This window comes from Microbacterium wangyouchuni, assembly GCF_054072595.1.
Genome location: NZ_JBSVRM010000003.1, coordinates 170,189 through 227,859, shown reverse-complemented (window position 1 = coordinate 227,859; position 57,671 = coordinate 170,189). Strand labels below are relative to the sequence as shown.

Sequence of the window (57,671 nt, the reverse complement as noted above, 5' to 3'; positions counted from 1 at the left end):
GGTCGCCGGGGTGCTCAGTGACCGCACCCACACGCGAATCGGTCGACGCCGGCCCTGGCTTATCGGCGGCATCATCGTGCTCGCGATCGGATCGACCATCGTCGCACTCTCAGACTCGGTACCCATGCTGATCCTGGGTTGGGTCGTGGTCTCGCTCGGCGGCGCTTGCAACGCCGCGGCAATTACGCCGCTCGTCGCGGAGCGTGTACCTGAGGCTCAGCGGGGAATCATGGGCGCGATCGTTGGCGTCGCCACTCAATTGGGCGGAGTGTTGGGTTACACGATCGGCGGACTCTTCACGACGAACCTGCTGCTGATGTTCCTCATCCCGGTCATCACGCTCGCCGTGGTCGGTGCGATCTTCATGATCTTCATCTCGGATCCGATCGTAACTCTTCCTCACACCTCGCTGGCCCAGACTTTCCGGCTGCTCGTCTTCAACCCGCGTAAGCACCGCGACTTTTCACTGGTGTGGCTCGGCAAGCTACTCATGCAGACCGCGCTGGCCTTTCTCACCACCTACCAGCTGTACTTTCTGCTTGATCGGATCGGATTCACCGCCGAGCAGGCCGGGGCGCAGCTCGCCGTGGTGGGTGGCCTCGGCATCCTCATCACCATGACGTTCGCCATCGTCTCCGGCACTCTCTCGGATCGGCTCAAGCGACGCAAGGCCTTCATCTATGGCGCGTCCGGCCTCACTGCTACGGGGCTGGCGCTCATGGCATTCGCGGATGGGTTTGGTCTATTTTTCGCCGCGGTACTGTGCATTCTCGGTGCTGCCGGCATGTTTGGTGCGGTCGACGTCGCGATGGCGAGCGATCTGATTCCCGATCGGGAACAAGCAGGGCGCTGGATGTCGATCTACAACCTTGCGGCGACCCTGTCGACGGCGATCGCTCCGGTTATTGGTGCAGCCCTGCTGCTGATTGGGCCCAGCGCTGGTGGGAACTACACGGCTTTGTTCCTGGTCGGAGCGCTGCTCGCCCTTGGCGTTGGCGTTACAACTAGCTTTGTGAAAGGTGTGCGTTGAGCATGACCTCGTCCACTACAAGTGCACTCTCCGTCGAAGAGACGCTCGCCGCAATGACTCTCCACGAGAAGGTCGGGATTCTCGAGGGTGTTGAATTTTGGAACACTGCCGCGATCGAGCGGCTCGGCGTCCCCGCGCTCTATCTGACCGATGGGCCGCATGGAGTACGAAAGGTGAGGGCTGCGGCAGGAGCGTTTGGTGTCGGTGACAACGAGCCATCGACTGCTTTTCCCACTTCCGCGACCGTCGCAAACTCGTGGAGTCCTGAGAACGCAAGACTGATCGGGGTCGCTATCGGTCGCGAATCGGCCGACAGCGGGGTGGATGTGCTGCTCGCCCCGGGCGTGAACATCAAACGCAATCCTTTGTGTGGCCGCAACTTCGAGTACTTCTCCGAGGACCCCCTCGTGTCTGGGATGCTCGGGGCGGCTTTCGTGCAGGGCATTCAGTCTGAAGGGATCGCCGCCTCTGTCAAGCATTTCGCGGCCAACTCGAACGAGAATTTCCGTTTCGTCGGCGATAGTCAGGTAGACGAGCGCGCTCTCCGCGAGATCTACCTGCGCCAGTTTGAACGCGTCGTCACACACGCTAAGCCACACACCGTGATGTGCGCGTACAACGCGATCGGAGGCGTCTTCAGCTCCGACAACCGCGATCTGCTCACCGGCATCCTTCGCGATGAGTGGGGGTTTGATGGCGTCGTGATGACGGACTGGGGAGCTACCCATGACCGTATCGAGAGCATACAAGCGGGCTGCGAGCTCGACATGCCAGGCGACACCGGACACAACGGAGAGCAACTCATCGCCGCGATCGGAGACGGACGCCTCGATCTGGCAGTGCTCGACGAAGCGGTGCGCCGCATGCTTACCCTCGTCGAGCGGACGACGATCACACCCCGGCGACTCGGTCATGACCCGGTGGAGCACCGCGAGCTCGCCCGGCAGGTCGCCACCGAGGGGGCGGTGCTTCTCGCCAACGACGGCATCTTGCCCCTCGACCAGCGCACCGACTCGCTGCTCATCGTCGGCGAAATGTTCAAGCAGATGCGTTTCCAGGGTGCCGGCTCGTCGCTCATCAACCCGACCGAGGTCGTGAGCCCCCAAAGCGCTTTCGACCACCGTGGCATTGACTACACCTACGCCACCGGATACCGCAGCATGTATCCCGAGCGCGATCCGGCGATGGAAAACGAAGCACTCGCGGCCGCGAAATCAGCCAGCACCGTGCTGTTCTTCGGAGGGCTCACTGACCTCGAAGAGAGCGAAGGATTCGACCGAGAGTCGATGGCTCTGGGAGAGAACCAAACCGCACTGCTGCGGCAGTTACTCGACTCCGGTGCTCGGATCGTGCTCGTGTTGTTCGCCGGCGCGCCCGTCGAGCTGCCGTTCGCCGACGAACTGGCGGCGGTACTCGATATGTACCTTCCGGGAATGGCCGGAGGAGAAGCCGCTGCTGCCCTCCTCTTCGGGGAAGCAAACCCCTCAGGCAAGCTCGCCGAAAGCTGGCCTCTTACCGCGGGTGATGCCAGCTCCGCGGCCGACTTCGACCACGGAACAGTAGCCCAGTACTACGAATCGATCTATGTGGGTTATCGCTTCTATGACAAAGCCAAGACCGTGCTTCGTTACCCCTTCGGGCACGGCCTGTCGTACACCCAGTTCGACTACGGCGACCTCGCGGTGAGCGTGCAGGACGGCCGCGTAGACGTCAGCGTCCATGTATCAAACACCGGGAGCCGCGATGGGGCAGAAGTCGTGCAGCTGTACGTCCGCAACAACGCGGGAGAGGTATTCAAGGCAGAGAAAGAGCTTCGCGCGTTCACGAGGGTCGAGGTTCCAGCAGGAGACACCGTGGAGGCTGCACTTTCGTTTGAGCTGTCTGATCTCGCCTACTGGGATGTACGCGACCGCGGGTGGATTCTCGAAAACGGCGACTACGAAATTCTTATAGCGGCGTCCTCCGACGACATTCGATCGACCGCGCCGCTGCGCATTACTTGGGGCCGCGACTCACGCTCTCCCTACCTCCCCGAGGTCGAGCGCGCGTATGCGAAGCCGCCGGCGCAGATTCCGGAGAGCTTCTCGCTGCTGTTGGGGCGAGACGTTCCGATTCCCTCTCGGTCCCGTCGCCTCACGATGGAGACCCGACTTACCGATGCGCGGCACTCCGTCATGGGCGCAATCATGTACGGGACTGTTGTGTCCCGAATGAAAAAGGACTACCGGGCGGCGCTCGCATTGCCCGACGGTCTCGAGCGTGACGCGCGCGTCAAGAACGCGCACTTCGTGTTGCGGATGATGCCGTTCAACTCGTTGAGAAGCATGGCCATGTCGGCATCCGGTCAGTTTCCCTTTCACCTCGCCCAAGGCATCGCAGATATTGCTGCGTTCCATCCCATCCGCGGCCTGCGCCGGATATTTGGCAAGAAAGCACGTTCATGAAGATCACGTCATTGACCATCGATGGGCTTGCCTCCGGTCTCGTCACGGATGAGACTCCTCGCATCTCGTTTGCGTTGGGGTCCGAGACTCCTGGAGAAAACCTGCAGTCAGCCGTCATCGCTGCCGACGGCTGGAGCGTAGAAACGCGCGAGCAGATCGGAACGGTGTATGCCGGACCGCTCAAACCTTTCACGGAGTACCTCGTACGTGTAACGGCCACAGGGTCGAGCGGAGACGTGGCGGAGGCTACAACGTCGTTCCGCGCCGGACGATTGGAAACACCCTGGTCGGGACAATGGATTACAGACCGTGCCTATGAGACACCCAAGAAGCAATCTCCGCTACCGATGTCGTTCCGCAAGACCTTCGTCGTCGGCGCCGGCTTGCGACGTGCCTGGCTTGAGGCCACCGCTCTGGGAGTGTATGAACTCGAGCTCAACGGCGCCAAAGTAGGGACAGACTATTTCGCCCCGGGGTTCACCTCCTACGAGAACCAGATCCAGTACCAAACCTACGATCTCGATGGGCTTGGTGATGGTGAAAACACCCTCACCGCGACTGTCGCCGGAGGCTGGGCTGTGGGCTCGTATACCCACAAGCGTAAGAACAAGATCTACGCAGACCGCCAGGCCTTTCTGTGCGAGCTTCACTTGGAGTATGCGGATGGGGCTGTCGAGGTGATCGCGACCGGTCCGGACTGGCAGGTCAGCACCGACGGGCCATTCAGGATGGCGGAGTGGTACGACGGCGAGACATACGACGCAACCGTCGGCCAGGAAAGCCAGAGTTGGAAGCAGGCAGACACCACCGCGCCGCGGGGGACTCCGCGGATTGTCGCCCAGTGCGGCCCGCCGGTTCGTGCGCAGCAGGTGATGCATCCCGTCTCCCACTCCGTGGCAGCTAGCGGGGAGCTGATCTTTGACTTCGGGCAGAACTTCGCGGGCGTCGTTAGCGCGATAGTCCGGGGAAAGCGCGGACAGACCGTGACCTTCCGGCACGCCGAGGTGCTCGTCGACGGCGAACTGTTCGTGAAGTCGTTGCGCACCGCGAAAGCCACTGCAACGTACACGTGTGTCGAGGGCGAACAGGCCTACTCGCCCCGCCTGACCTACATGGGATTTCGCTATGTTGGCGTGAGCGGAATCACTGCCGAGGACCTGGACCTCACGGCTCTCGTGGTGCACTCAGACCTGGCGGCGACGGGTTCCTTTACTTCGTCGGATCCCCTCATCAATGCGCTGCAGTCCGCGATCCAGTGGGGTGGCCGATCCAACTTCGTGGACATCCCGACGGACTGCCCGCAGCGGGACGAGCGCGAGGGCTGGACCGGGGACTACGCGGTCTTCGCGACCACGGCGTCTTACAACTTCGACATGAGCAGGTTCATGCGCAAGTGGCTGCGCGATCTGAAGTCCGAGCAGAGCCCCGGTGGTGGCATCCCTATGGTGGTGCCTCGCGCGGGTAATGGCTTCCCGGTGATGGCAACATCCTGCTGGGGTGATGTCTGTGTGCTTGCGCCGTGGGCCGAGTATCTCGCGCGCGGTGACCTCGACCTTCTGCGCGACCAGTATGAAACGATGACCAAGTTCCTCGGTGCCGCCTCCTGGTGGTCGGGCCTCTTCGCGGTCACCAAGAACGCGCGGCGCATCTGGCGCTTTCCCTTCCACTTTGGGGACTGGACGGCTCCAGACGGTGCGGTACGGGACTGGCTCGCCAAGGGCAAGTGGATCGGCACCGCATACTTTGCCAACTCCTGTGGAATCGTCGCCGATATCGCTGACCTGCTCGGTAATCCCGAGGACGCCGCGCGCTATCGGGCGCTCCGCGAGGAGATCATCGTTGCGTACCGCGCCAAATTCACTGACGGCAATGGCTTGCTCGCCAAGGAGTTCCAGACCGGTTACGTACTTCCCCTGCACTTCGGGATGACCAGCGGGGCCGAGACCGACCAGATGGCCGACAATCTTGTCCGACTCATCGACGACGCCGATGGTCACCTGGCAACGGGATTCCCCGGAACCCCGTACATCCTGTTCGCGCTGTCTGATAACGGACGAGTGGATGACGCGTTCCGTCTGCTGCAGCAGACATCGAGCCCGTCGTGGCTGTACATGGTCGAGTCCGGTGGCACCACCATCTGGGAGCGATGGGATGCGTTGCGGCCCGATGGCACCGTCAATACGTCGAGCCTCACCTCTAGCGGGGGAGACGACAGTTCCGACGGCGGGATGGTGTCCTTCAACCACTACGCCGCGGGTGCGGTGGGCGACTGGCTGTACCGTCGGGTGGCGGGCATCGAACCGGTCGAGGGCGGATACCGCAGCTTCCGAGTCGCCCCACTCATGGGTGGGGGGCTCACATCTGCGCGCGGAAGCGTGACAACTCCCTATGGGCAGGCGTCGTCGGACTGGAGCGTCGCCGACGGTGTTTTCACTCTCGCGGTGGAGGTGCCGGTCTCGACATCGTGCACCATCGTGTTGCCTGACGGCACTGAGCACGTGCGCACCAGTGGGCGCCACGAGTTCCAGTGCGAATTCGTCGCAGCGTAACTCGTCCATGCTGGCATACGGTCGGATGATCCAGTGGATGCCTTCATCATCCAGTGAACAGGGGAGCTAGTGACTCACGGGCAGAGATTTGATGTGCTGGCGGACGCCTCCCTCGGCACTGCGTCGGTCAGTCCCACCTTGTTCGGGCTCTTCTACGAAGACCTCAACCGGGCGTGCGACGGAGGCCTCAACGCGAACGTCATCGCCAACCACAGCTTCGACGGAACATACCTCGACCGACGGCTTCACAACGAACTCATCGCCATGACGACCAAACGTCGGGGACGGGTGGCACGAGATCCGGGGCGGCACTGGCAGGTTCTGAAGGGATCGCTTGAGGTGCTGGACGTCGGAGGGATCACACCCGAGGCCAGATTTGGGCGCCTGAGAATTGAGGACGGTAGAGCGGTCGTCCGTAACGGTGGGTATCAACCGACCGGTGAAAGAGGCCGCGCGGTCATTGCAGCAACCATCGGTGTCGACATGGTCTTGTCGGTGTGGCTACGCTCTCACCGCTTCTCGGGTCGCGTATCAGCGCGCCTGGTACAGCCCGACGGAACAATCGCGGGAGAAGTGCCCTTCACTCTCGCCGAGGATGCTCGTGATGGCGCTTGGCAGCAGGCATCCTTTCCAATCCCTGTCTCTCGCACGGGTCGTGTGCACTTCGAGATTGAACTGGAGGGTGAGGGGCATCTCGATATCGATGAGGTGTCGCTGGTACCTGCAGACCACTGGGGAGCCGGTGATCCTCGATGGTCGCAGGGAGTCTTCCGACGCGACCTCATCGAGACCCTCGCGGCGCTCAACCCGAAGTTCATGCGCTTCCCCGGCGGCTGCGTTGTGGAGGGAATGGGCGGCGACAACGCCTATGACTGGAAGCGCACTGTTGGTCCGCTTCACCAACGCCGAGCGGACTACAACCTTTGGGGCCTTCGAGTTGCCGACGGCGACTACAGTCAGTCCAACCAGATCGGCTACTACGAGTTCTTCCTGCTCTGCGAAGACCTCGGTATGGAGCCGATGCCGATCGTCCCCGCGGGAATCAGCTGCCAGTTCCGCAGCAGGGACTGCATCCGACACAACGACCCCGACTTTGACCATGTTCGCCAGGACGTGCTCGACCTCATCGACTGGGCGACAGGGGATCCTGCCGATAGCCCATGGGCCGCACTGCGGGCGGAGGCCGGACATCCGGAGCCGTTCCCTCTGAAGTACCTCGGGATAGGGAACGAGAATTACGGTACGCACTATTTCGAGAACTACGCGAAAATCAGGGAAGCAGTTCGCCGCCGCAATCCTGAGATCGTCCCGATCCTCAGCGCTGGACCCTTCGCGCAGGGGAAGGCGTTCGACGCCACCTGGGAGTTCGCGAGAGGGCAAGAGGGTCCTCTCATCGTGGATGAGCACTTCTACAAGTCGCCGGCCTGGTTTCTCTCTCATGCTGATCGCTACGACAAGATCGACCGAGAAGGCGCCCAGGTCTTTGTTGGCGAGTATGCCGCCAAGTCGGTCACCGCAAAAACTGAGCCAAACACTTTCGAGAGTGCGCTCGCCGAGGCGGCTTTTCTCACCGGAGTTGAGCGCAATTCCGATGTCATAGCGATGACCTCGTACGCACCCCTGCTCAACAATGTCGGTTCACGACTGTGGCCACATAACTTGATCGATTTCAACCCCGAGACCGTCATGCCGACAGTCAACTACGAGGTGCAGAGGCTATTCGGGAACACTATTGGAGAGACCGTTGTTCCCGTCGTGTCTGAACCGCCGCAGGGCGTTTTCGTCTCCAGCACCGCGACGTCTGACCGGCAGTACGTCAAGATCGTGAACACGACGAACTCGCCGGCCGTCGCTGATCTGGTACTTCCGGCCGTCTCAGATGGAGAGTATGTCGTCACCCGGCTTTCGGCTGAGCTCGGCGCAGCGAACTCTCTGACGTTTGAGGGAGCAGGCGAGTCAGCGCTGTCACCGTCGGATGCCTTGGTGCGTGTTCGCGACGGACGAGTTCGCATCGAGGTGGTGGCTCAATCCATAGCTTCACTGGTCGCAACCAGGGCTGCGCCGACCACCTGAGGACGTGACGATACGCGGTCGTCTCGCGGCAAGCATCCTCACTGCAGACTTGATTGAGGCACTGCAGGGTGAGGCGTTCGCGAGAGCCAGGATCCGTGCCCACAATTTGCGTCAAACTGAATAAGAACCAACCCCGCTGAGACGGGCTGAGCCCAGATCGTTCAAATCCTGAAACCGCGTAGATCCGGGGTTTCTGACTGAATCGGGTCGAAACCGGATTCAAAAGATGGGGTTCAAATCCCTCCGTCTCCGCCATAAAATCCCTGGTCAGAAGCTATTTTATAAACGCTCTGCACTCGGTTTGCGTCAAATTGCCCACGGGATTGTGGGCAAAAGGCCCCGGATTCGACTGGTCGCCGCGCATGAAAGCCCTGTTCACGTGCCTTTTCGCCCTAATAAGCCGTGAGGAGACGGAGGGGCTTCGTCCCTCCGTCTCCGCGTCCATCGGCGCGGGGCCCGACTAGCGGGCAACCCGCCTGATGAAACGGCAGAGCAACAGCTGGAATATCTTGTCGACGATGTCTTCATTCTCGATTGTGCGATCAAGCGAACGGGCGCTGGATCCTGCCTTGACTTCGATCTGTTGATTGAGGTGTAGCGAAACTTGGGGCGCGACCGTAGCACCGCTAGTTCGTCTGTCAGGCAGGATTCATCGCGTGCAGCGGCTGCATGCGTCAGGCTGGGCGGAATTACCCTGGATCAGAGCGAAGTGGGTCCGTGTTAGACATCTCCAGGTCCGCCCGATCGGAGCGCCGTTGCGTAAGCATCGATGATGATCGATGCGGCGACGCGGCGCGTCTGTTCAGCAAGGGGGAGCTCGCGGTCGAAGATCTCGTGGTGGGCGCGGACGGGATCCGTTCCGGGATCAGGGACCACCTCAGCGGTCCCAGTGAACCGTGACCGTCCGACTAAGCGGGGTTCCGCGGGCTCGTGTCACTGCATGTTCGACCCGTGTCGCGCACACCAAAGGTCGACCTGACAGTTCAGCGCGCCGTGCCTGTGCTACGTCGTCTCTGTGGCGTGATTAGGAAGACGGCCGTGCTTGCACGGGGATAGGCACGGTGGCGGCCTAGCTAGCCTGACCCTGAAGGGCTGCACAACGCGCAGGCGACACTGCCGGCCGGAACCGTGAGGAAATCCGAGGGCAGGTGGGTGTGCACCAGCGGCGCAAGGCTCGGCGCTGATTCCGCAACTACCGCACTGACGTGTTCAGTCGCTTTCTCGGCGGTTTCGACGTAGATCGAGTGAAAGATCTCTCTGGCGCGAACCCGTGACTTGCCCCATGCGTCCGAGAGCGTGACGTCCGGCAGATTGGGGTCGAGGCTGATCAATCGTCGGAACTCGTGTGTCATCGAAGTCCGGGCGATGAAGCTTTCGGAGGGAGAGAACTCGGCGGACCTCTCCTGCGAAGGGAGCCATCGTTCCGTGAAGCCCTCCAGCTGAACTCGAATGTCTTCCAAGCCCTGCCCGATCGAAAGCGGGGAGTGACCGTCCCGAGGGTTCTCGACCGCAGTGAAAACGGAGCCGCTCTCTACGTCGAGCTCATCGAGCAGAGCTCGTGCTGCATTCGTGCGCCGCAGCGGCGATGCCCAGAGCCCGTCGTATACGGGAGCAAACCCGAGCATGCGCAGACGTGACCGCAACTGACGCCGCGTTTCCTTGCGCGCATCAGGGAGGGAAAAGGCGCACAGCGTCCACTCCCCGGACCATTCGGAACTGGCGCCGTAGGAAGCGATGGCTCGGCCGACCATATATGCGCCGGGGATGATCGCGTCCGTGAACCGGTATGCGGTCCGCCGACCGGTCTTTTGTGTTTGCAGCACGTTGCGCCGCGCCAGACGTCCGAGTGACATGCGACCGCTGTCGGCCGATACGCCGAGGTCACCGACGAGACGTATCAGCGCGGCGGTCGGGAAATGCTCGCGTTGCCCGATCCAATAGTCGCCGAGGATCGTGACGAGTAGGTGCTGCGGGTTGTTGCCCGACTGCCACCGGGGGGCGCTCGCATCGCTGTCGGTGCCTTTTGGTGTCGCCGCCATCGGGTTCCTCGGTTGTCCTCGTTCGTGGGTCGTTTCTCTCCATTAGTAGCACGACCGCGTCTGCTCCTGGGCGACTCGAGGATTCTATTATGGAACAGTAATAACAACGTAAGGCATGAAAGCTGTTCTTAAACACAAAGAGGCGATGATTTGCTCGACAACCAAGAAGGCCATACTGTGGCCTTCGCCGGAATCCGTGTTCTGGGCTTCAGCGGGGTGGTGGCCGGACCCATGGCTACGGCTCTGCTCGCCGGCCTCGGGGCTGAGGTCATCCGCGTCGAGTGGCCGGAACGGGCGGATAATATGCGCCGTGCGCTGTTCGTCCCCGGTATTGAACCGACCCTGGATACGAGCTGCATCTTTGCGACGGTCAACGTCGGTAAGCGCGGGCTATCGATTATCGATCGATGCGCGTCATCCCGAGGGCCGCGCCACACTCGAGCGCCATATTTCTGAGGTCGATGTAGTCACCGAGTCCTTCTCAGCCGGAGTGCTGGCCGGATGGGGTTTCTCCTACGAGCGCATGCGTGAGCTGAACCCGCGTCATTTACGTGAGCCTGTCGGGCTTCGGGCATAGCGGACGCTACAAGGAATTCCTCTCGTACGGTCCGACGGCCCAGTGCTTCAATGGGATGACGCACATGTCCGGGCTTCCCGGTGAGCAACCGGCAGGGTGGGGATTCTCGGCGATGGACGTCGTCGCCGGGTGGCATGCTGCGATAGCGGTGAACGCCGCGCTGCTTGAACGAGCGCGCAGCGGTGAGGGACAGCACGTTGACATCGCGCAGGTGGAGACTGGCCTTGCGCTGCTCGGTGGGCCTTCCTGGACTCGGCGGTGAACGGTCGTCAAGACAACGGACGCGGGGTGCCCCCGGGGAACCGGAGCGAGTGGCCGGGCGAGGGCGAGGCCAGGGCGCTCCGAGGCGAGATCGGTGCGCCGTACAACTGCTACGCGACGCGCGGCGGCGGGCGCTTCGACTATTGCGCGATCACGGTGATGAGCGATGGCCAATGGCATGCGCTGGTAGGCGTCATGAGATCGCCGGAATGGGCAGCGGATTCGAAGTTCGGCGACGTCGTCGGCCGCCTCGAGGCTCAGGACGAACTGGATGCGCGGATCGGGGGGTGGGCCGCTGGTCTGGAGAAGTACGAACTCATGGATGCCCTGCAGAACGCGGGCGTGCCGGCGAGTGCGTTGCAGTCGCCGGAGGAGATCGCTGATCACGACCCGCAGCTCGCGCACCGCGCGTTGCACATTGATGCAACCCATCCGCTGCTCGGCAAGCGTCGCTGGGAGTCCTTCGCATTCTCCCTCTCCGACACGCCTCCGGCGTTCCGGGAGCAGTGGCCGCTTCTCGGCGGCGACAACGCCTACGTGCTCGGTGAGATCGCTGGGTTGTCTGCGGAGGAGATTGAACGGCTCGACCGCGAAAACGTCACTTGGCCGGCCGGGATGCCCCAATCGGTCGCCGTAGAGGGAGCGCTGTGGTGAACACCAAGAACATTCAGGACGAAGCGCCGACCAGCGGGGCGTTGGTTGGTCTGCGCGTGATCGAGCTAGATGGGACGCTCGCGCAGTACTGCGGCAAGCTTCTCGCGGATCTCGGCGCCGAAGTCATCCGAGTCGAGCCCCGTGGCGACTCCGCGGCGCGACTTGTGCCGCCGTTCGCCGCAGACAGCGCGGGCGCGGCGCACAGCCTGCACTTCTGGCACTACAACACGAACAAGCGCTCCGTGCCCCTCGACTTCGCTGATGCGACGGACCTCGAACGACTCGCCGTTTTGGTCGAGGGAGCGGACGTCGTCCTCGACGCCACCGATACAGGTTTGTTGCACGCGCTTGGCCTGACTGCGGAGGATCTCAGCGTCCGCGCACCGCAGCTGATTCATGCTCGGATCACCCCATTCGGTGAGACGGGTCCGTGGGCGAAACTTGCGAGCACCGACCTCGTGCAACTTGCGCTCGGCGGCACGATGGCGATGACCGGATACGACGACCTTCCCGGACATAAGACGTTCCCGATCGCACCTGCAGGTGGTCAGGCAGCGCACTTCACAGGGATGATGGCCACGATCGCGATCACGGGCGCCAACTCGAGGAGATGGGATTTTGCGGGCGCGGCGAATCCCCCGACTTCGTGCGCGAGATCGGCATCGGCCCCGGAGGCAGACTGCCCATTAACACCCACGGTGGTCTGCCGTCACAGGCACACATCGGCGGGATCAACCACATCGTCGAGGCAATCCGACAACTGCGCGGTGAAGCCGGCGCCGGCCAGGTGCCCGGCGCCGAGCGGGGACTCATTACCGGATTCGGGCAATTCGGCAAGGGGGCGCTCGCCGTCTTGCAAAGTTTACGAGCACATCATCGACGGGCCGGCCGCTGTCCTGGGATGATCAGCTGCCCAGGACAGCGGCCACCTGAGTGTCAGCGAGCGCAGAGCGCGCGATCGCCCACGGGCGGTCGAGAATGCACACCGACGTGTCGCCGACGCTGACCGTCGGGGCAGCGGCGTCTCCTCGCAGCCCCGCGCGGGAGAACAAGGCGATCGCCTGCTCCGGCGTCAGCGCTTCGTCCGCTCCGATCTCGCCGCCGCCGGGCGTGCGACGGTCGACGGCGGCCTGCATCGCTTTCCAGATCTGCGGCGTTCCGAAGGGGGCGTCTGTGCCGCCGAAGAGGGAGACACCCGCCCCGATGAGCGAGCGCAACGGCTGGTAGCTCCCGCGCTCTCGTTCGCTGAGAGCTCTGATGAGGCGATCGCCCTGCGTCACGAGAAAACCCGGGTGCGCGCCCACCGTTGCGCCCGACTTCGCGACTTCCGGTATGGCATCGGGAGGACAGATGAAGGCGTGTTCGAATCGGATGGACGCACCAGACGTATTGCTGGCACACGCTGCGAGACCGAGCGCGAGCGCGGCATCTGTGACTATGTGCAACGCGACCGGAGCCCCCGCCGCGAGCGCGATCGCATCGCCGATCTCGTCGGGTGTAATCCCCAGGTGATCATGAACGAGCAGCTTGACACCGTCGAGGGCCGCGTCAGGCATGCCGAACAGGTCGAGGCTGACCGCGCCAGCGGCGGCGGAGCTGAGCGCTGCGGCATCGTTGACGCCGTTTGTGGCGGTGAGATCGGCAGCATGGACGATCCCCTGGGCACGCATCTGTCGGAACTCGTCCCTGACATCGTCATCCGTGAGGATGGACGGCAACCCGGCGAGGGCGTCATCGTGGTCCCAGAGGATCCCGTCGAGTGGCACCGAGTACCCCAGACTGGCTAGCTGTGCACGCGCGGATGCGTTGAGTACCCAATGATGCCCGCTGCGGTGCTGGATCCGGCTCGGCGGAGCACCCGGCATACCGGATTCAAGATCATCGAGGGTGAGCTGTCCGATTCGATCGCTGTCGTATCCGACCAGGCGCAGTGACGTGCCCGCCCGCTGGTGGTGGTGCATCCTGGCGAAGAGCTCATCGCGGTCTCGAACGTCACCGACTTCGATCGATCTGCGTCGTGCGGCCGCGGAGCGAACGTGTGTGTGATGGTCCCACAGGCCGGGAATGAGTGCGCCCCCACGGGCATCAAAAACGGTCATGCCTCTGGGCGAGTGTGCGGCCGAGCTGATCTCTTCGATCACACCGTCGCGGAGGACCACACGCTGATCCGGGCTGCCATCGACTTCCGCGTGAATCACACAGCTGATCATCGCCCGCGCCCGTTCGCCGTCAGCCATCGGGCTGTGCCCCGGAGGTTCAGATCGACGGTTCCACTCATGCCTGCATGGAGAAGCCCCATCGCGGCGGTCGCGGCCAGCAGGCCGGTCGCGGGGTCGGCAAGGGCATCGGCAGCGAAGACTGGTCCGCCTTCGGCCCAGCCGACGGCGCCTGCCGCCGCGGCGCAGTCATCGCCGAACCCCACTCGGTCGGCATCAGTGCCCGTCACGCCGCGAGCGGTGATGCGGACGAACACCTGCCCCGGTGCGGGAATGAGACCGAGAGCCGAGAGGGCGCGCGGGCGCGCGGAGACGAGCACGACATCCGCTTCAGCAAGAGAGTCCCGGATCTGCGCGCGGTCGCGGCTGTCGAAGACCACTAGTTCCTTCTCGCCGTTGAGACGCCGCGCGAATGGTTCGTCGCCAGGGGCGGGGACCTCTCGCCGGTCGTGGGCTTCGTATCGCCGCACTTGAGCGCCGGCCTGTGCGAGGAGAGCGGCAGCGAGCGGTCCCGCCCAGAGGGAGGAGTAATCGGCGACGCGGATCTCGTGCAGCGCGCGACATGCGCGCGGTGCCAGATCGCTGAGGTGAAACGGCGGCTCCGTCCATGAATCGTTGTGGCCAGGAACCGCTGCGGACGGAATGTCGAGCAGTTCTGCGTCGCGGAGAGCGTCGCCCCGCGGCGTGTCTGAGGCCCAGCGTTCCAGCTCTGATCGTTCCGGGATGAGCACTCGGCCGCCGGTGAGCGCACCGAGAGCCTCCTCGTCGGCGGGGCGCGCGATGTTGTAGGCGGCCCAACCTTCGGGGTGGCGAAGAAGCAGTCCCGCGCCGCGCAGCGTCTCACCGGCGGGCGGTGGTGCGGACATACCTGTCAGCCGAGCGCGCTCGGACAACAGGGCGCCGCCGTTCACATCGACCTGTGCGCCGATCGCTCGAGAGGTCCGACGCAGCCGCTGGGCGACCGAGTCCATGCGGCCGATCACGTCGCCGTTCGGCACCGCACCGGTCGCGGTGATCTCTGCGGCGCCAGCGGCCCGCCACTTCTCGGCCGGCGACAGAGAGCTCTGTGGGGAATCGGCGCCGTGGCCGGTGAAGAACTCGGGCGACAACGTCGTGAGGGCGCTCATTCGCTACTGATCTCGTCCACGAGTCGCCAGCGCAACGCAGTCTGCGCGTCGAGCACCTGCCCGGTCAGGGTGAGAAGCAGCGTGCGCTGTCGACCGATACGGCGCGGAATGCTCACCGTGCCCCCGCATCCGGGAAGCAGACCCATCTTGACTTCGGGCAGCCGCCATCGGGTATCCGGCGAGGCGATCACGCGGTGCGCGAACGAGGACAGCTCCATCCCGGCGCCGATGACGGCTCCGTGCACCCGTGCTGTCAGTCTCGATCCGACCGCAGCGACGGCGGCGGGCAGATTTTGCTGCATGCGCATCAGGTGACTGCGGGTCGGCGAGTCCACGAGCCCGAACTCGGCGAGGTCCCCTCCGGTGCAGAAATGCCGACCTCTGGCGAGCCATTCGACCGGGGCATCATCGACCGCGCACGCGCGGAAGGCGGTGTGGAGTTCTGCCCTGGTGAACGCGTCGATCGCGTTCGCAGCCTGAGGGCGATCCAGGATTATCTGCCTGACGGAGTCGTTCTCGGTGACGTACACATGCGATTCTTCGCCTGTTGACGGAGCGGGCGTCCGGCGGGTGCTGAGCCACTCCGCGTACTCCGGACCTGCCTGGAGCGCGCTGTACGCGAGAGACTCCGCGGCAAGGGCGTCGACGATCGTGGAGTTCTCGGTCGTCCGCAGCAGCACCGCGAGGGTGATTGCTGCGAACGGTCGTTCTCGCAGCATTGTCAGCACCCGTGGCAGCTGCGTTGCGGTCAGGGAGAGATCGGCGTACGAATCCTCCTCGTCCACCGTGTAGGTGAGGATCGGAGCGGCGCGGAGGTCGGCGTAGGCGGCGAGATTCATCGAGGAACGACGTACGCGCACAGCCCACGGCAGACTTGTGGGGTCGCCGAGCATGAACTCTGTTGCGACGTCGCGCCACGATCGGGCGTGATCGACATCTTCAGGCAACGGCCGTGAGTACGCTCGAGACATCTTCATCCCTTCTTGATCCGAGATCAAGTGATGTGAATAGAGTAACTGATGACCACTCGATCGGGTAAATAAAGATGTTTTGATGAAGTGAGATGGAGAAAGTATGACGGATGGGCAAGGGGCAGGCGTGACTGCCGAGATCGAAGGCATCGCCAACTATGCGCGTCGGCTCGGCCGCCCTGCGCCGGTGGTCCGCCGGAGGCGCTTGGAGTCAAGCCTCGGCGTTCTGAGCGCGTTGCATTGGGGCGAAGCAGAGCCGCAGGTCGTCCTCCTGCATGGCGCTGGACTGCAGGCGCAGACCTGGAATCGCATGCTCCTGGACCTCGACGTTCCCGCGCTCGCCGTTGATCTTCCCGGCCACGGCGAGTCTCCTCGCAGGCCCGTCGAGGGGTACAGCATCGGCGCAATGGGTGACCTTCTCGCACAGGCGCTCACCGACGCCGGCATCGTCCCGACGTTGTTCGTTGGCCATTCCCTGGGCAGCTTCATCGCCGCCCGCGCAGCGCAAGCGATTCAAGGAGTGCAGACCCTCGTCGTTCTGGATGCGACGCCGCATCGACTGGGGACGAAGGACGCGACGAGGATGCACGCGGCGCCTCTTGACGTCCTGGTTGATGCGATGCATGCGCGCATGCCCCATCGAGATCGCGGTTCACTTGAACGAGCGGTGCTTCGGAGCACGAGAGATCGTGCCGATGGTCTGCGAGAGTGGATGTGGGATGAGGCTTTTGGTGATGCTGTCGCCCTCCGGGCGTCGGAGCGTGCGGCCACTTGGGAGTCCTTCAAGTCGGCCGCGGCCCGCACTGTCCTTGTTCGTGCCGGTCGAGGTGGAGTGCTGGATGAGGAAGCGGAGGAGTTCGCAGCGCGTGTGCCTCATTCGGCGATCATCGTCGCGGAGGATGCGGGCCATAACGTGCAGACCGACAAGCCGGAGTGGCTGGCGAGATGGCTTCGCGAGGAGATCGGCTCGCAGCGCGACGATCTTGCGCGTTGACTTGACCCGGAATATGTGTAACATCGAACAAGGCGACCGGAAGATTTGGAATTACATGTCCAACCGATTCCGCGCCTGGCCGAATCTCACATAGGAGTGAAATGAACACGACTCAACGACGTCGGCGTACGTCCTGGGCTGCGGCGCTGACTCTGTTCGCTGTCGTCCTGTCCGGATGTTCCGGTGCCGACGATGCCCCGAGCAAATCTGCCGAGACTGATCCCGATGCGACGATCTCGATCGGCGTCCGCTTCTTGCAGAACTCGTGGGATCCGTCAAAGATGCCAGGCGCGACCATCGTTCCCATCTATCAGCTGGTCTACGACAACCTGATTGGCCTTGATGCCGACCTGGATCTTGTCCCTGTTCTGGCCGAGGAGTGGGTCACCCCAGACGGCGGCACCACATGGGATCTCACCCTGCGCGACGACGCGACCTTCAGCGACGGCTCGAGCTTCGATGCTCCTGACGTGAAGGCCACTCTCGACTATTACGCGGGTGAAGGGTCCAACACAAAGGCTGATCTCGCGGAACTCAGCAGCGTGGAGGTCATCGACGACACGAACGTCCGCATCACCCTCACGAGTCCGAATGTGGGCCTGCCGAATGTGCTCGCCGGTCGCGCAGGCATCATCCTGAGCTCCGAGACCGTCGCCTCCGGTGACTTCAGTGCGCCGGTCGGCACGGGAAAGTTCCTCGTCGAGAAGGATGTCGAAGGTGTCGAGGTCGGCCTCGTGGCCAATCCCGACCATTGGAACCCCGATGCGGTCAAGGTTGCCGGCGTGACGCTGCGCTGGGTCGAGGATCCGGTCGCGATGGCGAATGCGATCCGCTCAGGCGACATCGATATGGCGGTCATCGAACCCGCGCAGGCCGACGCGGTGAAGTCCGCAGGCATTCCGATGTACGACGCTTTCGGAGCGCAGCTCGTCGCGATCAGCCTCAACCCCGACCTCGCCCCCGAACTCGCTGATCCTCGCGTCCGAGAGGCGCTGAGCATGGCGATCGACCGGGAGGGCATTGTGCAGGGGCTCAACTTCGGCAGGGCGACCGTCGCAGACCAGCTGGTGGCACCGGGGCGCTTCGGGTTCGATGAGAGTCTCGACGAGATCCCCTTCGATATCGACAGGGCGAAGAAGCTGCTCACCGAGGCCGGGTATCCAGACGGATTCACATATGAGATGGCTGCTCAGGCGAACAATAAGCAGCTGGCAGAGGCCGTTCAGGCTAGCTGGGCGGAGATCGGCGTCAAGGTCGAGCTGAGCTTCCCGGCCGGCAGCGGAGTGGCGGACGCAACTTGGGCCAAGCCGACGATCCCGATCGCCACACAGAATCTGGTTCCGGACGTCGATCCTGCGCCGTTCCTCTGGCGTCACATCAGCACGGACACCATCCGCAACCCTGGAAAGGTCGCCGTCCCCGGCGTGGAGGATCTAATCCGTGAGGCGCAGGTCACCGAAGATCAGGACGCCCGTGAGGACATCTTCCATGAAATCGCGCAGGCGACGCGCGAGACGACGTCCGCATACATCCCGGTCATGTGGCGCAACTACACAATTGCGTACAGCGACGATCTCGTCGGCATGCAGGAGTGGCAGGCAGGCTACCCGATCATCGACGGAGTCGGCGTCTCCAAGTAAATCTGAGAAATCGCCGGCGGGGAGCGCCATGTGCTCCTCGCCGGCACCCCGAGCGGGACCGAGAGCAGAGGAAATTGCTGATGGCGGCGACAACGGCAGAGGGTTCGCTGAGAGGGCGAACAAGCGGAAAAGCTGAGGGGAGCCCCAAGACCACCCTGGGTGCGCTTCGGTTCGTCGGGATGAGTTTCGGTCGAATGATTCTTGTCTTCGTGGCGACGACGCTGCTCGTTTTCAGCTTGACGTCTTTGGTCCCCGGAGATCCTGCGCTCACACTCGCGGGCGAGGATGCCGACCCCGCGACGGTGGACCTCATCCGGGAAGAACTCGGGCTCAACCGTCCGTGGCTTGTGCAGTATGCCACGTGGTTCGGCGGTCTTTTCGTCGGCGACCTCGGTACCTCATTCGTGCACCGAGTGCCCGTGAGTGGTCTGATCGTGGACAGATTCCCCGCCACTATGTCGATCGCACTGTCCGCGATTGCGATCGCGGTCATCGCAGGGGTTTTGGTCGGCATGTTGGCAGCGGCCTACCGCGGTCGCCTGGCAGACCGGATCACCACGGTTTTGTCCACGCTCGGGATCGTGACGCCGAACTTCTGGGTCGGCATGCTCTTGATCCTCGCCTTCTCGTTTGCGATTCCGATCTTCCCGGCGGTTGGCTACACGCCATTCGAAGATAATCCGGGCGATTGGCTCGCGCACATCACGCTTCCGGCGATAGCCCTGGCGCTGTCAGTGGGCGCCGAGTTGCAGAGACAGACCAGAAGCTCCGTCTCGGATATCCTCACGCAGGATTACATCCGCACGGCACGGTCGCAGGGGCTTTCCCGTTCACGGGTGCTGTGGACTCGTGCACTCAAGAATGGATCGCTCCCGGTGGTCACGGTCATCGGATACCAGATGGCAGGACTTCTGGGTGGCTCGGTGGTCGTGGAGAAGGTATTCAATATCCCCGGCCTGGGGACACTCGCGATCAACTCCGTCTTCGCCAAGGATCTTCCCGTGCTGCAGGGCATCGTGCTCGTGACGACCGTGATCGTGCTCATCGTAAATTTCCTTACGGACGTCCTCTACACGGTTCTCAACCCGAAGGTGCGGGTCTCATGACCTATACAATCCAGCTACCAGAAAGCCGCCCGCGGAGGGTTGGCTTCGCAGTGCGCTTCGCTAAGCAGAAGCTCGCGATTGCCGGACTCGTCACGCTGGCCATCGTCGTGATCGTCGCGGTGTTGGCCGACGTCCTCGCGCCGTACAACCCGGACGTGACAGAACTGAGGGCGGTGCTGCTGCCGCCGGGCAGCCCTGGGCACCTGCTCGGAACGGATGAACTCGGACGTGACCTCCTCAGCCGACTGATGTCGGGTGCGCAGGTGTCGCTCATCGCGGCGCTTCAGGGCACTGCCCTCACTGTGGCAATCGGAGTTGTCCTCGGCCTGGCAGCCGGGTTCTTCCGCGGATGGGTTGAACGCATCATCATGTTTGTCACCGACGTGCTGATGAGCTTTCCCGGCATCCTTTTGGCCATCGCGATCGCGGGCATCCTCGGACCCAGCCTCAATAACGCGATGGTCGCGCTGGGAATCGTGTTGGCGCCCGGGGCGATCCGACTCGTCCGCGGCTCGGTCCTCGCAGTGCGCGAGGAGACGTATGTTGAGGCGGCGCGGAGCATCGGCACGCCATCCGGACAGATCCTGGCGCGTCATATCCTCCCGAACGTGGTGCCTCCTCTGATCGTCTATATCGCTGTGCTTGCAGGTCACGTGATGCTCATCGAGGCGGGCCTCAGCTTCATCGGAGTTGGTGTGCAACCACCACAGGCGTCGTGGGGAGCCATGCTCTCCTCGGCCTTCGCATACATAGATCGCGCTCCATGGCTCGCGGTTTTCCCTGGTGTGATGATCGCGATCAGCGTGTTCGCGCTCAACCTACTCGGTGACGGAATCAGAGACTCGATCGGAAAGAAGGTGACTCGATGACTATCAGCACGCTGGATCCGATTCTGGACGTTTCTAACCTGCGCACGGAGATCGAAGTCGACGGACAATGGCTGCCCGTCGTGGACGGTGTGAGCTATTCCGTCCGGCCGGGGGAGACGCTCGGAATCGTCGGTGAGTCCGGATCAGGCAAGAGCGTGACGGCCATGACGCTGATGGGATTCGTGGGTCGCCGTCGTGGGCAGCGAGTCTCAGGGCAGGCCTCGTTTCGTGGACGCGACCTCATCACCACTCCGGAACGGGAACTGGCTCGCCTGCGCGGCAATGACATTGCCATGGTGTTCCAGGAACCGATGACGAGTCTGGATCCGTCCTTCAAAGTAGGCAATCAGATCGCAGAAGGAATCCGTCTGCATCAGGGAGTGTCGCGTGCCGATGCGAAACGGCTGGCGATCGAGGCGATGGACAAGGTCCGAATCCCGAACGCGAAAGTCCGCGCCGAGAGCTATCCGCATGAATTCTCCGGCGGCATGCGGCAACGAGTCCTGATCGCCATGGCGATCGCCAACAACCCTGCGCTGCTGATCGCGGACGAACCGACTACCGCTCTGGATGTGAGCGTTCAGGCGCAGATCCTGACCCTACTGGGCGAGATGCGCGACGAACTCGGTCTGGCGATGATTTTCATTACGCACAACATGGGCGTCGTCGCAGACATTTGTGATCGCGTCGCTGTCATGTATGCGGGGCAGATTGTGGAGACCGGCGATGTCGTCGACACGTTCGCTTCCCCTCAGCATCCGTACACGAGTCGCCTGCTCGCCTCGATGCCGCGGCTACGAGGCGAACGCAGTGCGCTCGAATGGATCCCGGGCTCGCCACCGCGACCGGCGGAGTTCGCCAGCGGATGTCGATTTGCGCCACGTTGTCTGCATGCGCGAGACGTCTGCCTTGCGCCGACGACTCTCGTGCAGCTCGGCGACGGGCGTGCGAATCGGTGCACCCGCGATGTCGAGTGGAAGGAAGACACCACATCATGAGTAAAGTCGCCAAGACAGAGGCCGTGTTGGAGGCCGAGAACCTCGTCGTATCCTTCCCCGTGGTTCGCGCCGGCCACCGCACCACGGTGCAGGCTGTTCGCGGGGTCGACATTTCACTCCGCTCTGGCGAGACGCTGGGCGTGGTCGGGGAGTCCGGCTCGGGCAAGTCGACGCTCGCGCGAGCTGTGATGCGGCTTATCAACTCCGAGGGTCGGATTGTGCTGCTTGGCACCGACGTTACTGATCTCAGTGAGCGGCAGTTCCGTTCGCACCGTCGAACGGTGCAGATGGTGTTCCAGGATCCTTACTCCTCTCTGAATCCTTCACTCACCGTCGGGCAGAGTATCGCGGAGCCGCTCAAGGTTCACGAGCGGATGTCGCGCACGGAGCGTCGTCGGCGCGTCGATGAGGTGCTGGATCTCGTCGGACTGCGCCCGGATTTCGCCGATCGTTATCCTGACGAGTTCTCCGGCGGGCAGCGACAGAGGATCGCGATCGCCCGGGCGATCGTGCTCGAGCCCGAGATATTGATCTGCGACGAGGCGGTCAGCGCGCTGGATGTTTCCACGCAGAACCAGGTACTGAGTCTTCTGGAGAGTCTGCGCGAACGGCTGGGGCTATCCTATCTCTTCATCTCACACGACCTCGCGGTGGTGCGTCATATCGCCGATCGTGTCGCAGTGATGTACCTCGGCGAGGTCATGGAGGAAGGGCCGGTTGATCGCCTCTTCGAGGCTCCGGCACACCCATATACTCAGGTGCTGCTTGAAGCGGTGCCGGAACCTGACCCCGAACTGCAGCGTTCCGCGACAAAGCGGGTGCTCGAGGGCGACATCCCTGACCCGACCGATCCTCCGCCTGGATGTTCCTTCAGCGGTCGGTGTCCGTATGCCATGCAGATCTGCGACACGCAGCCTCCCCCTGTGGTCGCAGTCATCGGCGGCGGAACCTCACGTTGCCATCTGCACACGAGCGGTCCGACACTCAACGGGGCGCCACTCACCGCTCTTCCGCTCGTCGTATCGACGACTCGGACGGATCGTGCGCCGCAATGACTCAGAAATGGCAAGGTGCACGAAGTGTGAAACGCCTGGAGTCTGTGCGTGAGGCGACCAGTCTGAACCGCGCCTACAACGAGCGGATGTGGGCGGATATCTCCGCCGGGCAGCAGTTCGTGTTCGGGTACGGCCCGATGGAGCTCTTCAACGCTATGGGGCTGTATCTCGTCCTGCCCGTGCAGTACGGCTCAGTGATGGCTGCGAAGCAGCTGTACGGGCACTATCAGGCGGCGATCGAGCGACGCGGCTTTTTTCCATCGCTGTCGAGTTACGAGAGTCTTCCGCTGGGCTATTGCTTCGAACCGGATGATCACGCGCCGTACGGCGGATTGCCCAAACCCGCCGCAATCTTCGGTGGGTACATGCAGGAACCGGGGATCTACGAGCTTTACGCGCGAGAATTCGGCGTGCCGGTGCTGCTCACCGACGATCCCTATCGTCAGCTGCAGATACCCGACGGATGGTGGGAGGGGCCCGAGTGGCGTGACCCTAGGATCGTCGATTTCTCGGTCTCCGAGCTGCGCAGTGCCATTCGGCTGCTGGAGCAGCTGACCGGAGTGCCTTACCGTGAGACCGACCTTCGCGAGCTCATGATGCGCGCCAACGAGATGTCGGAGTATTACGAGCGCATCGTACAGCTCGGCTGGGGCTCGGGCGGCCCGGCGCTATTCACTGCGACCGATGCCTATTCGGAGGTCGCGATCTTCGAGACGCACTTCGGTCATGAATGGGCACTCGACCACGTGAAGCGTGTGCATGACGAGGTGGTCCAGCGTGCTGCCGATGGGGCTTTCGCTGTCCCGCAGGAACGCACACGGCTGCTGTGGGCCGGCACGCCGATCTGGTTCAATCTCGGCTTCCTCAATGCATGGGAAGAGAGCCACAGCACGGTGTTCATCGAGACGATGTACCTGCCCCGTGCGAAGCGCCTCATTCAGGATCCTTCTGAGGATGCTTTGCGTGCGGCGTTCCTTCGGCGTCACATGAAATACACCGGAAGCAGCCCCAAGGCCGCGGCCGAACTTGTGATCGCACAGTGTCGCGAGTTCGGTGTCGACGGTGTCGTCCTGCCCGCGCGAGCCGCGACCCGCGACACCGTGGCATCGTCTCGCTATATGGCATTGGCACTCAAGAAGGCAGGCATCGACGTTCTTCTGCTGGACTATGCGCCGTTCGACAGCACAGCGTGGGATGAAGAATCGATGCGTGCGCAGGTGACGACCTTCATCGAAGGAATCCAAATCGCCACTGCGCAGACCTGACCGTCACCGCAAAGTCAATGATCGGGTCTACATCGCATGCATGTGGATACCTGACCTTCTGAAAACACTGAGATTCACGAGCACGGAACAGGCGAACTGGAATCACGACATATAACATTTTTCCTGCGAACGAATGCTAGGCTATTACTAATCTTGCTCTTTGGGGGTACACATGGACTGCGACGACGCGTTCACCGTCTTTCATCAGGTTGTGGCGAACCGGTGGAACCCGCGACGCATCAGCGAGCTCGCCGGTGTCACGGACGAGCCGATCGCCGGATTCCTGGACACCGGATTCCCGGAAGAGATCGCAATCGCCGCCGGCTACCGGACGATGCTGCTCACTGGAGATCTCGCCGTTGCCGCGGATCGGGTCAGCCCGGAGCTCGATGTCTCCGCCCCGGCGCGGATCCGACACCTATACGAGTCCTTGGTGACCGGACGTCACAACGAGTGTGAGGTGCTGTGCGTCACCGGTGGCGATCGCTGGATCGGCGAGACGGCGGGCTTCTTCGAGGTCTACCGTGAGGTGTTCGGCGCCCCCGACATCGCGCACACTCTGTACCTCGAGCGTGCGCGTGGGACATTCGCAGAGCACCGGGAGTACAACCGCGAAGGTATGCGCCGATTCGCTGCGGAGATCTCGGAGATCGCGCCGCGGCGCGTGACACCCGAGCATCTCTGGGAGGCGGTCCGGTTGGTCAACCGCACGCGTGCCCTTCTGCGAGAGGTTGAATCGCTGCGCAGCGGGGACGCGCCGCTCCTGACCGGTGTCGATGCCAACGCCATCACCCTTGCCGCGATGCTTATGCCGAAGAAAGCGTTCAACGCGGCTCTCGAAGCATCGCTGAACCGTCGGGATCGCTGGAGCGCGCCCCGTCGAGGGCCGCGCATATTTCTCACCGGAAGCGCCATAGATCATCTCGGATTCGTACGTCTGGTAGAAGATCAGGGAGCGGTCGTGGTCGGCGAAGACACTGAGTTCGGGATGCGGTACGCCCATACCCCCGTCGCCGAGAGCACGCCTGACCCGTTCGAGGCGCTCGCCGACCGCTGGACGTATAAGTTCCCGGAGAGCTGGGGTTTCGGGCGCGAGCGGCGGATCACCCAGCGAGTGCAGATGGCCGTCGAGGCCGAACCCGACGCGGTGGTCGCCGTGCACCTTCGCGGGGACACGGCGTACGGATGGGACTTTCCCGACCAGTCGGACGCTCTTGAAGCCCGCGGTGTCGCCACTCTGGCGTTGCCGGATTCCGATTACGCATTGTCTGATGCGCACCAGTTGCAAGAGAGCGTCGCGAGTTTTATCGGCGGACTGCGCGCCACTGGGCCGCGCGCCGCGAGCGAGAGAACAGAGGAGACGCAATGACTGCGATGCTCGAAGGGGTCCGTGTCCTGGACCTGAGCGATGAGATGGGCTTCGTCTGCGGCAAGATTCTTGCCGAGTTGGGTGCCGAGGTGATCAAGGTCGAGCGACCCGGCGGAGATCCGGCTCGGTTCCTCCCTCCCTTCCGCGGCGATGAGCCGGGAGTGGAGAACAGTCTGTACTGGCGTGCGTTCAACGCAGGCAAGCGCAGCATCGTGTTGGATCTCGATGACGAGAAGGATGCCGCGACATTCCGCACGATCGCTCGTACATCTGCGATCATCATCGAGGGGTCGGATCCGACGGCGCTGGCACGACGCGGGCTCGCTGTCGCCGACCTCCGAGCGGAGAACCCTGCGCTTATCGGAGCATCCGTCACTCCGTTCGGACGCACCGGGCCGTACTCCAGCCATATCGCATCGGAGTTGACCGCCGTCGCGATGAGCGGTGTGCTGAACAACACCGGCGATCCCGACCGTCCTCCCGTGAAGGAGTCGCTGGACTCCGGATACTTCCACGCCGGAGTCGCTGCTGCCCTGGGCATCATGCTGGCCTACTTCGATGCGGACGTCTCCGGGCAGGGACAGGATGTCGATGTCTCGGTGCAGGAAGTCGCCGCGAGTAGGATGACGTCAGCGATCGTCGCATGGAGCGAGCAGTTGGCACTGTCCCGCGAAGGGCACAAGTCTCAGCTCGGCCCGACGGCAACTGATTGGTTTTGGCCCTGCCAGGACGGTCATCTGTTCTGGCACATGCTGGGCGGCGCGTTCGGTGCGACGGCGAACAAGGCGCTGTCGGACTGGATCAGCGAGTACGTGCCGGTGCACCCGCTGCAGGAGATCGACGACTGGTTCGCGTTCGACAAGGCGGGCATCACCCAGGGGGAATGGGATCGTTTCGCCGCGGTGATCGGACCCTTCTTCGCTCAGTTCACGCGCGAAGAGATCAGTCGAGAATCGATTGCACGTGGAATCAACGCCGCCGTGGCAAACGAGCCCGGCGATATCCACGCCTGCGAGCATCTGCGTTCGCGGGACTACTGGGCCCGCGTGGAGGACCCCGCTCTCGGCGAGATCGACATCCCACGCTACTTTTTCAAAGCCAGCGTTTCGAGCACAGGCATCAGCACCCCGGCACCGTTGCTGGGTGCAGACACCGAAGCGGTGCTCGCGGAGCTTGCGACAGGATCTTCCACGACGAAGAGCGTAATCTCTGAGTCATCGTCGTCCCAACCGCCGTTAGCAGGGGTCCGCGTCCTCGACTTCGGCTGGGCCCTGGTCGGCTCGATCACTGGAAAAATGCTTGGGGACCACGGGGCAGAGGTCATCCGCGTCGAGTCTTCGAAACGTCCCGACATGACGAGGGTGGATCGGCGGTTCTCGAAGTCGACGAAGACGAGCTTCGACGACAAGCCCTGGTTCGCCCACTTCAACACTTCAAAGAAGAGCCTTGCGATCGACCTAAAGAACCCGGCCTCTCGTCGAGTCATCGAGGGGCTCATCCGCCAGGCTGATGTCATCAATGAGAATTTCACGCCCGGAACGATGGCCGCCCTCGGATACGGCTATGAGGACGTACGCAAGATCAACCCCAACGTGATCTACATCAGCGGCAGCATGTTCGGCCAAACCGGACCGCTCGCGAACGAGTGGGGGATCGACGGAACGGGGGCAGCGATCTCTGGGCGTCTTCATCTCACCGGATGGTCGGACCGCACGCCGATCACTCCGAGTGCCGGAATTTATGGCGATTACATCGTGCCGCTTGTCAATGCGATCGGTGTCGTCGGAGCGCTTCTTCACCGACGTAGTACCGGCGAGGGGCAATACCTCGAGGCCAGCATGTATGAGGTGACCGCCCAACAGATCCTGCCAGCCATCCTCGACTTCGAGGTGAACGGCCGTGAGCAGAATCGCACGGGCAACCGGGTGCCGAATGCGGCACCGCACGGTGTGTACCCGTGCGTCGGAGACGACCGCTGGTGCGCGATCGCCGTCTTTGGCGACGAGGAGTGGGAGCGTTTCGTGGCGGCGATCGGTGCACCGGCGTGGACCTCGAATCCCTCGTTCGAGACGCACGAAGGTCGTAAACGTGACGAGGATCGTCTCGATGAACTGGTCGCCGAGTGGACGAGCACGCAGGACCCGCATGACGTGATGCACACACTGCAGGCAGCGGGCGTGCGCGGCGCAGCGGTGCAGACCCCACACGACTTCATCGATGCGGATCCGCAGCTGATCCATCGCGAGTTCATGAAGGATGTGCCGCATTCCGTGCTCGGGGCGTTTCCGCACCAGGTTCCTCCGTTCCGCCTGACGCGTACGCCGGCGGTTATCGGGCCGGCGCCCAGGATGGGCGAGCACAACGAGGACATCGTCACGCACACTCTCGGGTTCGACGAAGCGGAGTACATCGAGCTGCTCCTGGAAGGTGTACTGCAGTGAGCGCGGAGACATTCAGCGGAACCGAGCGTCTCAGCGGAAAGATAGCGATCGTCACCGGTGCGGGCACCGGCATCGGCCGTGCGATTGCCCGGATGTTCGCACGTGAAGGTGCACGTGTGGTCATCGCCTGTCGCACGGTCGACACCGGTGAACAGACCGCAGAGCTCATCCGAGACGCCGGCGGCGAAGCGCTGTTCATACGCACCGATGTCGTCGACGAGAACGATGTGCGAGCACTCGTCGACGAGACCGTACGCACCTTCGGCGGGATCGACATCCTCTGTAACAACCATGCCGTATACGGCATCGAGCCTGCGGAACTGTTCGATCTGACCGAGGACGTCTGGGACCAGACGATGAATGTGAACGCCAAGGGCGTGTTCTTCACGATGAAGCATGTCCTCCCAGTAATGCGCGATGGTTCCGGCGGTTCGATCGTCAACATCTCGTCCATCGCGGCGCTCGTGAAATCGGCACTGCCGGCCTATGCAGCATCCAAGGCGGCTGTGAACGCTCTGACGAAGGCCGTCGCCGCACAGGCCGCTGAGTATGGCGTCCGCGCCAATGTCATTACCCCAAGCACGATCGAGACCGATCGACGCACGGAGCTGGCGCAGACGTCTGAGTACAAGAACGACTTCATCGCGACGACGGCGGCAGAGCAAGCATCTAGGCCGATCATCAGCAAGGTGCTCCCCGGGTTCGGTGAACCCGACGACATTGCTTACGCCGCGACATTCCTGGCATCCGACGAGTCCTCGTACATCACCGGTGCCGTTTTGCCCGTGGATGGCGGCACGACGCGCACGCGCACGGACTGATCACCGTGAACTCAGAAAGAGGGACAGCAATGAGTAGGGGCAGAATTGCCGGAAAATCGGCGATCGTCACGGGCGCGGGAAGCGGCATCGGTCGCGGTATCGCGAAGCGCTTTGCGGAGCAAGGGGCTGCCGTCACCGTCGCGGACATGGCACTGGACGCTGCCGAGGAGACCGTCGCGCAGATCGCCTCGACGGGTGGGCGGGCGATCGCCGTCCGTACGAACGTCACCAGCGCCGAGGACGTCGCCGCAATGGTGGACGCCACGGTGACAGCGTTCGGCGGAGTGGATATCCTCGTGAACAACGCGGGTATTTCGTTCGGCGACACGCTCAAGCTGCACGAGCTCGAGCAGGATGCCTGGCAGTTGATCATGGACGTGAACCTCACGGGCGTGTTCCTCTGCTGCAAGTACACTCTTCCCTCGATGATCGCGCGCGGCGGTGGATCGATCGTGAACATCGCCTCCGCGGCAGCCATCGGCATGGCACCGCGGGCGGCGTACGCCGCCTCGAAGGGGGGAGTGGTCGCGATCACTCGCAGCCTCGCCTTCCAGTACGGCGAGAACAGCGTCCGGGTCAACGCGATCTGCCCTGGCCCAGTCGAGACACCGATGAGTAACGCGGTGCGCGCTTCCGGCATGTATGACGACGACGGGATCGTCGATCTGTCAATCAAGCGCAGAGGCACCCCGGAAGACATTGCAAACGCCGCACTGTACTTCGCATCTGACGAGGCGCGCTACGTGACCGCAGATGTGTTATCCGTCGATGGCGGAGCTCTCCGCTTGCGCGCCGAGCGATTTTGTGGCCGTTGACGGCCCAGAGAAAGGAACCGAACATGAGCAAATGGAGCCCAGGAACCCGCCTGTACAGCGCGGTCTCCGCAGTCGAAGCGATCATTGTCACAGGCGCGGACGTTGAGCTTTCCTGTGCCGGTGAGCCGGTTCTCACTGCGCGTCCCGACGGCGTCGAGTTCACCGCCCAGGGCGCGGAACTCGCCGTCGGCAAGCGGCAAGAGGACGCTGACAGCGGCCTCGTCGTGATGATCACACGTCCGGGTGCCGGACCGTTCACCGCGGACGGTCGCGAGCTGACGCAGCGGGCGGCCACCGCCCTGCCGTCTTCGGACTGACATGAGCATCTCAGTCCTGCTCAGCACCATTGCTGAGATCGTGCCGGAACGCGTGGCGATTACCGACGGCACTGGATCGATCACCTATGGCGATGTGCACCGTGACGCCGGACGGCTTGCTTCGCGTGCGGTCGCGGAGGGTGCCGAGTGCATCGCCTTCATCGGAACGAACTCCGCGGCGGTGCCGCTGCTGCTGTTCGCTGCTGCCGAAGCAGGTGTGCCGTTCGCACCGCTGAACTACCGCCTCGCCGACGAACAGCTCCGCCGTCAGACCGAGCGGTTGGGACGTGCCCTGATCGTCACTGACGAAGCCGGTGCGGCCCGTATCGGCGCACCCGCCGACTGCATCGTGATCGACATCGCTGAGGCGCGCAGCCCCGAGCCTGTCGAGTCGATGCCAGGCGGAGCCGGTGACGTCGCCGTGTGGCTGTTCACGAGCGGGACGACTGGCGAGCCCAAGATCGTCGAACTCAGTCATGAGAACCTCACGTCGTACATCCTCGGTACTGTCGAGATGCTGTCCGCCCCGGAGGAAGACGCCGCACTCGTGAGCGTCCCGCCCTACCACGTGGCCGGCATCGCAGCCGTGCTGTCGTCGGTGTTCGCGGCCCGCAAAATGGTGTACCTGGAGTCCTTTGACGCGGAGGGCTGGATCGCCGCTGTGCGCGACAACTACGTCAGCTCGGCGATGGTCGTTCCGACGATGTTGCAGCGTATCCTCGATGCCCTGACAGCCACGGGCGAGACTCTCCCGTCGCTGCGTGCCCTGTCCTATGGTGGCGGACGCATGCCGATGGAGCTGATCCGCGCGACTCTGGAATACCTGCCTCACGTCGGATTCACGAACGCCTATGGCCTCACTGAGACCAGCTCGACGATCGCTCTGCTCGGCCCGGACGATCACCGTGAAGCACTCGCCTCCGAGGATCCGGCAGTGCGGGCTCGACTGGGGTCGGTCGGTCGACCGATCCCGTCGATCGAGCTCGAGATCCGTGGGATCGATGGTTCCGGAATGTCCGACGGTGAGGAGGGCGAGATCTGGGTGCGGGGCCCGCAGATCTCCGGCGCTTATCGTGGAATGGACTCGCACCTCGTCGATGGCTGGTTCGAGACAAAGGACCGGGGCTTGGTCGACGCGGGCGGATACCTGTTTCTCAGCGGCCGGGCGGATGACGTCATCATCCGTGGTGGCGAGAACATCTCGCCCGGCGAGATCGAGGATGTCCTGCGTGAAGACCCATCCGTCGTGGATGTCGCTGTCGTGGCGCTCCCGGATGATCAGTGGGGTGAGGTTCCGGTCGCTGTGCTTGTGCCGATGCCGGGTGCTGAGATTGACGTTGCAGCGTTGAAAGTCCTAGTGCGCTCCAGGTTGCGCTCTTCTCGTGTGCCTGCGGAGGTCATCATCTGGGACGAGCTTCCGCACAACGAAATGGGCAAACTGCTCCGCAAGGACATCCGTGCAGCGCTTGTGAATCGCCCTGCATGATCACATCGGCGAACACGACCGGGACATGGTCCAATTGGACCGGGTCCCGGTCTGTCGCTGTCTTGCGCGAGGTCTTCGCCACTGACGAATCTGACGTCGTGGCCGCGGTCGCGCGTGCACGAGATGAGGGCGTTGCCCTCCGTGCAGTCGGCACCGGTTACTCATGGGGTGAGGCGGTGGGGCACGGTGCCGTCGTCGTGCGGACTGAGGGTCTGCGCGGCGTGCGAAACGTCGATTTGCGGCTGGGAACGGCGCGGATCGCGGCCGGAACTCCGCTCCAGGACGTGTGCCGAGAGCTTCGAGATGTAGGGATGGAGCTGCCCACGATCGGTGGGTTCTCCGGCCAGAGCATCGCGGGTGCAATTGCGACCGCGACGCACGGAACAGGTGTACGACAGAAGTCGCTCTCCGCCTACGCCACAGGGTTCCGTATCGTCGATGCATCCGGTCAGATGCGTGATGTCGGCGAGGGCTGCTCCGAGACTCTGCGTGCCGCACGTGTCGCAATCGGCGCGTTGGGAATCGTCACCGAAGTAGAGATGCAGGTGCAACCCGCGACGTGGTTGCGGACCGAGGACTCGTGGCATGCGCAATTCGATCCCTCATGGTTGAGTGCGGATGACGGGATTCGTCGGGCGGTGCGCTGGCATCCGAATGGTTACGGGGCGCCCGGTGGTAGTTGGTTCCAGCTTCGGGAGTGGATACCGGCGCGTGCAGAGCACGACGGCGCGCACCCCAGCCACGTGGCACTCGCGACAGCCGGCGCTATCAGGCCGCACAACTTCACCGTCACGGAACATGCGGTACCTGTCACGCGGGCGGACGAGGTGATGGACGCTGTCGCGAGGGCTCTGGATCGGGCGCCTGGAGTGCTGACTGGTATGCCCCTAGCCTTGCGGGTAGTGGCACCGGATGATGCGCACTTGTCGCCGTACCGAGGTTCGGAGGCGATGATAACTCTTTCGGCCGCTGCACACAGTGCCAAGGCAGGAGTCGCGCTGTTCCGTTTGGTGCACGATGTCGTGGCGCCCTTTCACGCGAAGCCACACTGGGCGAAAGAGCACTTCTATTCGCAGACCATGCTGGAAGATCGTTTCCCGGGTCTGCAAGATTTCGAGGCGGTACGCCGCAACTTTGATCCGCGCGGGATGTTTCTCACCCCGAGCATGCGAGAGTTGTTAACGGGACACATGGAGGATCAGTGTGAAGTGGAAGGGCGAGTGAGGGCGCAATGACGTCTATTGACGAGGACATCGATGTCCCAGTCTCAACTGGTGGCCAGGCAGAGGGGCGAATGACGCGGCGGATCACTGCCCGCGACATCATGGCGACCTTCTTCGCGTATTACTGGCGCAACGATCCGCGGGTCGAGGTTCCCGGAACCTTCCTGGTGGCGCTCATTGCGGACTTCGGTGTGGCGGCGCCGAACGCGCGGGCGACGCTGCGGCGGCTGGAACGTGACGACCTCATCGTCACGCGCCGCTCCGGGCGCAACCTCTTCTCCCGAGTCGCGCCGCTGGCGCGCACGCGCGCAGAACCGGGTGTGCGACGGATCCTGAACTTCGGCCGCACCGACGAGTGGAGTGGTGTGTGGACCGTTGTGGCGTTCTCAGTCCCCGAGCATCAGAGCCGGATTCGGATGGCTCTGCGCGACTCGCTCCGCCTGGAAGGCTTTGCGCCGTTCTATGACGGCGTGTGGATCGCACCGGGCGACCTGCGCGAGACCGCCATCCGCAAGGCAGATGTGCGGGGCGTGGAGCAGCTCAGTGCGCACCTCGTCGATGACTCCTCATTCGTCATCCGGGGCCGTCAACCCATCGACTCCTGGGATCTTGAGGGCATCAACGCGGCCTACGCAATGGTGCTCGACGAGGCCGGCGAACTCGCACGCCAGTTCGCCGACGGGGCGCTCTCGCCGACGGCAGCGTTGGTGAGACGCACGCTCCTGCTCACCCGCTATCGGAGGCTCGTGCCGTTGGATCCGGGTCTCCCGCTGGCGCTCATGCCGGATGGATGGCTTCGACGAAACGCGCGTGACGCGGTTGCCGGTGTCTTCAACAACCTCGGACCCTTGGCGACGTTCCGTTTCGAACAGCTGCTGACCGGGATTGATGAGCCTTGGTCCGAGCGTGTGCGCGCCGCCGCACTGCTTTCGCTCGACGAACTTGCCGCTGTCGAACCGGGCATAGACGCAGAGCTAGGCGCCTAACTTCGTTGTGATGCCATCGGGACCGGTGCAATGTCACCAGTCCCGATGGCAAGCACGAAGTGCTTCAGAGTTCGACTGCTCGACCGACGGAGAGCATGAGTCGGTTGGCCCAGTTGAAGTAGGCGGCACTTTGGATCATGTCAACGATTGCGATGTCTTCGAGCCCACCCTCGCGCAACGCAGTGATGTCCTCGACATCAAACGCGATGGGGCTCTGTGCCAGCGCCTCGGATGCCGCGACGATTGCATTCCAGCGCTCCCCGAGGTCGGCGCTCGTTCCCTCCGCGAGCAGACGATCGAGATCCTGCGGTCGCTTTGAGAAATTCGACGATGTTCGCGCATGTACCGAAGCGCAGTACACGCACCCGTTCGTGCGTGAGACCGCCGTTGCGGCGAGTTCTCGTTCCGCGCGGGGGAGTCCGCCGTCTGACTCTTTTGTGAAGATGTCACGGTCCATCAATGTGCGCGCGCGCAACACTTCAGGGTCACGTACTAGCAGCCGAAAGTAGTCGAAATCCGCGCGCGGCGGGTTGATGACGCCGTCCCAGTGGCGTTCGGTGAAATCTTCCCTCGGCAGGGGCTCGAGCCACGGGACCCATCCGATGGTGTCGCGGGTAAAGCCTTGAGGGTGGGGCAGATCGTAGGACAGTGCGGTCGGTCGTGCAGTGGTATCGGTCATGCTGACATCTCCTTCTCGAGCACACGCAACCCCGCGGCAACACGCTGTTGGAAAGCAAGGAACGACACCAGCTGCGACAGGGTCACGACGCCATCGATGCTCCACCCAGCCTCGAGCAGGCGCTCATGCGCGCCACGATCCGTCTCCCGTGGCCGGTATACGAGAAGGTGAGTGTGCTCCAAAGCGGCCGCGATCCGCGCGCCGAAAACTTCATCCGATGCTTCATACCGAAACCCTTCGGTGCTCTCCGCCGCCAGGCCGGGCTCGGAGAATCGTCCGAACGGGCCGGTCGTGGCCGACGCTACTGCAGCTGCCAGCACGGTGTCGGTCACATCCGCTTCGAAGTGGCGCGCGCCCTCGCCATAGAATGCCGACGCCGCGTCGTCGGAGGTTAACCGTGTCGCGAAAGCGGCAATGACCCATCGTTCCGCGATGGTGAACGCGGTGTCATCGACGGGGTGGAACAATGTGTCGAAGCTTACCTGCGCCTGCTCACGCGCAACATCGCGGCGTAGCCCGCTCGCTTTTCCTGGGGCAAGATGATCAATAACATCCGGCGGTATCACAAACATTAACGTCCTCCTTCTGGTGAAATCGATGCATCCCATCCGAGATTTGGCGCGACATCGACGGCGAAAAGCTCGATGGCACGCATTGTCTGCTCGTGGGGGGCATCGACAGGGTGTATCTGAATCGCAAGCTCGTCCACGTGGGCGAGAACCGGATCTTTTGACAGTGCGGAGATGACCTCCTCAGCAGTTCCAAGGGTGTTGTCGCCATTCGCGATGAGTTCTTCGAGCGGCGCGGATGCGTCGCGGCCGAGCAGACGCGCCATGCGGCGCAGACCAGCATCTGCCTGCCTCATCGCCTCCGCGCGATCATCTGCGGTATACACCGTTCGCGATGCCATGATCCGCGGCTCGATACCATCTGGCAATGCATCGAGATACGCCTCGATAATGGGCATCTGCAGGGCATACAGCGGCGCATTCGGCTGATCGGCCGGGCGTGGTTGCGTGCGACTCAGCATGAGGCCGTGGCCCGCCGCGCCAGCACGATGCCCACCCGCGGCAGAGAATGTTGCCTGCCAAACTCGAGCTGGCATGGACCCTGCATCCGGATAAAGCGTGTTTCCTCCGCCCAGATCGGCGCCTGTCAGCGCATCGATGAACGTCGCCAGTTTCCGCTCGAAGTCGATTGTCTTGTCTGCCAGCTTCAGCCCGAACGGAGCGAAGGAACTGGGCGTCCCACCGCTACCCAAACCGATGTCGATCCGGCCGTCGGAAAGGACGTCCGCAACCACAGCATCTTCGGCCACGCGGACCGGGTCTTCAAGAGTTAAAGTGATGACACCGGTGCCCAGTCGGATCCGTTCTGTTTGCCTGGCCACATCAGCAAGAAACACGAACGGCGACGGCAATCCGCCCTCTGCAGGATGAAAATGGTGTTGAGCAACCCACGCGCGGTGATACCCCAGACGCTCGGCGTGCTGAATCTGTTCGGTCGCGAAACGATATCGTTCGGCAGCGCTCACATCCTCGAGCAGCCGGGTGAAGTACGAGATTTTCATGCGGTCCTTTCTTTCTGTCAAGCAGGTTCGGTGCTGCCGGCGGGGTATTGCCGGTGTCTCGTCATGGCGAGGTAAGGCCGACGCCGTTGAGGATCGGATATCCCGCCTGCCACTGCTGCATTCCGATGAGATCGTCGGTGTACGCGATCGTGTAGTTTCGCCAGATGACTGGAATGTGCGCGGGGATCGTCTCACTGGTCAGCTCGGCAACCTCCCGAATGATCTCTTCGCGGTCATCGTTGTCCACCGTGATCTGAGCTTGATTCATGAGGGTCGTCAGGCCCGGAACCTCGACTTTGCCAGGGTTGGCGGGGGATTCGAGGCTCAGATAGCGCCTGAGGAATGAGGTGGGATTGAGATCCGGGACGAAGTTCCTGATTCCGAGTGGGATTGAGGAGTTTTCCCAGGTCTCGGCACCGGGGAGCGGGAACACCAGTTCGGCGGTCACGCCGAGCTCGGCCCAGCTGGCCTGGACAGCCACAGCAAGTTGCTTGTTGTTGGCCGGAGTGGACATTTCGAGCGTGAACCCGTTCGGGTAACCAGCTTCCGCGAGCAGTTTCCTCGCCCCTGCTAAGTCATACTGAGTCTCTTCTATATCGGTGTTGAAGCCGAAACGGTCCGGTGCGGTGAACTGATTTGCAGCGGATGCGTGACCGAACATGATGCCATTGACGATTCCTTCGCGGTCGATAGCCATGGAAAGCGCCATGCGAATGCGAGGATCGGCGAGCTCGGGGCTGAGAGTCGGATTCATGCTGATAGCCACGAGTTGAGCACTTCGAATCTCGTAGGTCTGCAGCCCTGCATCTTTGATGGCGTCAGTGCCCTCGGGGTCGATGATCCCCATATCGATATCAGCCGAGCGCAGCGCGTTCACCATCCCCGTCGGGTCGTTGAACTGCAACACATTCACGCCCGCCAGCTTCACGGCATCTGCGTTCCGGTAGGTCGGGTTCCGCACGAACTCGGTTTCCGTTCCGGGGACTTCCTGGTCCAAGATGAACGCGCCTGTGCCCACCGGTACGGAAAAGTCCCCCGACTCCAGAACCTCTGAACTGAGGATCATCCCTGCACGGCCTGCGAGCGTCTCCGGGAAGCTCGCGTCAGCGGCCGAAAGCGTAATTCGTACGTGGTGGTCGTCGACGGCCTCGACGCCGATCACTCCAGCGAGATCGCTACGGACGTTTGAACTCACCGCGGCGTTGTGTTTCAGCGTGGACGTGACGTCCTCAGATCCGAACGTTGTCCCATCGCTGAAGCTCACGTTTTTGCGGAGCGTGATGTCCCAGATCGTGCCATCGTTCGGCGTTGCCCACTTCTCGGCGAGGACCGGGACGAGGTTGAGGTTCGCGTCCAGCCCGATTAGGTTCTCGTAGACAAGCTGGTAGATCGGCACGATGGTCGCCCCCGGCATCTTCGACGGGTCCCATGAGTTCTGGAGAAAACGGACGCCGACTGTGATGGTCGAACTCGGATCAGCCTCAGCTGACACGGCGGACGTCTCCGGCATACCTCCCGCACATCCAGCGAAGAGCACAGTAGCCACGGCAAGGCCAGCGCAGCGCAGGGTAACGCGGTGTCGCCGGGTGTTGTTGTTCATGTCGCTCCTTCGTGAAGGGACCAATCAACATGCAATTAGAAAACTTCGACCGCTATGTCGAATGTTACACGTTGTTGCCCTGGGTGGTTTAGGGATTCTGTGCTCGCTCAGGAGACTGCGACGGGGCGTCCCAAAGAGAGCATGAGTCGGTTGGCCCAGTTGAAGAAGGCTGCGCTCTGAATCAGATCCACAATCGCGACATCCTCGAGCCCGACCTCGCGCAGAGCGGTGATGTCCTCGACATCGAACATGAGCGGGCTTCGGGTCAGTGCCTCGGAAGCCGCGATGATCACATTCCACCGATCTCCCAGATCTGCATCCAATCCTTCGTTGAGGAGACGATCCACGTCGTCGGTGCGCTTGGAGAAGGTCGCGGACTTGCGAGCGTGGGCGGCGGCACACAGTACGCACCCATTTGTGCGCGACGCTGCGGTTGCGGCGAGTTCTCGTTCGGCGCGGGGGAGTCCGCCGTCTGACTCTTTTGTGAAGATGTCACGGTCCATCAAGGTGCGCGCGCGCAATACTTCAGGGTCACGTACTAGCAGGCGAAAGTAGTCGAAATCTGACCGCAGTGGAGTGAGAAGACCCGCGTGGTGACGTTCGGTGAATTCTTCCACCGGCAGGGGCTCGAGCCAAGGGATCCACCCGATGGTGTCACGAGTGAAGCCCTGGGGGTGGGGTAGATCGTATGACAGCGCGGTTGGCCGCGCAGTGGGATCGGTCACGCTGACCTCTCCTTTTTGAGAACAGAGACCTCACCAATGCTCGCGGCTGCCAGGCCGGCGGAGGAGAGATTGAGAGCGGGTCCAATCACCGCATGATTGGCGAGATTCGCAGACAGCCTTGACGCTGCGGCCTCCACTTCTGCGTCGAGAGACGCGCTCGTGTCTGCGGCCAGAAAAACCCCTGCTCCCGGCACGCTCGCGCCGCATTCGAGTAGGAGAGGTGCCAGGAGCAGTGACGCTGCTAGCGCATGATCGTTCGTGCCGCCCGTCATGACCGGGATTGCGGTCACCCCACCGAGATCCAGGTGCCCGCGATCGAAGAACGCCTTCAGTAGTCCCGAGTAGCCCGCGTTGAAGGTGGGCGTTGCGACGACGAGCAAATCGCATTGCGAAACCGCATCAGTCCAACCATCCAACTGAACCGAATCACTGAATACATCGCGCTTGTGCGTGGCAAGTTCGAAGACACTGCGCGCCGAGTCGATCGGGCGCAACAGTGCGTCCACAAGTCGTTCGCCGACCAACCGAGAGCGCGAGTTCGGGGTCGGGTGTCCGACGAGAACAACAACATCAAGCATTCGTGCTCCCTCATTAAATCGCGTGACTGAACAAGGAACAGAATCCTGTACTCATGTACGTCGCAATGTTACCTTTGGTGGGTACGATACTTCAGGCGCGTCGGAGTGGTCGCGTTCTTATGGGAGCGATAACGACCCCTTATCCACGCCGCACCGGCCCGAACACGACTTCATAATGGAACCGATTCGTGGACATGACCAATCGATAGGACGGGCGATGAGGCGAGGAATGGAAGCTGTGCCGATAGACGCGCGGGGATCGAGGGCCCGCGTTGGTTCGCTCAAATGGGCCGATCATCCTGGAAAAATCGGAGCCGGAATTGCCGAGTCAGACTTCGGAACTGCTCCGGCAGTGGTCGAGGCGCTCCTTGAGGCGGTCGCAGACGAGCATTTGGCATACGTGCCGTCCAAGCTTGGAGCAGCTACTGAGACGGCTTGTGCCGAGTTTTACACCGATCGATTTGGTTGGACCGTAGACCCGACGCGGGTTCACCTCGTTCCCGACGTCCTTACCTGCTTGCGGATCACCATTGAGCACTTCACACGCACCGATTCGGCAGTGATCATACCGACACCGGCGTACATGCCCTTCCTTACCGTCCCCGAAAGCATGGGCCGAGACGTCATCCAGGTTCCGATGGTTCGCTCGTTGCGAGGGTGGACGCTCGACCTGGAAGCTGTGGAGCGTCATCTCGCGCGAGGTGCAGGACTTCTGGTTCTGTGTAACCCGCACAACCCGCTCGGCGCAACCATGACGCGTGAGGACATGAGTGCGCTCACGGCAGTCATTGAGAGGCACGGCGCTCGGGTCTTTTCGGATGAGATTCACGCTCCGGTCGTATACCCCGGTCACACGCACGTTCCGTACGCTTCGACTTCGGACGCTGCAGCCGCACACACGATCACTGCGTTCTCCGCGTCGAAAGGATGGAACATCGCGGGCTTGAAATCGGCCCAGGTGATCCTCTCGAATGCCGCCGATCAAACTCGGTGGCAGCAGCTAAGCCTTTTCCCCACGTACTCGAGCAGCATCCTCGGCGCGATTGGCGCACGCGCCGCATATTCTTCAGGTAGGGAATGGTTGGACAGCACGCTGCGACTGTTCGAGCACAACCGATCTCTGGTCTCGGATTACCTTGCGGCGAGCGGGCTACCGATTGGTCACGAGTCTCCAGACGCGACATATCTGGCCTGGATCGACCTGCGCGCTTTTGTCTTCCCCGCGTGCACACCAGCGGAGTACATCAGCGCCCGCTCCGGAGTCGTGCTCTCCGATGGCGCTGCCTGCGGCGCGGTCGGTGAGGGTTGGGTGCGCTTCAACTTCGCCATGCCAACCTCAATTCTTCTCACCGCGCTGGCGCGCATCACCGACGGCCTCAGCGTGCTGCCGGCCGGCCCCGTCATTCGTATGCCGAACCCGAAATGAGGTGATCATGTCCAGTTCTGATGCCGAGCACCGCGACCTTGATCTGCGGACGCTTCGGATCGTTCGCGCCTTCGCCGAGACGGGATCGATCACCGGAGCAGCACGTTCGCTCGGTTTGAGTCAGCCTGCAGTCAGCCAACACATCCAGCGCGCCGAGGCTCGGCTAGGGATGCAGATCACCGTTCGCTCCGGACGGAGTATGACATTGTCTGAAGTGGGTAGGAAGCTCAGCAACATTGCCGGCGACGTTCTTGCGAGCGTCGATTCCTGTCTCGCGCAACTTCGCGACATTGCCGATCTCAAGGCCGGGAAGATTGCAATATCTGGGTTCTCATCCGCTTCGTCGACCATCGTCCCTCCGATGTTGACGGCGCTTCGCCGTATCGCCCCGGGTGTCGCCGTCACGTACACAGAAGCCGAGCCATCTGATGCCCTGGCCGGAGTGGCCGATGGAACGATTGATCTCGCTATCGTGTGCAACTACCCACTCGATCCCCTTGACCCGGTTCTGCTCGCGAGCCACCGCATCAGAACGATCGACCTCTTCATCGACCCGATCTATGCGATTTTTCCAAGCGATCACCCCCTTGCCTCTGAAAACATCGTTGAACTTGCAGACCTGGAGGACGACGAGTGGATTACAGGATGCCCGCGGTGCCGCGCTCACGTCGTGCACGCGAGCCGGGCTGTGGGCTTCGAACCGCGCGTAACGATGGAGACTGACAACTTCAACGCGGTTCTCAGCATGGTGGCCAGTGGCCTGGGTGTTTCCGCACTCCCGAAACTCGCGATCTCCTCAGCGGCCGTGCCGCCCGGGGTGGCCATCAATCGAATAAACCCCAGCGAAAGTCGAGTCATCAGTCTCGCTTTCGCCGAAGAGGCGACCGCCGTCCCCGCGATACGGGCTGCGCTATCGGCATTCAAATCCGTCAACGGATCCCGATGGCGCCTTGAGCAATCGTCGGGGTATTCATCCCTGTCGTTATATACGCAACCATGACGCAGAGCTACGAGGAGGATCAGCATGACCGATATGACAGCAAAGCCACTGCACGAGCGTGGGATTGACTCCCGGGCCCTTCGCGATGTGCTCGGGCATTACCCAACGGGTGTCGTAGTGGTGACGGGTGTGAGCCCAGAAGGCACGCCTCTGGGTATGGTCGTCGGCACATTCAGCTCGGTGTCGCTCGATCCACCGCTGGTGTCGTTCATGCCCATGAAAAATTCCGAGACTTATGCGCTCCTGCGCCAGTCACCAACATTCTGCATCAACGTCCTGGCACACGACCAGCAGGCCGATACACGAGCCCTTGCTCAGCGTGACCCTAACAAGTTCGATGGCGTCTCGTGGGCGATGTCTGCACATGGTGCACCGAGGCTCGACGCGGCTGTAGCCCACATACACTGCTCAATCGCGCAGGAGATAGAGGCGGGAGACCATCTCATCGTTTTGTGTGACGTTAGAGATGTTGAGGTGTCGCGCCCAGTCACACCCCTGCTGTTCTTCCAAGGTGGATATGGCGGGTTCTCAACTACCGCCAGTGCCGCTCATGTGGACTCCGACCTTATTTCCGCGGTGCGCGTCGCGGAGGTGGCTCGTCCGCAGCTGACGGCGCTTGCCGAGCGTTTCGACTGCGAGGCTGTCGCGCTCATACAGATCAACGACCACGATCAGACGGTGGGCGCGGTTGCGCGCACCGCCGCGGTGCAGACCCACGAGCGTCTTGGCGTGCGGTTGGCACTGATCCCACCGTTCGGGGAGACCTCGGTGGCGTGGAGTGACAAACAGACGGCCCGGTGGTTGAGGCACATCCATCCCGCTGACAGCGCAGCGTTAGAGATGTACCGTGCGCGACTCGCCGCAGTCCGCACTCGAGGGCATACGGTGCACATTGTGCCTGCGGGGCGCGAGGAGGACCATCGTGCGTTCCTCGGGGCGCTTCACGAATACGCGCTCGGAGAGCTCACGCCCGCTCGCGATCGCGCCGTGAGTAGCTTGATAGCGGACGCGGTCGACTTCTTCCCTTCCGATGAGATCGTCGACGACGCATCGGAGTCGGTTGTCTCAATCACTGTGCCAGTTTTCGATCCGACAGTTGTAGCACAAACGAACTCGGGTCTCGCCTTGCGCCTGGGGAAAATGCCTGAGGCGCTCAATGGCGCGCAGGTGCATGAACGTGTTGCTGCATTGCGTCAGGGTGCCGCCGAGGTGAGTGAGGCGTTGGCGGGGGTGTACCGGCGCGATCTGGAGCGCTATCTCGCTTCCGGGCTGCGTGATCGGCCTTAGCGCACTACCGTCACGATCCATAACATCAGAGCATTGATAGCTTTAATATTAGTTATGTATGACTCGACCACCGTCATTCCGGTGGCTCAAAAACCCCGAAAATCAGCCATTTCTACCGTGACGCGGTGAAAAATGATGCACATCTAGATTGGAGATTGTAAGTCTCAAAATGTATCATCCGGGGAAGCGGTCAGATAATCTTTAATGACACATAATGCTGTTGCGCTGCACACAACGAAGTGATCTAAGCAGGGAGTGAAATGAGTAAAAACATACGAATTCGTCGGGGCTGTCTAATCGCGACGATGGCAGTCTTGACCGCTACGGCGCTCTCGAGTTGTGCCGGACCGTCGAGCGTGACCGTGGCCCCGGAAATCGACCCAGATGCAACGCTCACCGTCGGCGTCCGACTTCTGGGCAATACCTGGGATCCCTCCCGCCAGCCCGGCGCGACGACTGCGCCAGTCGACGAGCTCTACTACGATACGCTCATCGGCCTGGGCCCGGATCTTGCGCTCACTCCCGAACTCGCAAAGTCGTGGTCGAGTGATGACGATGGCAACACCTGGGATCTGGCGCTCCGCGACGACGTTACGTTCAGCGACGGCACGAAGTTCGCGGCCGACGACGTCAAGGCAACGCTCGAGTACTACGCAGCCGAAGGGTCCACCCTCCGGTCGCAACTGGAGGGCCTCAGTAGCGTTGAGGTCGTCGATGAGTATCACGTTCGAGTGTTGCTCGCTGCCCCGAACGTCGAGTTCCCGGCGCTCATGGCCGGCCAGGTGGGCACAATGCTGAGCTCGGGCGTTGTCGCCTCCGGAGATTTCTCCGCACCTGTCGGCACCGGCAAGTTCATTGTCAAGAGTTACTCTCAGGATGTCGAGAAGGTGCTCGTCGCAAATCCCGACTATTGGAACCCCGACGCTGTCAAGGTTGCGGGCGTAACGGTCCGCGCTATCGACGATCCGGTGGCGATGGCCAATGCCATCCGCACAGGCGAAGTTGACATCGCAGTCATCGAGCCGCCACAGGCCGCTTCGGTCGAGTCTGCAGGAATCTCCACCTACGAGATCACCGGCGCGCAGCTGGTGACCGTGTTCGAGAACCCTGACCTCGCGCCCGAGCTCACCGACCCGCGCGTGCGTATGGCCTTAGCTATGGCGATCGACCGTGAAGGCATCATCGAAGGGCTTTACTTCGGCCGCGGCGAAACGGCGAATCAGTTCATCGCGCCCGGACGCTATGGGTTCAATCCGGATGTCGAGCCTATTCCCTACGATCTTGAGGGCGCGCGCGAGCTGTTGGCGGAGGCGGGGTACCCGGACGGGTTCTCATTGCCGTATACGATGGCTGTCCAAGCGAACAGCAAGGCGCTTGCAGAGGCGATTCAGGCCGGATGGGCACAGATCGGCGTCGACATCGAACTGACCTTCCCCCCAGGCGGGGCAGGGGCAGAAGCCACATGGACCAAGCCTACGATCCCCATGTCGTTGCCGAACCTCGTGCCAGGTACTGACCCGGCTTCCTTTCTGTTGAAGAACCTCAGCCCGGTGGCGGTTCGCAACCCCGGGAACGTCGAGGTGCCCGGGGTGATGCAGCTCATCGAGCAGGCTCAGGTCACAGTCGATGACGGCGAGCGGGAGAAGGTCTATCAGGAGATTGCGGACCTGACTCGCGAAACGATATCCGCGTACACTCCGATCATGTGGCGTAACTACACGATCGCGTACAGCGACAAGCTCGTCGGCATGCAGGAATGGCAGGCTGGTTTTCCGATTCTGGACGGCGTTGGCGTGGCGAAGTAACGACTGACGCTACCGCGATCGCACCGCAATGTGGGCGGTACTCCAGTGGTGGAGTACCGCCCACATTGCTATTGCTTACCTGGTTCTGCGAGGCTCGCGCCTAAACGGCCGACCGTCCGCCGTCGACCAAGATGACCTGCCCGCGCAGGTGTCGAGCGCGGTCGGACAGCAGGAACGCCATCCAGTCGCCGATCTCTTCAGGCTGGGCACGGCGCCCCGCGGGTGCACGCATGGGAGCCGTGACCATCGTCCCGGATCCGACCGCCGCGGCGCCAAACCCGGTCTCAACGGAACCCGGGCAGATGCAGTTCGCGCGGACTCCGGCGGAGGAGAAACGCGCGGTCAGGTGGCGTACGAGCTGCGTGACGGCCGCTTTCGAAGCACCGTACGCCGGGGTCGAAGTGGGATGCCCGGAGCGGAAGGCGCCGAAAGATCCGGTTGTCGCGATGGCGCCGCCCCCGGCATCGATCATCGGATCCAGGAACCTCTGAGCGGCCAGAAACTGTGATTCGAGGTTGATGGCGAACACTTTTCGCCAATCCTCCAGGCGCAGGGAACGAATGTCACCCTCGCCGCCGATCCCGGCGTTCAGGCACAGTCGTGTCACGGGGCCGCGCCAGTCCTCCGCCAAGGTCGCGATTCGGTCGACGCCTTCGATGGTGGATGCGTCGCCAGCGGCAGGAAGTGCGTGCCCACCTGCCGCGGTGATCTCAGCGGTGACCGCTTCGGCCCGTTCGCTGGAGAGGTCGGCGACAACGACCGCTGCGCCTTCCAGTCCGAGCCGCAGGGCGGTCGCCCGCCCAATTCCGCTGCCTCCGCCAGTGACGACGGCAACTTTGCCGTTCAGTCCGAGGTTCATGTCATTGCCCTCCGATATTCTTGTTATATACAATGATCCCATATGATCGAATGATTTTTGTTCCCTATTTAGTTTAGGCGGAGATATGGATCTCGGACTTGCAGACAAGACAGCGCTTGTGACGGGGGCGACGTCTGTGATGGGTGCTGCCATCGCAGAACTCCTCGTTGCTGAAGGTGTGGCCGTCATGCTCGTGGATGAATCGGTGCGTGCGCTGGACGAGCTGATGTCGCGACTGAAGAGAATGGGCGGTGACGTTCAAGCCGCCGTCGCCGAGAGGAATGCAGAGGCGCTGCGCGCGTTGGTGGCGGATCGACTCGGTGGTTTTCACGTCGCCTGGCTCGGCGGGCTCGCGGACGACCAGTCGCTGACCGATGTCGCAAAGCTGGTGGATGCTACGGCCAACCGCATCGCTGCGCAGGGTGGAGGGAGCATAGTGCTCCAGTCCACGACGGCGGCATTCTGGGACGTGCCCGGTGCCACCGCAGAGTATGCCGCCATGGGTGCGGCAATTGCTCAGATTGCTCGTCAGGTGAGTGTGCGCCGCGCGAGTGAAGGGGTGCGGGTGAATGCTGTGTGCCCAGGTGGTATCGATGGAGGAATCGGCGGCATGGGGATCGATGAGGCTGCTGTCCCGCTTGCAGGCATCGCACCAGCATCCGATGTTGCCGACGTCGCGGCTTTCCTTCTCTCGCCACTCTCCGGCTACACGACGAGTCAGGCGATCGTCGTCGATGGTGGGGCGTCAGTGATCTGAAGACTCTCCACGGAATGTCCGGTCTTCTGTTGATGGGGTCGTCGCGCATATGGAACACTGCCGATCGTGACCTTGTGCCTGCGCTCGCAGAATCCTGGGAGACAGCGGATGACGGATTAACCTGGGACTTCCATCTTCGATACGACGAAGTGTTCAGCAACGGCGACACCTTCGACGCCAGGACCACACTGGACTACTTCCGCGCCGAAGGCTCCACCGTGCGCCGCGATCTGGCATTGGTCGACGAAGTGATCGGCATCGACAGCGTCACATTGCGCGCCGTGACAACCAAACCGAACTCCGGCCTGCCCGACGGTCGCTATTGGGGTGTTCAACGCCTCGCCGCCGCGCGAGCAGTCGGCGTTCCTCGAACGGTGGCGTGGACCCGATGGTAGCGTAATCTGGGTGCCGTCGCCGATCCGCACGTCACCGATCTGATCGTGCAATCGGGCGCCCTGGTCGATCCGGAAGCGCGTGCAAAGGCGTACCGCGAGGTCACGGATCACGTGAACACGAAGCGCATCCTCGGTCGGACGATCGTGAAGCTCACTTCGAGCGCGGAAGCGGGGATTCCGATCGTCGGCATGGAACCGTGTGCACGGCGGTCCTCTGCTCAGTTCCCGCGGAACGGCTCAGGGCGGACATCGCGACGCCGGTGGCGAGGAATGTGCGCACACTCGCGGAGCTGCTCGCCGAGCGCAGGTGGGAGCCGCCGTCTCTGGAGGGCACCTCGATTGTTGCGCAACTGCACCGATATCACCACGCGGTGATGGAGTGGAGTTCCGATGCTGAGCTGCTCGCGAAGCCGGGCGCGCATGTTGACCGGCTCGGGGGATGCTGCGGTCTGGTGGGGAACTTCGGGGTGGAGCAGGGACATTTCGAGGTGTCCGTCACGGTCGCCCAACAGCAGTTGCTCCAGCAAGTCAACGGTGCCGAATCGGACGCCGTGATCCTTGCGGACGGCTTCTCCTGTCGTACCCAGCTCGACGAACTCACCGATCGAAGCAGTGTGCATCTGGCGCAGCTGCTGGCAGGCGCTCTGCGGGGCAAGGTCGAGGTGCGCTGACCGCCGCCACTTGGTGGCCTATGCCGTTTGATGCTCCTAGGAAACAGTCAGGGCGTGCCTCTGGGCAGCAGGGTGAGGATGGGGTGGATCTCGAGGGCTTCCACCCGGCGTAGCGGTCGTCGTCTGGCGCGTTCGGGTTTGTGTGATCGTAGTGGTCGACGCCGAGTTCTTCATATGCAACACCGTTGGTGAGCATGTTCCAGGCGATTACCAGCAGGGTGTTCGCGATCGCGACGACGGCGCGCATGGCGCCGGTACGGGATTGAATTCGCGGCACGTGACGGCGAGATAGGTTGTTTTCGATCGTGAGATCGGCAACCGCGATGCCGAGGGCGGCTTTCAGGTAGTGGTTCGTGAGCCGAGTGTGGACGGAGGAAACGCGTCCGTCTGACTCGTTCTGCCCTGGACGCGCTCCCGTCCAGGACGTGAGGTGGCTCGCGGTAGGAAGGGCAGCCATGTCCGCTCATGCCTCAGCGGTCACTGTGGTAGCGACGTTCTTGGAGATCGCTGGGAATCGTCGTCACCAACTCCCGGGCAGCGGTAAGGCTCGATTACCTCGTCCCATCCTCGTCGACGGCTGCGAAAAAAAGGAACGGGGATGCTGCGGTCTGGCCCACAACTTCGGGGTGGCGCAAGGCCGCTATGGGGTGTCGCCGTCGCGGTCGCCGAGCAGCAGCTGCTCCCGTATGGACTGACGCCGTGATCCTGTCCGACGGCTTCTCCTGTCGCATGCAGCTCGACGATCTCACGGATCGGAGTGGTGTGAACCTGCCGACGGGCGTGCGACCCGACCTCAGGCGAACTCTTTGGAGGCGGCAGTGAGTGTGGCTGCCGTCTCGGCGGGAAGGGGAGCGAATTCGTCGAGCACTTGGCGGAGCTGATCCACTGAACGCACGCCCACGACTGGCGCGGTCACGCCCTCGCGACCGAGGACCCAGGCGGTTGCAACGGCTGCGGGGCTCAGGCCCAGTTCGTTGGCTGTCTTGCGCAGAACGTCGACGAACTCGAAGGCCTCGTTGCCGGTGAACAGGGCGGTCATCTTCGACCGGGCGCTCGACTCGATCTGCTCGGCGGAGGTGAATTTGCCGGTGAGTAGCCCGGAGGCCAGCACGAAGTAGACGAAGCCAGCGAGGTCGAACTCCTGGATCAGGGGGCGGTAATTCTGCTCGAAACCGCGGCGGGAGATCAGGTTGTACCGCTGCATGATCGCGACCGGTCGGCGCGCCCCGATCGTGTCGGCGACCTTGATCCACTCGCGCATGCGCTCCGTCGAGTATGTTGACAGGCCCACCCCACGAATGAGCCCCGCGTCGATGAGCTCGTCGAACGCGCCGACTGTCTCCACGAGCGGAACATCCGGGTCGTCCTTGTGTGCGTAGAACACGTCGATGCGATCCGTGCCCAGTCTCTGCAGCGAGGCTTCCGCTCCACGGCGGATGCCCGTAGCGGATAGACGTCCGCCGCCGGGCCCCCCGCCCACCTTGGTCGCCAGGAGCGTGCACTTGCGCGCGTCGGGGTTTGCGCGCAGCCAAGCTCCGATGACGCCCTCGGATGTCTCGAGCACGTCGTCTCCTGCTCCGGGGCGGGTGTAGACGTCCGCCGTGTCGAGCAAGATCGGAGCGTCGCTCCGGCTGAGGAGTTCATCGAGCACGGCGGCGGCTTCGGAGGTTGAAGCCGTCCAGCCGAACGCATTGGTGCCGAGCGCGATGCGCGGATCGAGCGCGCGAAGTTGAGCCGTCAGTTCAGTGATGGTGTGGTCCCCTCGGGCGAGCTTATGTGTTTTCGTCACGCGCAGGAACGGTTGTTCTGTGGTGAGTGGCGTCTGTCTCGAAGCCATGAGTAACAACTAAATGATTCTCGTACGGAAATCAGCCTATTACATATTGGGATGTTGTTCGAGTAGCTAAGACCGTTCCAGGCTGCGGGAGCGAGGGCTCAGTGAAGTTCAGCGTCTTGCTCCAGGCCGGCGTGCCACTGATGTGATTCCCGCCCGTCGAACGTCAGGGAATCGCCGGTGATGAGGACGCTGACCGCCTCCGACAGCACATGGAGGTACTCGGATTCGGAATTGCCGGTGTGCCGACCGCGGCGCCCGACGCCCGGGGCGCAGGACGACCGGATCGTCTGCGGACGTTCTTCCTTGCGAGAGGTCAGAACGCACTCGTCCTTCTCGCCCCGATCGGTGCGCGGCACATTATCCCGCAGGGTGGTGCGAGTCGCGCTGCGGCGGAGGAGATCGCCCGCGGAACTGCTCAAGATCTCGCGCGGGGCGGTCAGCATGGCCACGCTCGGCGACGTTTTGTCGCGCTCGACGCTAATGATGAAGGCTTTCCTCAGCCCCGTCGTTTTCGGTGACCTGATCGATCATCAGTTGTGTGACCTGGTGGACATCTCGCAATCGAGCCCCGATGGCGGCACGGATGGGTGGATTCCACGGGTCGCGGATTCGACGGTCATGACTCGCCCGATCGGATTGCGGTGCTCAGTGAGACGGTCCTCCTGGCTCGGATTCCGCTCACTAGCCCGCCTCCGGTCGAGACGTTCTCGGCAAGGCTGCGGTCGAGGCGATGCTTCGCGAACGAGGTGCGAACGAGGTGAATGGTTAATGTCCAAGCGTTTGAAGCACCTGACGACCAACTTGAGATTCGAACTGGTCGACTGCGCAAATGCACGACTAGTGTCCGTGCGTTCGATCTATGTGTTCAGGCCTCCCGGGCTGCTGACTCTGCTCGCATCCGAGGAGGTTATCCAGGATTTCGTTCTCGAAGGGGGTTGTTGGAAGGTCCGAAGCGCCGCGGCCGCGAGCCTGGCGCGCCGCCAGGCCATCTGAGCACGGTAAGGGCCTATTGCGCATCAAAGAAATTACCCGTACGGTACAGATAGATTACCTATCGTTCGACAGGTAATTGAGTGAAGGTACCAGCGTTGGTCCGTTTACAAGATGAACTGACTGCAGGTGATTCGCGATTTTCTATCGCATCTGTGTTCTTCGTAGTGAAACGCAGATGACGTGGCGCACCCGATCGAGTACAAGTTTGATTAATCGATGCGAGAGCGTTTTTAAGAAACGGGACTTCTTCCCGGCCGCTGAGGCCGTGGGTGGAGTTCCAGGATGCGTTGGCGACGGATGTGCCTGCCCTGTACTTCGTTGGCGTTCCGAATGTCCTGGGTACTGCGTCTACGGTACGGGGCGTCGAGTTCATCTATCCAGAGGGGACGCAGAACGCCTTTGATTGGCGCGGTGTCTACAAATCCAACTGACAAACACTAATCGCACTACCGGGCGGGCGCTGTGTGCTCGTCTGCTGAAAGGAGAATGATGGTTGCTTACGAGGTTTCCATGGGCCGACCGCGCACGCTGGAGGAGTTGAGCGCTGAGGCGGCATGTACGGCGGTGATGCACGCGATTATCGATTGCACCGATGGATTCGGTGGGCACAGCTCGTTGGATCGGGTGAACCTGCTGACGGATGACATCAAGATGATCAGTCACAACCCACACTATCTTGCGGAGATTCGCGAGGTGATCGGCAAAGAAGCGGTTGTCAAGATGCTTGAGTTCCGTAACGACGAGACGATGAGTAAGGGCTACAAGCACCTCACGACGAACATTCGTTTCGAGCTCGTCGATGAGACGCACGCGTCGATCGTGTCGATCCGTTCGATCTATGAGATGAAGTCCGCCACACCGCTCAAACTGGACGCGATCGAGGAAGTGTTTCAGGACTTCCGGCTTGAGGGCGGTAACTGGAAGGTGTGCAGCACGCGCGTGGACGCACACGCCTCGACATCGCAGCTGAAGCTCACCGCAGCCGCACCAGAGGGCAACCCCGCCTGAATCGCCTTGCGAGTTGGGGCCGCCACATTGGCGGCTCCGGCTCCGCGCTGAAAGTCCAAAAGAGACGGGAACCGGAATGCTTGCAGTGATCCTCCGACGGCTGGCATCGGCCATTCCGATCCTGATCATCGTGTCCTTGGGCATATTCTCGCTGACGGCGCTGGTGCCGGGTAACGCGGCCGCAGTCCTCGCCGGCAACGAGGCGAGCCAGGAAGATGTCGATCGAATCGCGGCCGAACTCGGCTTGGATAAGCCTTTCTGGGTAGCCTATGGCCATTGGCTCTGGCACGCTCTGCAGTTGGACTTCGGTCACTCGGCGCTCACGGGGTACTCGATCAGTGATGACCTGGCGCGGCGCTTCCCTTACACGCTGCAGTTGGCGCTGTTCGCTTCCGTACTCGCGCTGGCGATTGCGATCCCCGTCGCCATTTTCGCCGCGCGGCGACCCGGGGGATGGTTCGACCAGATCACCCGGGTGTACTCGAGTGGATTCATGTCGATGCCCAGTTTCTGGCTCGGGCCGCTGCTCATTCTCGCGTTTGCGATCTACAACCCGATCTTCCCGTCGTCCGGTTTCGTCCTCATCACCGAGTCATTCCCCGAGTTCCTGCGTCACGGATTCGTCCCCGCGATAACACTCGGCCTGCTGATGTCGGCGACGATAATCCGGCAACTCCGGAACTCCCTGATCGACGCGCTCGGGAGTAACTACATTCGCACGTTGTGGGCCAAGGGTGCGAGCGAACGCCGCGTCATTGGACTGCACGGGTTGCGTAACGCGGCCATCCCCGCCGTGACCATCTTCGGTGCCAGTTTCTCTGGGCTCCTGGGGGGAACGCTGATCATCGAAAAGGTCTTCGGCATTCCAGGTCTTGGCACTTACGCACTCACGGCTGTGGGTAACCGTGACGTTCAAGCGATCCAGGCGAGCGCGATGCTGTTTGCCGTCCTCACGATCGCCGTAAACCTACTCGTCGACATCGCGTACAGCGCGCTTAACCCGAAGGTGCGGGCTCAATGAAGACTGACATCCATGCCATCGTCGGCCGATCGGTACGGCGGCGCGCCGTCTCAATCAAATGGGGGGTGTTCAAGAAGCGCCCGGGGGCCTTCGCCTCCGGCTTGTTTCTGATGCTTCTCGTGCTCGTTGCGGTCGCAGCGCCTCTCATCGCGCCCTACGCACCCAATGAGCAGGACATCCTCAACGCCTTTGCGCCGATGTCCGCCGAGCATTGGCTGGGGACCGACCAGTTCGGTCGTGACACGCTTTCTCGAATCATGTACGGCGCGCGCATGTCGCTGGCGATTGCTGGCCTGGTCATCGCGCTCACTCTGACGATCGCCCTCCCGATCGGTTTGGTGTCCGGCTATCGCTCCGGAATCACGGATCAGATCGTCATGCGGCTGTCGGACGCCGCGCTGAGCATCCCCGGCATGATCTTGGCTCTCGCGATAGCGGGCGTCATGGGGCCGGGCTTCCTGACGACGGTTATCGCGCTGACGGTATTCCTCGTGCCGCACATGATCAGATTCGTGCGAGCCGAGACGTTGAGAATCGCCAAGGCGACATTCGTCGAGGCATCGATCGTCGGTGCAAGTAGGACGACGAGGATTCTGTTTCGCCGGATCGTTCCGAACCTCGCCTCTCCGCTGATCGCGTATCTGACGCTCGTCTTCGGTGATGTGATGTTGGCCGAAGCTGCCCTAAGCTATCTCGGTGCGGGCGTGCAACCGCCGACCTCGAGCTGGGGAAATATGCTCGAACTCGCGTTCCAAGGGGCACTCTTCTCCTCGCCGATCCAACTCGTCATCCCAGGAGCGGCGATCGCTTTCGCGATCCTTGCGTTCAACACTCTTGGCGATGCACTGGCGGAGGCCCTGGGTACAGGCCGCAATGCCCGGGGCAGCAACGCTCGCCCGTCACGGGGTATAACCCGGGTCGCGGCGCCCCAGCTCGACCCGGGCAGTTTGACTGAGCACGCTGAAAACAAGCCCGACAGTCCGTTGCTTGACATCCGGGGCCTTCGCGTGACGATGAGTGGACCGAACGGAGACCTCGAGGTTCTCGACGGAGTCGACCTTAAGATCGCACGTGGCGAGATCGTCGGCCTCGTCGGAGAGAGTGGGTCGGGTAAATCCGTAACGTCGTTGAGCATCATGCGCCTGCTGCCGTCGCCGCCTGCCACGATCGCTGGTGGAAGCATTCTTCTCGACGGGGAGGACCTGCTGCGCAAGAGTCGTTCGCAGATGGCAGGCATCCGTGGCGCGCGAATCGCGATGATCTTCCAGGACCCGATGACGGCGCTCGATCCCAGTTTCCGGATCGGCGATCAATTGGTCGAGGCCTACCGCATTAATCATCCGCGCGCCGGGCGTGCAGCCGCGCGCCAGCGGGCGATCGAGCTGTTGGCTCAGGTTCAGATCCCGGAGCCTGCTGCACGGATGCGAGCATTCCCGCACGAGCTATCCGGCGGAATGCGCCAGCGAGTGATGCTTGCAATGGCGCTCACGGGCGATCCCGATCTGCTCATCGCGGACGAGCCAACTACGGCGCTCGATGTTACGGTGCAGGCGCAGATCATCGCGCTGATTCGCGGACTCCAGAAGCAGAGTGGGGTGTCAGTGCTCTTTGTCACACATGACCTCGGAGTGGTCGCTGAGCTGTGCGACCGGGCCGTGGTGATGTATGCAGGGCAGATCGTGGAGGACGCCTCTGTATTGGACCTGTTCGACCAGCCGCGCCACCCCTACACCGAAGCCCTCCTGGATGCGATGCCGAACGTCGACCGGCATCGTGAGCGGATGGCGGTGATCCCGGGCACCATCCCCGCGATGGATGCTTTGCCTCCGGGGTGCCGTTTCGCTCCTCGGTGTGTGTATGCAACCGATGTCTGCCATCAGGTTGTCCCGCAACTAAGGACTGCGCCCGCGGGTGAGGGTGCGTCGCGGTGTATTCGATCACAGGAACTCGTCTTGACTGGAGTGAAAGCATGACCCAATCAGCGGCATCAGCGCAGCCTCTTCTGCAGGTGAGTGAGGTCACCAAGATTTTCGAGATCGGACAGGCGGTTCCCTTCGGGCCTCGGGCCCGGCTGCATGCCGTGGATAGGGTCTCTTTGACGATCGGCTCCGCAAAGACTTTCGGTGTTGTCGGGGAGTCCGGATCGGGCAAGTCCACGCTAGCGCGCATGGTGGTGCGGCTGACAGATGTCACTTCGGGCGCACTGTTCTTTCAGGGGCAGGATCTCACTGCGCTGCGCGGACGTAACTTGAGAGAGCTTCGCCAGCGCGTGCAGATGGTCTTCCAGGATCCGCACTCCTCGTTCGACCCCGCCAGCACGCTCCGCGACTCGGTCGTCGAACCTCTCCGAGCATCCCGGCGACTGTCGCGCATCGAGACGACATCGCTCGCCGGTGAGGCTTTTGAAGCCGTGGGCCTGCGGCCGACGCTGATCGATCGCTATCCCGCCGAATTATCGGGGGGGCAACTTCAGCGGGCGGCGATCGCGCGTGCCCTCATAACGCATCCCGACCTGATCGTGCTTGATGAACCGGTGAGTTCGCTGGATGTGTCAACGCAGGGGCAGATTCTGAATCTGCTCGAGGACCTCAAGGGTGAACGGGGAATGAGTTACCTCCTGATCGCTCACAATCTCGCTGTCGTGAATCAGGTTAGTGATCGGATCGGGGTGATGTATCTGGGCAGGCTCGTCGAGCAAGGCGAGACAAACCAGGTGTACTCCGAGCCCCGTCATCCGTATACGGCGGCACTGCTGACGGCGATCCCGCGTTCACACCCTGCGCGTGCTCCGAGAAGCGACAGCCCACCGCTCAAAGGCGACCTACCCAGCCCTCTGAACCCGCCCTCCGGCTGCCGGTTTCGAACCCGTTGTCCGCTCGCGATGCCCGTGTGCGCCGAGGTCGATCCGCCCGCTTTCGAGGCGCCCGACGGCGGCACCGTACACTGTCACCTGCACACTAGTGGACCCGCACTCGGGGGCGCCTCAGTCCTGTCGGTTCTTCCCCGAGAGCCCGCGAAGCCGCTCGTCGGCGCGGACGGCCAGGCCTGACTCCACTGTGGAGGGACGGGCGCATGAAGTATCGCCGACACTCATCGGACCGACAGTGTGCGTAACGCGCGTCAAGACGTGAGAGCGCAGGGCGAGCAGACCGGCGAGTGGATCGCCGTATACGCTCGCCGGGATCGATCCGTCGCGGTTGACCTGGGGTGAGACGATGGCGCCCAGAGGCTACACGCACAGAATTCTCGCTCGGGAACCCGACTGAGGCTTGAGGACCCGCCGGCGAAGCGCGCCCGCACGTAGTGCTCTTCCACGCCGCGCAACCATTGGAGCGGCTGAATGTCGCAGACGCCATCGAGATTCCGTGGCTGCAAAATTCGTCCGTGTGGCGACATCCGTGCCTGCTCCGCTGGTGATCGGCAACGGCCAACTCGCAGGCGGGCATCGTGTGCCTGGGGTACTGGGGAGCGTCCTCGGCGCTGAACGACGCTTAGGAGATCTCCGACTTCGGTGGGTGAAAATCTCTTCTCTCAGAACGATAGTGAGCGCCGGAAGCATGTAACGACGTGCAACAATCATCTTCGATGGCACTTCACAAACGCCCCCGTATCGGACGTCCGAGAATCAAGGCGACGGACGAGGCGAGCGAGCTCTCGCCGAAAGAGCAGATTCTCGACGCCGCCGCTGCGCTGTTCGCAGAGCATGGGTATGTCGCGACGTCAACGCGTGCGATCGCCGAGCGGGTCGGCGTCCGTCAGCCTTCCCTCTATTACCATTTCAGCGGCAAAGATGACCTCCTCGCCGCGCTGCTCGAGTCGACAGTCCGGCCCAGTACAGAGTTTGCTCTCTCGCAGGAACAGACGCCTCAGTGGCGGAGCGATCCGGCATTCGCGCTTTACGCGCTGATGCGGTTCGATGTGGAGACACTCGCCCGTGCCCCCCACAACGTTGGCGCTTTGTACGCGTTGCCGGAGGTGTCGCACGACCGCTTCGACGCCTTTCGTGAAGCTCACGAGGCACTGCGGCGCACATACTCCGAGATTGCCAGGAGAGCGGCCTCCGAGGAAGTGCGTCGTACGTCGGATCGCGATCTGCTCGGCTCGATGCTGGTTCACCTCGCCGAAACGGTGATCACGCTGCGCAGAGAAGGCCATCGCAAGATCGATGCCGAGCTATTCGCATCGACGGCGCTACGCATGGTGGGTCTCGGTGACGTAGAAGTCGACCGCTGCCGAGCGCTGCACAGGAACTGATTCTTCCTCGCGTGAGGAATCGCGCGACAAAGAGACAACCCGCGAGGGGCATCGACCATCGTTGCTGCAGTACCCCGAGCGGTCTTGTGGGTGTGCTCTTGGAAGTGATCATGCGTCCCTATCGACGTCTGTGCGGGATGTGCAGGAACTGAGCAAACGCGGACACCCGCACGCACCGGGTGACAGCGGTAGCAAGAGTTTACAGATTCGTTATTGCATATAAAAGGAAGTACCCGTACGGTGGCAAGTAGATTACCTATCGTGCGACAGGTAACTACGCGAATGCGCTTCCGTTCGTCCGTCCACAAGATCGGCACACTGTTCGTGACGCAAGTCAGTACGGCACCACCGTCCATTCGCAGCATCAAATTCATGTAACTTTGCGCGATTGATCGTTCGTAGAAGGTCGATTGATGCGCGAGCTCTCTTTCGATTCGGACGGCGCTGAGGCCGTCCGAAATTACCCGGCTTGGGAAGGTTTTCGATGTTCATCGGTAAATTTATGAAGTGCGCTGTGAGCGTGTCGGTCGTCGCGATTCTCCTCACTGGATGTGCCGGCGACTCCGGGTCTCCCCGCGCCTCGACGGCTGGAGCAACGGACTCTCCCATCACTTGGGGTGTTTCCTGGGCCAGCGGATACACCACACTCACCCCGGAGGAATCGTTCACCAAGACCCCTACGGCGCAGTCCGGGGTCTGGCTCAACCTCATCTACGGCTCCATGCTCAAACTCACGCCAGACGGGCTGGCTCCTGGGCTGGCGTCGGGGTGGGAGATCATCGACGCGAAGACCGTGGAACTCACGATCCGCAGCGGCGTGACCTTCCACGACGGGACGCCCTTCACCGCCGAGGCAGTGAAGGTGGCCTGGGACAAGATCATCAACGAATATGCGGCGCTGATCGGCAACCCGGTCATCAAGTCCATGGAGTCGGTTGAGATCATCGGTGATGAGAAGATTCGCGTGAGCTTGAATGCCCCGAAGATCGAGGCCTTCACGTACCAGATGCTCACGTCCGCGTTGCGGCTCGGTGTTCCGTCCCCGACTGCGGTCGAAGAGTTGGGAGCGAGTTTTGCAGAGAGCCCCGTCGGGGCAGGCCCATATTCCTTCGTTAGCTCCGTTCCGTTGCAGGAAGTGCGCCTTGAGAAGTACGACGATGGGTGGGAGGCCGATGACTATCACCCCTCCGCTGTAACCTTCAAGCTCGTCGACTCGGGAACGGCAACCTCCATCGCGCTACGTTCCGGCGAGATTGACGGAGGCTGGATATCCAGCTTCGGTGAGATTGAGAGCCTGAAGGCCGCCGGGGTGGATATCGTCGCCCAGTCCTCGCTGATGAGTCCGCTCGTGTCTATGTGTGCGACGAGTGGGCCGCTCAGCGACGTCCGAGCGCGCCTTGCCGTCGCAAAGGCCTTCGATCAGGAAGCCGTGAACCATGCCGTCCTGGGCGGCTTGGGAGAGGAACGCTACTTCCTGCTCCCTCCCGGTGTCGGGACTTCCGAGCAGGCGGCCGAGAAACTCTCCTATGACTTGGATGAGGCGAAGGCGCTCGTGAAGGAAGCAGGGGTGGTGGGTGCGGAACTCGAAATCGTCGCCGATCAGGAGTGGGAGCTCAGCACCGCTGTGGCGACGGTTCTGCAGAGCCAACTGGAGTCGATCGGCTTCAACGCGAAGGTCACCAATCAGAACAACGGTCGTGTATGGGCCAAGGAAAACCAGTCTGATCTTTACATCACCAACGTGGGCGCCTTCAGCATGGATGCGCCGATCGGCCCTAACGCCGCTTTGAACCAGTGCGGCAATTCCTTCCCGGCGGTTGAAGACGCACTGGTGGCGGCCAATGCGACCGCTGGACAGTCGCAAGATGTCGTGGATGCGG

General features: G+C 62.4%; 48 protein-coding genes and 2 pseudogenes (2 of these 50 running past the window's edge). 37 read left to right on the top strand and 13 right to left on the bottom strand.

Annotated features, from left to right (window positions below; translation table 11 throughout):
- The 4 genes from ACW5CM_RS06160 to ACW5CM_RS06145 all read left to right on the top strand — a co-directional run.
- Positions 1–1,030, top strand: the 3' portion of a protein-coding gene (locus tag ACW5CM_RS06160; RefSeq protein ID WP_457124499.1) for an MFS transporter. Its footprint begins 275 nt before the window's first position; only the last 1,030 of its 1,305 coding nucleotides appear in the window; the start codon falls outside the window, past its left edge; the stop codon is at positions 1,028–1,030.
- A gap of 2 nt (positions 1,031–1,032) precedes the next feature.
- On the top strand, positions 1,033–3,474 hold the full coding sequence (locus ACW5CM_RS06155) for a glycoside hydrolase family 3 C-terminal domain-containing protein (RefSeq protein WP_457124498.1): 2,442 nt from the start codon (positions 1,033–1,035) through the stop codon (positions 3,472–3,474).
- A complete protein-coding gene (locus ACW5CM_RS06150) occupies positions 3,471–6,023 on the top strand; it encodes a family 78 glycoside hydrolase catalytic domain (protein ID WP_457124497.1) in 2,553 nt (850 codons plus the stop codon). The genes ACW5CM_RS06155 and ACW5CM_RS06150 overlap by 4 nt, the downstream gene beginning before the upstream one ends.
- A 69-nt stretch (positions 6,024–6,092) precedes the next feature.
- Complete coding sequence (locus tag ACW5CM_RS06145; protein ID WP_457124496.1) at positions 6,093–8,096, top strand: alpha-L-arabinofuranosidase family protein; 2,004 nt, start codon at positions 6,093–6,095, stop codon at positions 8,094–8,096.
- Between the two features lie 1,073 nt (positions 8,097–9,169).
- Here ACW5CM_RS06145 and ACW5CM_RS06140 read toward each other — a convergent pair.
- Complete coding sequence (locus ACW5CM_RS06140; RefSeq protein ID WP_457124495.1) at positions 9,170–10,135, bottom strand: PaaX family transcriptional regulator; 966 nt, start codon at positions 10,133–10,135, stop codon at positions 9,170–9,172.
- 177 nt (positions 10,136–10,312) lie between these two features.
- On the opposite strand from ACW5CM_RS06140, the gene ACW5CM_RS06135 reads away from it, so the two are divergent.
- The 5 genes and pseudogenes from ACW5CM_RS06135 (at position 10,313) to ACW5CM_RS06115 (ending at position 12,633) form a co-directional block, all read left to right on the top strand.
- The gene (locus tag ACW5CM_RS06135; protein WP_457124494.1) at positions 10,313–10,591 is read left to right on the top strand and encodes a CoA transferase; all 279 of its coding nucleotides are present in this window, start codon (positions 10,313–10,315) and stop codon (positions 10,589–10,591) included.
- Positions 10,497–10,974, top strand: a pseudogene (locus ACW5CM_RS06130) (CoA transferase). Before ACW5CM_RS06135 ends, ACW5CM_RS06130 begins: the two are co-directional and overlap by 95 nt.
- Positions 10,971–11,627 carry a CoA transferase gene (locus ACW5CM_RS06125; RefSeq protein WP_457124493.1) on the top strand — a complete coding sequence of 219 codons (657 nt, stop codon included), beginning with the start codon at positions 10,971–10,973 and terminating at the stop codon, positions 11,625–11,627. The pseudogene ACW5CM_RS06130 and the gene ACW5CM_RS06125 overlap by 4 nt, the downstream one beginning before the upstream one ends.
- Positions 11,621–12,166: pseudogene (locus ACW5CM_RS06120) on the top strand (CoA transferase); the annotation flags it as partial. The gene ACW5CM_RS06125 and the pseudogene ACW5CM_RS06120, both read left to right, overlap by 7 nt.
- Before the next feature lie 71 nt (positions 12,167–12,237).
- The gene (locus tag ACW5CM_RS06115) at positions 12,238–12,633 is read left to right on the top strand and encodes a thiolase C-terminal domain-containing protein (protein WP_457124631.1); all 396 of its coding nucleotides are present in this window, start codon (positions 12,238–12,240) and stop codon (positions 12,631–12,633) included.
- Here ACW5CM_RS06115 and ACW5CM_RS06110 read toward each other — a convergent pair.
- From ACW5CM_RS06110 to ACW5CM_RS06100, 3 genes are read right to left on the bottom strand one after another with little or no spacing between them, the layout of a single operon-like run.
- Complete coding sequence (locus tag ACW5CM_RS06110) at positions 12,533–13,864, bottom strand: amidohydrolase family protein (protein WP_457124492.1); 1,332 nt, start codon at positions 13,862–13,864, stop codon at positions 12,533–12,535. The two genes, ACW5CM_RS06115 and ACW5CM_RS06110, sit on opposite strands and share 101 nt — an antisense overlap.
- Positions 13,834–14,970: a CoA transferase gene (locus tag ACW5CM_RS06105; RefSeq protein ID WP_457124491.1), complete on the bottom strand. Its 1,137-nt coding sequence runs from the start codon at positions 14,968–14,970 to the stop codon at positions 13,834–13,836. Before ACW5CM_RS06105 ends, ACW5CM_RS06110 begins: the two co-directional genes overlap by 31 nt.
- Complete coding sequence (locus ACW5CM_RS06100; RefSeq protein ID WP_457124490.1) at positions 14,967–15,947, bottom strand: enoyl-CoA hydratase/isomerase family protein; 981 nt, start codon at positions 15,945–15,947, stop codon at positions 14,967–14,969. The genes ACW5CM_RS06105 and ACW5CM_RS06100 overlap by 4 nt, the downstream gene beginning before the upstream one ends.
- A 121-nt stretch (positions 15,948–16,068) precedes the next feature.
- Here ACW5CM_RS06100 and ACW5CM_RS06095 point away from each other — a divergent pair, with 121 nt between their 5' ends.
- The 15 genes from ACW5CM_RS06095 (at position 16,069) to ACW5CM_RS06025 (ending at position 33,326) form a co-directional block, all read left to right on the top strand.
- The gene (locus ACW5CM_RS06095) at positions 16,069–16,935 is read left to right on the top strand and encodes an alpha/beta fold hydrolase (RefSeq protein WP_457124489.1); all 867 of its coding nucleotides are present in this window, start codon (positions 16,069–16,071) and stop codon (positions 16,933–16,935) included.
- 101 nt (positions 16,936–17,036) lie between these two features.
- Positions 17,037–18,575 (top strand): ABC transporter substrate-binding protein, encoded by a 1,539-nt coding sequence (locus ACW5CM_RS06090; RefSeq protein WP_457124488.1) that lies wholly within the window; start codon positions 17,037–17,039, stop codon positions 18,573–18,575.
- 80 nt (positions 18,576–18,655) lie between these two features.
- The gene (locus tag ACW5CM_RS06085; protein WP_457124487.1) at positions 18,656–19,681 is read left to right on the top strand and encodes an ABC transporter permease; all 1,026 of its coding nucleotides are present in this window, start codon (positions 18,656–18,658) and stop codon (positions 19,679–19,681) included.
- The gene (locus ACW5CM_RS06080; protein WP_457124486.1) at positions 19,678–20,550 is read left to right on the top strand and encodes an ABC transporter permease; all 873 of its coding nucleotides are present in this window, start codon (positions 19,678–19,680) and stop codon (positions 20,548–20,550) included. The genes ACW5CM_RS06085 and ACW5CM_RS06080 overlap by 4 nt, the downstream gene beginning before the upstream one ends.
- On the top strand, positions 20,547–21,548 hold the full coding sequence (locus ACW5CM_RS06075) for an ABC transporter ATP-binding protein (protein ID WP_457124485.1): 1,002 nt from the start codon (positions 20,547–20,549) through the stop codon (positions 21,546–21,548). The genes ACW5CM_RS06080 and ACW5CM_RS06075 overlap by 4 nt, the downstream gene beginning before the upstream one ends.
- A complete protein-coding gene (locus ACW5CM_RS06070) occupies positions 21,545–22,603 on the top strand; it encodes an ABC transporter ATP-binding protein (RefSeq protein ID WP_457124484.1) in 1,059 nt (352 codons plus the stop codon). Before ACW5CM_RS06075 ends, ACW5CM_RS06070 begins: the two co-directional genes overlap by 4 nt.
- 26 nt (positions 22,604–22,629) lie before the next feature.
- Positions 22,630–23,868, top strand: coding sequence for a 2-hydroxyacyl-CoA dehydratase (locus tag ACW5CM_RS06065; protein ID WP_457124483.1), 1,239 nt, complete (start codon positions 22,630–22,632; stop codon positions 23,866–23,868).
- 172 nt (positions 23,869–24,040) lie between these two features.
- A complete protein-coding gene (locus ACW5CM_RS06060) occupies positions 24,041–25,237 on the top strand; it encodes a 2-hydroxyacyl-CoA dehydratase subunit D (protein WP_457124482.1) in 1,197 nt (398 codons plus the stop codon).
- Entirely contained in the window at positions 25,234–27,678 is a 2,445-nt protein-coding gene (locus tag ACW5CM_RS06055; protein WP_457124481.1) for a CaiB/BaiF CoA transferase family protein, read from the top strand. Before ACW5CM_RS06060 ends, ACW5CM_RS06055 begins: the two co-directional genes overlap by 4 nt.
- Positions 27,675–28,499, top strand: a complete 825-nt coding sequence (locus ACW5CM_RS06050; RefSeq protein ID WP_457124480.1) for an SDR family NAD(P)-dependent oxidoreductase — start codon at positions 27,675–27,677, stop codon at positions 28,497–28,499. The genes ACW5CM_RS06055 and ACW5CM_RS06050 overlap by 4 nt, the downstream gene beginning before the upstream one ends.
- 29 nt (positions 28,500–28,528) lie before the next feature.
- Positions 28,529–29,314 (top strand): SDR family NAD(P)-dependent oxidoreductase, encoded by a 786-nt coding sequence (locus tag ACW5CM_RS06045; RefSeq protein ID WP_457124479.1) that lies wholly within the window; start codon positions 28,529–28,531, stop codon positions 29,312–29,314.
- A gap of 23 nt (positions 29,315–29,337) precedes the next feature.
- Positions 29,338–29,631, top strand: a complete 294-nt coding sequence (locus tag ACW5CM_RS06040; protein ID WP_457124478.1) for a hypothetical protein — start codon at positions 29,338–29,340, stop codon at positions 29,629–29,631.
- Between the two features lies 1 nt (position 29,632).
- A complete protein-coding gene (locus ACW5CM_RS06035) occupies positions 29,633–31,117 on the top strand; it encodes a class I adenylate-forming enzyme family protein (RefSeq protein WP_457124477.1) in 1,485 nt (494 codons plus the stop codon).
- A complete protein-coding gene (locus ACW5CM_RS06030) occupies positions 31,114–32,352 on the top strand; it encodes a D-arabinono-1,4-lactone oxidase (protein ID WP_457124476.1) in 1,239 nt (412 codons plus the stop codon). The genes ACW5CM_RS06035 and ACW5CM_RS06030 overlap by 4 nt, the downstream gene beginning before the upstream one ends.
- Positions 32,349–33,326: a PaaX family transcriptional regulator gene (locus ACW5CM_RS06025; RefSeq protein WP_457124475.1), complete on the top strand. Its 978-nt coding sequence runs from the start codon at positions 32,349–32,351 to the stop codon at positions 33,324–33,326. Before ACW5CM_RS06030 ends, ACW5CM_RS06025 begins: the two co-directional genes overlap by 4 nt.
- A 64-nt stretch (positions 33,327–33,390) precedes the next feature.
- Here ACW5CM_RS06025 and ACW5CM_RS06020 read toward each other — a convergent pair whose 3' ends face one another.
- The 6 genes from ACW5CM_RS06020 to ACW5CM_RS05995 all read right to left on the bottom strand — a co-directional run bounded on the left by ACW5CM_RS06020 (position 33,391) and on the right by ACW5CM_RS05995 (position 38,478).
- The gene (locus ACW5CM_RS06020) at positions 33,391–34,005 is read right to left on the bottom strand and encodes an alkylhydroperoxidase domain protein (protein ID WP_457124474.1); all 615 of its coding nucleotides are present in this window, start codon (positions 34,003–34,005) and stop codon (positions 33,391–33,393) included.
- Positions 34,002–34,577, bottom strand: a complete 576-nt coding sequence (locus ACW5CM_RS06015; protein ID WP_457124473.1) for a CMD domain protein — start codon at positions 34,575–34,577, stop codon at positions 34,002–34,004. The genes ACW5CM_RS06020 and ACW5CM_RS06015 overlap by 4 nt, the downstream gene beginning before the upstream one ends.
- Positions 34,577–35,575 (bottom strand): putative FMN-dependent luciferase-like monooxygenase, encoded by a 999-nt coding sequence (locus ACW5CM_RS06010; protein ID WP_457124472.1) that lies wholly within the window; start codon positions 35,573–35,575, stop codon positions 34,577–34,579. Before ACW5CM_RS06010 ends, ACW5CM_RS06015 begins: the two co-directional genes overlap by 1 nt.
- Before the next feature lie 61 nt (positions 35,576–35,636).
- Positions 35,637–37,175, bottom strand: coding sequence for an ABC transporter substrate-binding protein (locus tag ACW5CM_RS06005; RefSeq protein WP_457124471.1), 1,539 nt, complete (start codon positions 37,173–37,175; stop codon positions 35,637–35,639).
- A 107-nt stretch (positions 37,176–37,282) separates the two neighbouring features.
- On the bottom strand, positions 37,283–37,900 hold the full coding sequence (locus ACW5CM_RS06000) for an alkylhydroperoxidase domain protein (RefSeq protein ID WP_457124470.1): 618 nt from the start codon (positions 37,898–37,900) through the stop codon (positions 37,283–37,285).
- On the bottom strand, positions 37,897–38,478 hold the full coding sequence (locus ACW5CM_RS05995) for an NAD(P)H-dependent oxidoreductase (RefSeq protein WP_457124469.1): 582 nt from the start codon (positions 38,476–38,478) through the stop codon (positions 37,897–37,899). The genes ACW5CM_RS06000 and ACW5CM_RS05995 overlap by 4 nt, the downstream gene beginning before the upstream one ends.
- Before the next feature lie 22 nt (positions 38,479–38,500).
- Between ACW5CM_RS05995 and ACW5CM_RS05990 the strand changes: the two genes are divergently transcribed.
- From ACW5CM_RS05990 to ACW5CM_RS05975, 4 genes are all read left to right on the top strand, one after another.
- The gene (locus ACW5CM_RS05990) at positions 38,501–39,904 is read left to right on the top strand and encodes a MalY/PatB family protein (RefSeq protein ID WP_457124468.1); all 1,404 of its coding nucleotides are present in this window, start codon (positions 38,501–38,503) and stop codon (positions 39,902–39,904) included.
- Between the two features lie 7 nt (positions 39,905–39,911).
- Positions 39,912–40,904, top strand: coding sequence for a LysR family transcriptional regulator (locus tag ACW5CM_RS05985; RefSeq protein ID WP_457124467.1), 993 nt, complete (start codon positions 39,912–39,914; stop codon positions 40,902–40,904).
- Positions 40,905–40,928: 24 nt separating this feature from the next.
- Positions 40,929–42,191 carry a flavin reductase family protein gene (locus tag ACW5CM_RS05980; protein ID WP_457124466.1) on the top strand — a complete coding sequence of 421 codons (1,263 nt, stop codon included), beginning with the start codon at positions 40,929–40,931 and terminating at the stop codon, positions 42,189–42,191.
- A gap of 305 nt (positions 42,192–42,496) precedes the next feature.
- A complete protein-coding gene (locus ACW5CM_RS05975; protein ID WP_457124465.1) occupies positions 42,497–43,996 on the top strand; it encodes an ABC transporter substrate-binding protein in 1,500 nt (499 codons plus the stop codon).
- Between the two features lie 100 nt (positions 43,997–44,096).
- Here ACW5CM_RS05975 and ACW5CM_RS05970 read toward each other — a convergent pair whose 3' ends face one another.
- Positions 44,097–44,855: an SDR family NAD(P)-dependent oxidoreductase gene (locus tag ACW5CM_RS05970; RefSeq protein ID WP_457124464.1), complete on the bottom strand. Its 759-nt coding sequence runs from the start codon at positions 44,853–44,855 to the stop codon at positions 44,097–44,099.
- A gap of 85 nt (positions 44,856–44,940) precedes the next feature.
- On the opposite strand from ACW5CM_RS05970, the gene ACW5CM_RS05965 reads away from it, so the two are divergent.
- The 3 genes from ACW5CM_RS05965 to ACW5CM_RS05955 all read left to right on the top strand — a co-directional run bounded on the left by ACW5CM_RS05965 (position 44,941) and on the right by ACW5CM_RS05955 (position 46,678).
- A complete protein-coding gene (locus ACW5CM_RS05965) occupies positions 44,941–45,612 on the top strand; it encodes an SDR family NAD(P)-dependent oxidoreductase (protein ID WP_457124463.1) in 672 nt (223 codons plus the stop codon).
- Positions 45,613–45,626: 14 nt separating this feature from the next.
- The gene (locus ACW5CM_RS05960; RefSeq protein ID WP_457124462.1) at positions 45,627–46,007 is read left to right on the top strand and encodes an ABC transporter substrate-binding protein; all 381 of its coding nucleotides are present in this window, start codon (positions 45,627–45,629) and stop codon (positions 46,005–46,007) included.
- Between the two features lie 272 nt (positions 46,008–46,279).
- Positions 46,280–46,678, top strand: a complete 399-nt coding sequence (locus ACW5CM_RS05955) for a (Fe-S)-binding protein (RefSeq protein ID WP_457124461.1) — start codon at positions 46,280–46,282, stop codon at positions 46,676–46,678.
- A gap of 793 nt (positions 46,679–47,471) precedes the next feature.
- Here ACW5CM_RS05955 and ACW5CM_RS05950 read toward each other — a convergent pair.
- Both ACW5CM_RS05950 and ACW5CM_RS05945 read right to left on the bottom strand, forming a co-directional pair.
- Positions 47,472–48,467 carry an aldo/keto reductase gene (locus ACW5CM_RS05950; protein ID WP_457124460.1) on the bottom strand — a complete coding sequence of 332 codons (996 nt, stop codon included), beginning with the start codon at positions 48,465–48,467 and terminating at the stop codon, positions 47,472–47,474.
- Positions 48,468–48,613: 146 nt separating this feature from the next.
- Positions 48,614–48,964 (bottom strand): hypothetical protein, encoded by a 351-nt coding sequence (locus ACW5CM_RS05945; RefSeq protein WP_457124459.1) that lies wholly within the window; start codon positions 48,962–48,964, stop codon positions 48,614–48,616.
- Positions 48,965–49,997: 1,033 nt separating this feature from the next.
- On the opposite strand from ACW5CM_RS05945, the gene ACW5CM_RS05940 reads away from it, so the two are divergent.
- The 6 genes from ACW5CM_RS05940 to ACW5CM_RS05915 all read left to right on the top strand — a co-directional run.
- Positions 49,998–50,516: a hypothetical protein gene (locus ACW5CM_RS05940; protein ID WP_457124458.1), complete on the top strand. Its 519-nt coding sequence runs from the start codon at positions 49,998–50,000 to the stop codon at positions 50,514–50,516.
- A 76-nt stretch (positions 50,517–50,592) separates the two neighbouring features.
- Entirely contained in the window at positions 50,593–51,537 is a 945-nt protein-coding gene (locus ACW5CM_RS05935; protein ID WP_457124457.1) for an ABC transporter permease, read from the top strand.
- A complete protein-coding gene (locus ACW5CM_RS05930; protein WP_457124456.1) occupies positions 51,534–53,510 on the top strand; it encodes a dipeptide/oligopeptide/nickel ABC transporter permease/ATP-binding protein in 1,977 nt (658 codons plus the stop codon). Before ACW5CM_RS05935 ends, ACW5CM_RS05930 begins: the two co-directional genes overlap by 4 nt.
- On the top strand, positions 53,507–54,586 hold the full coding sequence (locus tag ACW5CM_RS05925; protein ID WP_457124455.1) for an ABC transporter ATP-binding protein: 1,080 nt from the start codon (positions 53,507–53,509) through the stop codon (positions 54,584–54,586). The genes ACW5CM_RS05930 and ACW5CM_RS05925 overlap by 4 nt, the downstream gene beginning before the upstream one ends.
- Before the next feature lie 536 nt (positions 54,587–55,122).
- Positions 55,123–55,791 carry a TetR/AcrR family transcriptional regulator gene (locus ACW5CM_RS05920; RefSeq protein WP_457124454.1) on the top strand — a complete coding sequence of 223 codons (669 nt, stop codon included), beginning with the start codon at positions 55,123–55,125 and terminating at the stop codon, positions 55,789–55,791.
- A gap of 514 nt (positions 55,792–56,305) precedes the next feature.
- On the top strand, positions 56,306–57,671 hold the 5' portion of the coding sequence (locus ACW5CM_RS05915) for an ABC transporter substrate-binding protein (protein ID WP_457124453.1). 167 nt of this gene lie beyond the right edge of the window; 1,366 of the gene's 1,533 nt are visible here — the first part of the coding sequence; its start codon is at positions 56,306–56,308; its stop codon lies beyond the right edge, outside the window.

Excerpts from the sequence above, each read along its gene's own strand:
- ACW5CM_RS06085 (WP_457124487.1), top strand. The coding sequence starts at position 18,656 with ATGGCGGCGACAACGGCAGAGGGTTCGCTGAGAGGGCGAACAAGCGGA.
- ACW5CM_RS06010 (WP_457124472.1), bottom strand. The coding sequence starts at position 35,575 with ATGAAAATCTCGTACTTCACCCGGCTGCTCGAGGATGTGAGCGCTGCC.
- ACW5CM_RS06070 (WP_457124484.1), top strand. The coding sequence starts at position 21,545 with ATGAGTAAAGTCGCCAAGACAGAGGCCGTGTTGGAGGCCGAGAACCTC.
- ACW5CM_RS06015 (WP_457124473.1), bottom strand. The coding sequence starts at position 34,577 with ATGTTTGTGATACCGCCGGATGTTATTGATCATCTTGCCCCAGGAAAA.
- ACW5CM_RS06150 (WP_457124497.1), top strand. The coding sequence starts at position 3,471 with ATGAAGATCACGTCATTGACCATCGATGGGCTTGCCTCCGGTCTCGTC.
- ACW5CM_RS05935 (WP_457124457.1), top strand. The coding sequence starts at position 50,593 with ATGCTTGCAGTGATCCTCCGACGGCTGGCATCGGCCATTCCGATCCTG.
- ACW5CM_RS06115 (WP_457124631.1), top strand. The coding sequence starts at position 12,238 with ATGGGATTTTGCGGGCGCGGCGAATCCCCCGACTTCGTGCGCGAGATC.
- ACW5CM_RS06110 (WP_457124492.1), bottom strand. The coding sequence starts at position 13,864 with ATGGCTGACGGCGAACGGGCGCGGGCGATGATCAGCTGTGTGATTCAC.
- ACW5CM_RS05970 (WP_457124464.1), bottom strand. The coding sequence starts at position 44,855 with ATGAACCTCGGACTGAACGGCAAAGTTGCCGTCGTCACTGGCGGAGGC.
- ACW5CM_RS06060 (WP_457124482.1), top strand. The coding sequence starts at position 24,041 with ATGGACTGCGACGACGCGTTCACCGTCTTTCATCAGGTTGTGGCGAAC.
- ACW5CM_RS06080 (WP_457124486.1), top strand. The coding sequence starts at position 19,678 with ATGACCTATACAATCCAGCTACCAGAAAGCCGCCCGCGGAGGGTTGGC.
- ACW5CM_RS05925 (WP_457124455.1), top strand. The coding sequence starts at position 53,507 with ATGACCCAATCAGCGGCATCAGCGCAGCCTCTTCTGCAGGTGAGTGAG.
- ACW5CM_RS06100 (WP_457124490.1), bottom strand. The coding sequence starts at position 15,947 with ATGAAGATGTCTCGAGCGTACTCACGGCCGTTGCCTGAAGATGTCGAT.
- ACW5CM_RS06045 (WP_457124479.1), top strand. The coding sequence starts at position 28,529 with ATGAGTAGGGGCAGAATTGCCGGAAAATCGGCGATCGTCACGGGCGCG.
- ACW5CM_RS06005 (WP_457124471.1), bottom strand. The coding sequence starts at position 37,175 with ATGAACAACAACACCCGGCGACACCGCGTTACCCTGCGCTGCGCTGGC.
- ACW5CM_RS05940 (WP_457124458.1), top strand. The coding sequence starts at position 49,998 with ATGGTTGCTTACGAGGTTTCCATGGGCCGACCGCGCACGCTGGAGGAG.
- ACW5CM_RS06140 (WP_457124495.1), bottom strand. The coding sequence starts at position 10,135 with ATGGCGGCGACACCAAAAGGCACCGACAGCGATGCGAGCGCCCCCCGG.
- ACW5CM_RS06040 (WP_457124478.1), top strand. The coding sequence starts at position 29,338 with ATGAGCAAATGGAGCCCAGGAACCCGCCTGTACAGCGCGGTCTCCGCA.
- ACW5CM_RS06020 (WP_457124474.1), bottom strand. The coding sequence starts at position 34,005 with ATGACCGATACCACTGCACGACCGACCGCACTGTCCTACGATCTGCCC.
- ACW5CM_RS06025 (WP_457124475.1), top strand. The coding sequence starts at position 32,349 with ATGACGTCTATTGACGAGGACATCGATGTCCCAGTCTCAACTGGTGGC.
- ACW5CM_RS05985 (WP_457124467.1), top strand. The coding sequence starts at position 39,912 with ATGTCCAGTTCTGATGCCGAGCACCGCGACCTTGATCTGCGGACGCTT.
- ACW5CM_RS06075 (WP_457124485.1), top strand. The coding sequence starts at position 20,547 with ATGACTATCAGCACGCTGGATCCGATTCTGGACGTTTCTAACCTGCGC.
- ACW5CM_RS06030 (WP_457124476.1), top strand. The coding sequence starts at position 31,114 with ATGATCACATCGGCGAACACGACCGGGACATGGTCCAATTGGACCGGG.
- ACW5CM_RS06090 (WP_457124488.1), top strand. The coding sequence starts at position 17,037 with ATGAACACGACTCAACGACGTCGGCGTACGTCCTGGGCTGCGGCGCTG.
- ACW5CM_RS05995 (WP_457124469.1), bottom strand. The coding sequence starts at position 38,478 with ATGCTTGATGTTGTTGTTCTCGTCGGACACCCGACCCCGAACTCGCGC.
- ACW5CM_RS06055 (WP_457124481.1), top strand. The coding sequence starts at position 25,234 with ATGACTGCGATGCTCGAAGGGGTCCGTGTCCTGGACCTGAGCGATGAG.
- ACW5CM_RS05965 (WP_457124463.1), top strand. The coding sequence starts at position 44,941 with ATGGATCTCGGACTTGCAGACAAGACAGCGCTTGTGACGGGGGCGACG.
- ACW5CM_RS05960 (WP_457124462.1), top strand. The coding sequence starts at position 45,627 with ATGTCCGGTCTTCTGTTGATGGGGTCGTCGCGCATATGGAACACTGCC.
- ACW5CM_RS05975 (WP_457124465.1), top strand. The coding sequence starts at position 42,497 with ATGGCAGTCTTGACCGCTACGGCGCTCTCGAGTTGTGCCGGACCGTCG.
- ACW5CM_RS06035 (WP_457124477.1), top strand. The coding sequence starts at position 29,633 with ATGAGCATCTCAGTCCTGCTCAGCACCATTGCTGAGATCGTGCCGGAA.
- ACW5CM_RS06105 (WP_457124491.1), bottom strand. The coding sequence starts at position 14,970 with ATGAGCGCCCTCACGACGTTGTCGCCCGAGTTCTTCACCGGCCACGGC.
- ACW5CM_RS05980 (WP_457124466.1), top strand. The coding sequence starts at position 40,929 with ATGACCGATATGACAGCAAAGCCACTGCACGAGCGTGGGATTGACTCC.
- ACW5CM_RS05920 (WP_457124454.1), top strand. The coding sequence starts at position 55,123 with ATGGCACTTCACAAACGCCCCCGTATCGGACGTCCGAGAATCAAGGCG.
- ACW5CM_RS06155 (WP_457124498.1), top strand. The coding sequence starts at position 1,033 with ATGACCTCGTCCACTACAAGTGCACTCTCCGTCGAAGAGACGCTCGCC.
- ACW5CM_RS05930 (WP_457124456.1), top strand. The coding sequence starts at position 51,534 with ATGAAGACTGACATCCATGCCATCGTCGGCCGATCGGTACGGCGGCGC.